At 61.9% G+C, this 57,671-nt stretch carries 52 protein-coding genes and 1 riboswitch (2 of these 53 running past the window's edge); of the genes, 27 read left to right on the top strand and 25 right to left on the bottom strand.

Annotated elements, in window-relative coordinates; translation table 11 throughout:
- On the top strand, positions 1-44 hold the end of the coding sequence (locus tag QO005_RS10665) for an ABC transporter ATP-binding protein (protein WP_307158003.1). The gene continues 721 nt to the left of window position 1, outside the view; 44 of the gene's 765 nt are visible here — the last part of the coding sequence; its start codon lies off the left edge, out of view; the stop codon is at positions 42-44.
- Complete coding sequence (locus tag QO005_RS10660; RefSeq protein ID WP_307158002.1) at positions 25-738, top strand: ABC transporter ATP-binding protein; 714 nt, start codon at positions 25-27, stop codon at positions 736-738. The genes QO005_RS10665 and QO005_RS10660 overlap by 20 nt, the downstream gene beginning before the upstream one ends.
- A gap of 111 nt (positions 739-849) precedes the next feature.
- Here QO005_RS10660 and ribB read toward each other — a convergent pair whose 3' ends face one another.
- Complete coding sequence (gene ribB, locus QO005_RS10655; protein WP_307158001.1) at positions 850-1,494, bottom strand: 3,4-dihydroxy-2-butanone-4-phosphate synthase; 645 nt, start codon at positions 1,492-1,494, stop codon at positions 850-852.
- Between the two features lie 116 nt (positions 1,495-1,610).
- Positions 1,611-1,762: riboswitch (FMN riboswitch) on the bottom strand.
- A gap of 47 nt (positions 1,763-1,809) precedes the next feature.
- On the opposite strand from ribB, the gene QO005_RS10650 reads away from it, so the two are divergent.
- The 7 genes from QO005_RS10650 to QO005_RS10625 all read left to right on the top strand — a co-directional run bounded on the left by QO005_RS10650 (position 1,810) and on the right by QO005_RS10625 (position 9,951).
- Entirely contained in the window at positions 1,810-2,007 is a 198-nt protein-coding gene (locus QO005_RS10650) for a hypothetical protein (RefSeq protein ID WP_307158000.1), read from the top strand.
- Between the two features lie 12 nt (positions 2,008-2,019).
- Positions 2,020-2,106: a K(+)-transporting ATPase subunit F gene (gene kdpF, locus QO005_RS24205; RefSeq protein ID WP_370878050.1), complete on the top strand. Its 87-nt coding sequence runs from the start codon at positions 2,020-2,022 to the stop codon at positions 2,104-2,106.
- A 69-nt stretch (positions 2,107-2,175) separates the two neighbouring features.
- A complete protein-coding gene (kdpA, locus tag QO005_RS10645; protein ID WP_307157999.1) occupies positions 2,176-3,885 on the top strand; it encodes a potassium-transporting ATPase subunit KdpA in 1,710 nt (569 codons plus the stop codon).
- 69 nt (positions 3,886-3,954) lie between these two features.
- Entirely contained in the window at positions 3,955-5,991 is a 2,037-nt protein-coding gene (kdpB, locus tag QO005_RS10640; protein WP_307157998.1) for a potassium-transporting ATPase subunit KdpB, read from the top strand.
- A gap of 2 nt (positions 5,992-5,993) precedes the next feature.
- Complete coding sequence (gene kdpC, locus QO005_RS10635) at positions 5,994-6,563, top strand: potassium-transporting ATPase subunit KdpC (protein WP_307157997.1); 570 nt, start codon at positions 5,994-5,996, stop codon at positions 6,561-6,563.
- Positions 6,564-6,571: 8 nt separating this feature from the next.
- Positions 6,572-9,262 carry a DUF4118 domain-containing protein gene (locus QO005_RS10630; RefSeq protein ID WP_307157996.1) on the top strand — a complete coding sequence of 897 codons (2,691 nt, stop codon included), beginning with the start codon at positions 6,572-6,574 and terminating at the stop codon, positions 9,260-9,262.
- Entirely contained in the window at positions 9,259-9,951 is a 693-nt protein-coding gene (locus tag QO005_RS10625) for a response regulator (protein ID WP_307157995.1), read from the top strand. Before QO005_RS10630 ends, QO005_RS10625 begins: the two co-directional genes overlap by 4 nt.
- A gap of 96 nt (positions 9,952-10,047) precedes the next feature.
- Here the strand turns inward: QO005_RS10625 and atzF are convergent, their stop codons facing one another.
- The 10 genes from atzF to QO005_RS10575 all read right to left on the bottom strand — a co-directional run bounded on the left by atzF (position 10,048) and on the right by QO005_RS10575 (position 20,587).
- Positions 10,048-11,862, bottom strand: coding sequence for an allophanate hydrolase (gene atzF / locus QO005_RS10620; protein ID WP_307157994.1), 1,815 nt, complete (start codon positions 11,860-11,862; stop codon positions 10,048-10,050).
- 2 nt (positions 11,863-11,864) lie between these two features.
- Positions 11,865-12,209 carry a cupin domain-containing protein gene (locus tag QO005_RS10615; protein WP_307157993.1) on the bottom strand — a complete coding sequence of 115 codons (345 nt, stop codon included), beginning with the start codon at positions 12,207-12,209 and terminating at the stop codon, positions 11,865-11,867.
- Complete coding sequence (locus QO005_RS10610) at positions 12,202-12,870, bottom strand: cysteine hydrolase family protein (protein WP_307157992.1); 669 nt, start codon at positions 12,868-12,870, stop codon at positions 12,202-12,204. Before QO005_RS10610 ends, QO005_RS10615 begins: the two co-directional genes overlap by 8 nt.
- Complete coding sequence (locus QO005_RS10605; protein WP_307157991.1) at positions 12,867-14,396, bottom strand: ABC transporter ATP-binding protein; 1,530 nt, start codon at positions 14,394-14,396, stop codon at positions 12,867-12,869. Before QO005_RS10605 ends, QO005_RS10610 begins: the two co-directional genes overlap by 4 nt.
- Positions 14,393-15,454 (bottom strand): cyanuric acid amidohydrolase, encoded by a 1,062-nt coding sequence (atzD, locus tag QO005_RS10600; protein ID WP_307157990.1) that lies wholly within the window; start codon positions 15,452-15,454, stop codon positions 14,393-14,395. Before atzD ends, QO005_RS10605 begins: the two co-directional genes overlap by 4 nt.
- Complete coding sequence (biuH, locus tag QO005_RS10595) at positions 15,454-16,155, bottom strand: biuret amidohydrolase (RefSeq protein WP_307157989.1); 702 nt, start codon at positions 16,153-16,155, stop codon at positions 15,454-15,456. Before biuH ends, atzD begins: the two co-directional genes overlap by 1 nt.
- An 8-nt stretch (positions 16,156-16,163) precedes the next feature.
- Positions 16,164-17,180: a formamidase gene (locus QO005_RS10590; protein ID WP_307157988.1), complete on the bottom strand. Its 1,017-nt coding sequence runs from the start codon at positions 17,178-17,180 to the stop codon at positions 16,164-16,166.
- 11 nt (positions 17,181-17,191) lie between these two features.
- A complete protein-coding gene (locus QO005_RS10585) occupies positions 17,192-18,118 on the bottom strand; it encodes an ABC transporter permease (protein WP_307157987.1) in 927 nt (308 codons plus the stop codon).
- Positions 18,118-19,263 carry an ABC transporter permease gene (locus tag QO005_RS10580; protein WP_307157986.1) on the bottom strand — a complete coding sequence of 382 codons (1,146 nt, stop codon included), beginning with the start codon at positions 19,261-19,263 and terminating at the stop codon, positions 18,118-18,120. The genes QO005_RS10585 and QO005_RS10580 overlap by 1 nt, the downstream gene beginning before the upstream one ends.
- Before the next feature lie 196 nt (positions 19,264-19,459).
- Positions 19,460-20,587 (bottom strand): BMP family ABC transporter substrate-binding protein, encoded by a 1,128-nt coding sequence (locus QO005_RS10575; RefSeq protein ID WP_307157985.1) that lies wholly within the window; start codon positions 20,585-20,587, stop codon positions 19,460-19,462.
- A 295-nt stretch (positions 20,588-20,882) separates the two neighbouring features.
- Here QO005_RS10575 and QO005_RS10570 point away from each other — a divergent pair, with 295 nt between their 5' ends.
- On the top strand, positions 20,883-21,554 hold the full coding sequence (locus QO005_RS10570) for a GntR family transcriptional regulator (RefSeq protein ID WP_307157984.1): 672 nt from the start codon (positions 20,883-20,885) through the stop codon (positions 21,552-21,554).
- Between the two features lie 19 nt (positions 21,555-21,573).
- Here QO005_RS10570 and lldD read toward each other — a convergent pair whose 3' ends face one another.
- From lldD to QO005_RS10535, 7 genes are all read right to left on the bottom strand, one after another.
- Positions 21,574-22,755, bottom strand: coding sequence for an FMN-dependent L-lactate dehydrogenase LldD (lldD, locus tag QO005_RS10565; RefSeq protein WP_307157983.1), 1,182 nt, complete (start codon positions 22,753-22,755; stop codon positions 21,574-21,576).
- Entirely contained in the window at positions 22,752-23,504 is a 753-nt protein-coding gene (locus tag QO005_RS10560) for an FCD domain-containing protein (protein ID WP_307157982.1), read from the bottom strand. Before QO005_RS10560 ends, lldD begins: the two co-directional genes overlap by 4 nt.
- Before the next feature lie 134 nt (positions 23,505-23,638).
- Positions 23,639-24,754: a glycerol dehydrogenase gene (locus QO005_RS10555; protein ID WP_307157981.1), complete on the bottom strand. Its 1,116-nt coding sequence runs from the start codon at positions 24,752-24,754 to the stop codon at positions 23,639-23,641.
- Positions 24,755-24,782: 28 nt separating this feature from the next.
- A complete protein-coding gene (locus tag QO005_RS10550) occupies positions 24,783-25,580 on the bottom strand; it encodes an SDR family NAD(P)-dependent oxidoreductase (RefSeq protein ID WP_307157980.1) in 798 nt (265 codons plus the stop codon).
- Positions 25,581-25,609: 29 nt separating this feature from the next.
- Positions 25,610-27,178 (bottom strand): GMC family oxidoreductase, encoded by a 1,569-nt coding sequence (locus tag QO005_RS10545; RefSeq protein WP_307157979.1) that lies wholly within the window; start codon positions 27,176-27,178, stop codon positions 25,610-25,612.
- 44 nt (positions 27,179-27,222) lie between these two features.
- Positions 27,223-28,755, bottom strand: coding sequence for a UxaA family hydrolase (locus QO005_RS10540; protein ID WP_307157978.1), 1,533 nt, complete (start codon positions 28,753-28,755; stop codon positions 27,223-27,225).
- A complete protein-coding gene (locus QO005_RS10535) occupies positions 28,752-29,441 on the bottom strand; it encodes a GntR family transcriptional regulator (protein WP_307157977.1) in 690 nt (229 codons plus the stop codon). Before QO005_RS10535 ends, QO005_RS10540 begins: the two co-directional genes overlap by 4 nt.
- Before the next feature lie 287 nt (positions 29,442-29,728).
- Here QO005_RS10535 and gbd point away from each other — a divergent pair, with 287 nt between their 5' ends.
- The 17 genes from gbd to QO005_RS10450 all read left to right on the top strand — a co-directional run bounded on the left by gbd (position 29,729) and on the right by QO005_RS10450 (position 48,370).
- Entirely contained in the window at positions 29,729-30,841 is a 1,113-nt protein-coding gene (gene gbd, locus QO005_RS10530) for a 4-hydroxybutyrate dehydrogenase (protein WP_370878049.1), read from the top strand.
- Positions 30,842-30,878: 37 nt separating this feature from the next.
- On the top strand, positions 30,879-31,916 hold the full coding sequence (locus QO005_RS10525) for a sugar ABC transporter substrate-binding protein (RefSeq protein WP_307157975.1): 1,038 nt from the start codon (positions 30,879-30,881) through the stop codon (positions 31,914-31,916).
- A 68-nt stretch (positions 31,917-31,984) separates the two neighbouring features.
- The gene (locus tag QO005_RS10520; protein ID WP_307157974.1) at positions 31,985-33,493 is read left to right on the top strand and encodes a sugar ABC transporter ATP-binding protein; all 1,509 of its coding nucleotides are present in this window, start codon (positions 31,985-31,987) and stop codon (positions 33,491-33,493) included.
- Positions 33,490-34,467: an ABC transporter permease gene (locus QO005_RS10515; RefSeq protein WP_307157973.1), complete on the top strand. Its 978-nt coding sequence runs from the start codon at positions 33,490-33,492 to the stop codon at positions 34,465-34,467. Before QO005_RS10520 ends, QO005_RS10515 begins: the two co-directional genes overlap by 4 nt.
- A gap of 17 nt (positions 34,468-34,484) precedes the next feature.
- The gene (locus tag QO005_RS10510; RefSeq protein WP_307157972.1) at positions 34,485-35,483 is read left to right on the top strand and encodes an ABC transporter permease; all 999 of its coding nucleotides are present in this window, start codon (positions 34,485-34,487) and stop codon (positions 35,481-35,483) included.
- A gap of 12 nt (positions 35,484-35,495) precedes the next feature.
- Positions 35,496-36,533 carry an aldo/keto reductase gene (locus QO005_RS10505; RefSeq protein ID WP_307157971.1) on the top strand — a complete coding sequence of 346 codons (1,038 nt, stop codon included), beginning with the start codon at positions 35,496-35,498 and terminating at the stop codon, positions 36,531-36,533.
- Positions 36,534-36,557: 24 nt separating this feature from the next.
- Positions 36,558-36,983, top strand: coding sequence for an RbsD/FucU family protein (locus tag QO005_RS10500; RefSeq protein WP_307157970.1), 426 nt, complete (start codon positions 36,558-36,560; stop codon positions 36,981-36,983).
- Positions 36,984-37,009: 26 nt separating this feature from the next.
- The gene (locus tag QO005_RS10495; RefSeq protein ID WP_307157969.1) at positions 37,010-37,834 is read left to right on the top strand and encodes an amidohydrolase family protein; all 825 of its coding nucleotides are present in this window, start codon (positions 37,010-37,012) and stop codon (positions 37,832-37,834) included.
- Positions 37,835-37,980: 146 nt separating this feature from the next.
- Positions 37,981-39,522 (top strand): sugar ABC transporter ATP-binding protein, encoded by a 1,542-nt coding sequence (locus QO005_RS10490; protein ID WP_307157968.1) that lies wholly within the window; start codon positions 37,981-37,983, stop codon positions 39,520-39,522.
- Positions 39,522-40,523, top strand: a complete 1,002-nt coding sequence (locus tag QO005_RS10485; protein WP_370878044.1) for an ABC transporter permease — start codon at positions 39,522-39,524, stop codon at positions 40,521-40,523. Before QO005_RS10490 ends, QO005_RS10485 begins: the two co-directional genes overlap by 1 nt.
- Positions 40,524-40,534: 11 nt before the next feature.
- Positions 40,535-41,476, top strand: a complete 942-nt coding sequence (locus QO005_RS10480; RefSeq protein ID WP_307157967.1) for an ABC transporter permease — start codon at positions 40,535-40,537, stop codon at positions 41,474-41,476.
- A 39-nt stretch (positions 41,477-41,515) separates the two neighbouring features.
- Positions 41,516-42,622, top strand: coding sequence for an autoinducer 2 ABC transporter substrate-binding protein (locus QO005_RS10475; RefSeq protein WP_307157966.1), 1,107 nt, complete (start codon positions 41,516-41,518; stop codon positions 42,620-42,622).
- Between the two features lie 213 nt (positions 42,623-42,835).
- Positions 42,836-44,446 carry a peptide ABC transporter substrate-binding protein gene (locus QO005_RS10470; protein ID WP_307157965.1) on the top strand — a complete coding sequence of 537 codons (1,611 nt, stop codon included), beginning with the start codon at positions 42,836-42,838 and terminating at the stop codon, positions 44,444-44,446.
- A gap of 95 nt (positions 44,447-44,541) precedes the next feature.
- A complete protein-coding gene (gene oppB, locus QO005_RS10465; RefSeq protein WP_307157964.1) occupies positions 44,542-45,459 on the top strand; it encodes an oligopeptide ABC transporter permease OppB in 918 nt (305 codons plus the stop codon).
- Positions 45,460-45,462: 3 nt separating this feature from the next.
- A complete protein-coding gene (locus QO005_RS10460) occupies positions 45,463-46,389 on the top strand; it encodes an ABC transporter permease (protein WP_307157963.1) in 927 nt (308 codons plus the stop codon).
- A 2-nt stretch (positions 46,390-46,391) separates the two neighbouring features.
- Entirely contained in the window at positions 46,392-47,360 is a 969-nt protein-coding gene (locus tag QO005_RS10455; RefSeq protein WP_307157962.1) for an oligopeptide/dipeptide ABC transporter ATP-binding protein, read from the top strand.
- Positions 47,360-48,370, top strand: a complete 1,011-nt coding sequence (locus tag QO005_RS10450) for an ABC transporter ATP-binding protein (protein WP_370878043.1) — start codon at positions 47,360-47,362, stop codon at positions 48,368-48,370. The genes QO005_RS10455 and QO005_RS10450 overlap by 1 nt, the downstream gene beginning before the upstream one ends.
- Here QO005_RS10450 and QO005_RS10445 read toward each other — a convergent pair.
- The 7 genes from QO005_RS10445 to QO005_RS10415 form a co-directional block, all read right to left on the bottom strand.
- Positions 48,345-51,101 carry a LuxR C-terminal-related transcriptional regulator gene (locus tag QO005_RS10445; protein ID WP_307157961.1) on the bottom strand — a complete coding sequence of 919 codons (2,757 nt, stop codon included), beginning with the start codon at positions 51,099-51,101 and terminating at the stop codon, positions 48,345-48,347. The genes QO005_RS10450 and QO005_RS10445 overlap by 26 nt on opposite strands.
- A gap of 61 nt (positions 51,102-51,162) precedes the next feature.
- Positions 51,163-52,275 (bottom strand): S-methyl thiohydantoin desulfurase family protein, encoded by a 1,113-nt coding sequence (locus tag QO005_RS10440; RefSeq protein WP_307157960.1) that lies wholly within the window; start codon positions 52,273-52,275, stop codon positions 51,163-51,165.
- Position 52,276: 1 nt separating this feature from the next.
- The gene (locus QO005_RS10435) at positions 52,277-53,365 is read right to left on the bottom strand and encodes an S-methyl thiohydantoin desulfurase family protein (RefSeq protein ID WP_307157959.1); all 1,089 of its coding nucleotides are present in this window, start codon (positions 53,363-53,365) and stop codon (positions 52,277-52,279) included.
- Between the two features lie 7 nt (positions 53,366-53,372).
- Positions 53,373-54,914 (bottom strand): hydantoinase/oxoprolinase N-terminal domain-containing protein, encoded by a 1,542-nt coding sequence (locus tag QO005_RS10430; protein ID WP_307157958.1) that lies wholly within the window; start codon positions 54,912-54,914, stop codon positions 53,373-53,375.
- Positions 54,915-55,004: 90 nt separating this feature from the next.
- On the bottom strand, positions 55,005-56,063 hold the full coding sequence (locus QO005_RS10425; RefSeq protein ID WP_307157956.1) for an ABC transporter ATP-binding protein: 1,059 nt from the start codon (positions 56,061-56,063) through the stop codon (positions 55,005-55,007).
- A gap of 11 nt (positions 56,064-56,074) precedes the next feature.
- Complete coding sequence (locus QO005_RS10420; RefSeq protein WP_307157955.1) at positions 56,075-57,178, bottom strand: ABC transporter substrate-binding protein; 1,104 nt, start codon at positions 57,176-57,178, stop codon at positions 56,075-56,077.
- 43 nt (positions 57,179-57,221) lie between these two features.
- Positions 57,222-57,671, bottom strand: the 3' portion of a protein-coding gene (locus QO005_RS10415; RefSeq protein ID WP_307157954.1) for an ABC transporter permease. Its footprint extends 354 nt past the window's final position; 450 of the gene's 804 nt are visible here — the last part of the coding sequence; its start codon lies off the right edge, out of view; its stop codon occupies positions 57,222-57,224.

Below are 57,671 nucleotides of genomic sequence, written 5' to 3'. Positions count from 1 at the left end.
CCGCCTATCTGGGGAGCTATGCCGATGCCCGCCGCCACGCTTGACATCACCGGCCTCACGGCAGGCTATGGCCCGACCCGGGTGATCGAGGACCTGTCGCTCTCCGTACCCAAGGGAGCAAAACTGGCGGTGCTGGGCCGCAATGGCGTGGGCAAGACCAGCCTATTTGCCACGCTGGCCGGGCAGACACGGCGCTTTTCCGGCGACATCAAGCTGGACGGCAAGGATATCACGGCCCTTCCAAGCGCCCTGCGTGCGCGGGCAGGTCTGGGCTATGTGCCGCAGACCCGGGACGTGTTTCCAACGCTGACAGTGGAGGAAAATCTGTTCGTCGGCCTCAAGGACAGGCCGAAAGCCGCGCTGGAGGAAGCCTATAACCTGTTTCCCCGCCTCAAGGAGCGCCGCCGCAATCTCGGCTCGCAGCTTTCTGGCGGCGAGCAGCAAATGCTCTCGACCATGCGCAGCATTCTGGGCCGTCCGAGCGTCCTGCTGCTGGACGAACCGCTGGAGGGGCTCGCCCCTGTTATCTGCGAGGAGCTTATGGCCGCCTTCACGCAACTGGCGGCCACCGGCGATATGACGATCCTGCTGGTGGAACAGCGCATCCAGACGGCGCTCGATTTTGCCGATCGCGCCATCATCATGGAACGCGGGCGTATTGTCTGGCAGGGCTTGCCCGCCGATCTTATCGGCAACCCGGCACTGATCGAGGCCCATCTCGGCCTTGGCCTGCATTAGAGCATTTCCAGGAAAGTGGAAGCCGGTTTTCCGTCCGGAAATGCATAAAAACAAAGATTGAGAATGTTTCCTGGAAAAGTGGAATCCACTTTTCCAGGAAATGCCGCAGGATCAGGCTGCGGCGAATTCCTTCACCTGCGTGTCCTTGCCCTTCTGCTTGAGCCAGGCGATGAGATCCTCGATGGCGATCAGCGGCAGGCCGTTTTCTTCGGCAAAGCGCTCGAGATCGGGAAGGCGGGCCATTTCACCGTCATCCTTGGCCACTTCACAGATCACACCGGCAGGATAAAGGCCGGCGAGACGGCAGAGATCAATCGCGGCTTCCGTGTGGCCGGGGCGCTCGATCACGCCGCCCTTCTTGGCGCGCAACGGAAACATGTGGCCGGGGCGCGCAAAATCCTCAGGCCGGGCTTTGTCATCCACCAGAGCACGGATCGTCGCGGCGCGATCACCGGCGGAAATGCCAGTGGTGGTGCCGGGCAGGTAATCGACGGAAACGGTAAAGGCCGTTTTATGCAGTTCGGTGTTGTTGGGCACCATCAACGGCAGTTGCAGCGCATCCAGCCGCTCGCCCTCCATGGAAATGCAGATCAGGCCGCGCGCCTTGTTCATCATGAAAGCCACCTGTTCCGGCGTCACCTTTTCGGCAGCCACAACGATATCACCTTCATTCTCGCGATCATGATCATCGACCACGACAATCATCTCTCCACGGGAGATGGCGGCGATGGCATCTTCAATACTGGAAAAACTCATAGTCTTGCCTTTCAAGGGTTTCGCTGGAAAACCAGCCATTCTGCGTGCCGAAACACGCCAAACTCCCTTGGGCGAACAGGCGCTCTCAGCCTTGCCGGGCGGCAAGGCTTCCTATCGCTTGTCCTCTTCCATCCGGACTATACCGTCGGCTCCGGCCTCTCACCGGATCTGCTGACCTTTTCCGCATAAAGCGAAAAAGCGCTCGCGGGCTCCGGGCTCAACACCCGATACCGCCGGTGGGGAATTTCACCCCGCCCTGAGAACACTACAAAGATAATAGACTAATCTTGCAAAAGGCAAGCCCCGATTAACACCTTGGGTTTCAAACCTGATCTTTATTTTTTCCTGATGCGCATCGCGGCTTTTCGGAATCGAAGCCTGATCCGCTTTGGATCTAAGGCTGTTCCTGTTCCAACAGGAGAACCGGATATGTCCGACCTTATTTTTCTAGCGCTTGGCTGCGGCGGCTTTATCGTGCTCGCCCTTTATGCCGGCGCGCTCGACCGGCTTTGACGGAGGCTTGCCATGTTTGAGCCTCTGCTTGGTCTTTTCGTTGCGCTCGCGCTTGGGGTCTATCTCGTCATCACCCTGCTCAGACCCGAGCGTTTCTGATCCCTCCGGCTTTCATAACGTTCGCTGTGCTTTCCGCATCCCTGACGGATGCGTTTCAGGAGACCCATCATGTCCATCGTCGGGTGGCTACAAATCAGCCTCCTCTTCCTCGCGGTGCTCGTCGCCATCAAGCCGCTGGGCCTTTACATGGCTCATGTCTTTTCCGGCGGGCGTACCTGGCTTTCACCGGTGCTTGCCCCTGTTGAAAAGGGCTTCTATCGCCTCTCCGGCGTGAGCCCCGACAAAGAGCAGGGTGCTCTCGGTTATACGGTATCGATGCTGGCCTTTTCGCTGGCCGGTTTTGCCGTGCTCTACGCCATTTTGCGCCTTCAGGCGTACCTTCCGCTCAACCCCCAGGGGTTTGCGGGCATGACACCGGATCTGGCCTTCAACACAGCCATGTCCTTCGTCACCAACACCAACTGGCAGAATTACGGCGGCGAAAGCACGTTGAGCAATTTCAGCCAAATGGCCGGGCTGACCGTGCAAAATTTCCTCTCGGCCGCCACCGGCATGGCGCTGGCTGTGGCCTTCACCCGCGCCTTCATCCGCTCCAAGGCCACAACGCTTGGCAATTTCTGGGTCGATGTCACACGCGCCACGCTCTACATCCTGCTGCCGCTGTCGCTGGTCACGGCGCTCATCTTCGTTGCCATGGGCCTGCCGCAGACGCTGGATGCCTCGGCCACGGCAACGACGCTGGAAGGAGCAAACCAGGTGATTTCGCTGGGGCCTGTTGCCAGCCAGGAAGCCATCAAGCAGCTTGGCACCAATGGCGGCGGCTTCTACAACGTCAATGCCGCTCACCCGTTTGAAAACCCGAGCGCCTGGTCCAACTTTCTCAACATCTTCGCCATGCTGTGGGTGTCCTCGGCGCTGGTCTATACCTTCGGCCAGATGGTCGGCAATCGCCGCCAGGGCTGGGTGCTGATCGCCTCGATGGCGGCCCTGCTGATTGCCGGCGTCATCGCCATCTACTGGGCGGAAACCTACGGCAACCCGATCCTGAATGCGCTCGGCATCGATCCGTCCATGGGCAATATGGAAGGCAAGGAAGTGCGTTTCGGCCAGGCCATGACCGCGCTCTATGCGGCCGTGACGACGGGCCTTTCCGACGGTGGCGTCAACGGCATGCTGGGCTCCTTCACCGGGCTTGGCGGTCTGGTACCGCTCTTCCTCATCCAGCTTGGCGAGGTGCTGCCGGGCGGTGTCGGCTCGGGCCTTTACGGCATTCTGGTCTTCGCGCTGCTGTCGGTTTTCGTTGCTGGCCTGATGGTCGGGCGCACGCCGGAATTCCTGGGCAAGAAGATCGAAGGCCGCGAGATGAAATATGCCATGCTCGCCGTGCTCATCCTGCCGTTGGCCATTCTCGGCTTTACCGCCATCTCCGCCATGTCGCCCTTTGCCGTCGCCGCCATCGGCACGCCGGGGCCGCATGGGCTGTCGGAAATCCTCTATGCCTATACCTCAGCCGTCGGCAATAACGGCTCTGCCTTCGGTGGCCTTTCCGGCAATACGCTCTGGTACAATACCACGCTCGGCATTGCCATGCTGCTTGGCCGCTTTGCCTATATCGTTCCGGTCATGGCCATTGCCGGTTCGCTGGCCGCCAAGATCAAGACGCCTGCCTCAGCCGGAACCTTCCCGACCGATGGGCCGCTGTTTGCCGGACTGCTGATCGGCATCATCCTCATCGTCGGCGGGCTGCAATTCTTCCCGGCGCTGGCGCTCGGGCCGATTGTCGAGCACCTGGCCATGCTGGCCGGTCAAACCTTCTAAGTTCGTTTCGTGCATATCCAGAGGAAGGCTGCGTTGAGCCTTCCCGGACATGTTCCAAAGGTCATCCTCATGTCAAAAGATCATAAAGCTCCGAGCCTTCTTGATCCCGCCATCATCTTTCCCGCCATGCGGGACGCGGTCGTGAAGCTCAATCCGCAGCAATTGCTGCGCAATCCCGTAATTTTCGTCACCGAAATGGTCGCCGTGCTGGTCACGGTGATGTTCCTGCGCGATCTGATCTCCAATCCCGGCGAGGCGCGCTTCTCCGGTCAGATCGCCGCCTGGCTCTGGTTTACCGTGCTCTTCGCCACCTTCGCGGAAGCCGTGGCGGAGGGCCGTGGCCGCGCCCAGGCGGAAAGTCTGAAAAAGACCAAGTCGGAAATGGTCGCCCGCCGCCTCACCGGCAATGGCAACACGGAGAGCGTGCCGGCCAGCCGGTTGAAGATCGGCGACATCGTGCTGGTGGCCGCCGGTGAACTGATCCCCGGCGATGGCGAGGTGATCGAGGGCGTCGCCTCGGTCAATGAAAGCGCCATTACCGGCGAATCCGCGCCGGTGATCCGCGAATCCGGCGGCGACCGCTCCGCCGTCACCGGCGGCACGGAAGTGCTGTCCGATGAGATCAGGGTGAAGATCACCGTGCAGCCCGGTTCTTCCTTCGTTGACCGGATGATCGCGCTGATCGAAGGCGCCCAGCGCCAGAAGACGCCGAACGAAATCGCCCTGTCCATCCTGCTCTCCGGCCTGACGCTGATCTTCCTGTTCGTCTGTGTCGCCATCTGGGGTCTTGCGGGCTATTCCGGCACACTGCTCTCGGTCACCGTGCTGGCCGCCCTGCTCGTCACGCTGATCCCGACCACGATCGGCGGCCTGCTCTCGGCCATCGGCATTGCCGGCATGGACCGGCTGGTGCGGTTCAACGTCATTGCCACCTCCGGCCGCGCGGTGGAAGCGGCAGGCGACGTGGACACCCTGCTCCTCGACAAGACCGGCACCATTACCTACGGCAACCGCATGGCCAGCGACTTCATCGCCGCGCCGGGCGTGACCCAGGCGGATGTGGCTGAGGCCTCGCTGCTGGCCAGCCTGCCGGACGAAACGCCGGAAGGCCGTTCCATCGTGGCGCTCGCCACAGGCGAATTCGGGCTTGCCCTGCCGGAAGCGCAGTTTGACGACATCATCCGCTTTACCGCCGAAACGCGCCTTTCCGGTGTCGACAAGGCGGGCAGGCGCCTGCGCAAGGGTGCAGTCGATGCCATCCTGCGCTTCACCGGCATCAGCGAACAGCAGGCCCCGCAGGAATTCCGCCGGGCCGTGGACCAGATTGCCCGCTCCGGTGGCACCCCGCTGGCCGTGGCCGATGGCAATCGCCTGCTCGGCGTCATCCACCTGAAGGATGTGGTGAAACCCGGCATCAAGGAGCGCTTTGCGGCCCTTCGCGCCATGGGCATCCGCACCGTCATGGTCACCGGCGACAACCCGGTCACGGCGGCGGCAATAGCCTCCGAGGCAGGGGTGGACGACTATCTCGCCCAGGCAACACCGGAGGACAAGCTCGCCTATATCCGCCGCGAACAGCAGGGAGGCCGGTTGATCGCCATGTGCGGCGACGGCACCAATGACGCGCCGGCGCTCGCTCAGGCCGATGTGGGCGTGGCCATGCAGACCGGCACGCAGGCCGCCCGCGAGGCGGCCAATATGGTGGACCTCGATTCAAGCCCCACCAAGCTGATCGAGATCGTGGAAATCGGTAAGCAATTGCTGATGACGCGCGGCGCGCTGACCACCTTCTCCATTGCCAATGACGTCGCCAAATATTTCGCGATCATTCCGGCCATGTTCGTCGTCACCTATCCGGCGCTGAACAGCCTGAACGTCATGGGGCTTGCTTCGCCGAAATCGGCCATCCTGTCGGCGGTCATCTTCAATGCGCTGATCATCATCGCCCTCATTCCGCTGGCGCTGAAGGGCGTGCGCTATCGCCCGGCGGGGGCCGCCTCGCTGCTGCGCCGCAACCTCTTCGTCTATGGGCTTGGCGGCATTCTCCTGCCCTTTGCCGGTATCAAGGCCGTCGATCTGGCCGTTGCCGCTCTTCATCTGGTGTAATCATGCTTCATCACCTCAGACCCGCTTTCACCCTCGTGCTGCTGATGACCGTACTCACCGGCCTCGGCTATCCCTATGCCGTCACCGGCATTGCCGAAACCCTGATGCCAGCCAAAGCCAATGGCAGCCTGATCGAAAAGGACGGCAAGGTCATCGGCTCCAGCCTGATCGGCCAGAACTTTACCTCCGACCGCTATTTCTGGCCGCGTCCCTCCGTAACGCAGCCGGATGCCTATAACGCTGCCAATTCGGTGGGTTCGAACCTCGGCGCCACCTCGAAGGCCCTGCATGACCGCGTGGCTGGCACCATCGACAAACTGAAGGCGAGCGGCATCACCGGCCCCGTGCCCGCCGATGCGGCAACCGCCTCCGGCTCGGGGCTCGATCCGCATATCTCGCCCGCCTTTGCAGGCGCGCAGATCAGCCGGGTGGCCAAGGCGCGCAATGTGCCGGAGGCCGATGTGCAGACGCTGGTGGCGGAACATCTGGAAAAACCGGCTCTCGGCTTCTTCGGTGAGCCGCGTGTTAACGTGCTAGAGCTTAATCTGGCACTGGATACCCTGCAAAAATGAGAGGCTGAATGGCAAAGGACGACCGTGAGGACGACCGCCGCCCCGATCCCGACGCCCTGCTTGCCCTGGCGGAGAAAGACCGCCGGGGCAAGCTCACGGTTTTTCTGGGGGCGGCACCCGGCGTGGGCAAGACCTATGCCATGCTGTCGCGCGCCCACCGGCTGAAGGCCGATGGCGTGGATCTGGTGGTGGGCCTGGTGGAAACCCATGGGCGCGGCGAAACCGCCGCTCTGCTGGAGGGACTGGACGTTCTGCCACGGATCCGCATCGCCCACCGCAGCCGGGTTCTGGAGGAGTTCGACCTCGATGCCGCCCTTGCCCGCAGGCCGCAATTGATCATCGTTGATGAACTGGCCCATTCCAACCCCGCCGACAGCCGCCATCCGAAGCGCTATCACGATATCGAGGAATTGATTGCCGCCGGCATCGATGTCTGGACGGCGCTCAACATCCAGCATCTGGAAAGTCTTGCCGATCTGGTGGCGCAGATCACCGGCGTCACCGTGCGCGAGCGCGTGCCGGACGTGGTGCTGAAGCGCGCCGACGAGGTGCTGCTGGTGGACCTTGCGCCCACCGAACTGATCGAGCGGCTGAAGGAGGGCAAGGTCTATCTGCCCGACAGCGCCAACCGCGCCGTGGACCGCTTTTTCCGTCTCGGCAATCTGACCGCCCTGCGCGAGCTTGCCCTGCGCCGCACCGCGGACCGCGTGGACGACCAGATGGTCGATTACCTGAAGCAGAATGCCATCGAAGGCCCATGGGCGACCGGCGAACGGCTGATCGTCTGTGTCGGTCCGGATGATCTTTCGGAAAAGGTCGTGCGCGTGGCAAGCCGCATGGCCTCCGGGCTCAACGCCAACTGGATCGTCGTTTCCGTCGAACATGCCGACCGCGAGCAGACGTCGGCGGATGCGCTGCGCAAGGTCGAGAGCCTGTTTCGCCTTGCCGAGCAACTGGGCGCGGAGACCCGGCGGATCATCGGGCGTGACTTCGTGGAGGAAATCCTCAAGCTCGCCCGGCGCGAACATGCCACCCAGATCGTCATCGGCGCAAAACCCCGGCATGGCATTCGCCGGTTTTTCGGCGAATCCCTGCCCGATGCCCTGTCACGGCAGGTGGTTGGCGTCGGCCTTTATCTCGTCACGCCGGAAAAAGCGCAGGCAAAGCCGCTGAAACGCCTGCCGCCGCCGCCCAGTCTCAAGACGGCGGCGCGGCCACTGGCGCTGGCGCTGGGGGCCGTTGCGATGACCACGGCAATCGGACTGGGCATCACGCTTTTCATCTCGCTGCCCAATATTTCGCTGCTCTACCTGGTGGCCGTGCTGGGATGCGCCATGACCGGCGGCTATCTTTCCGCCTTCATCGCGGCACTGGCTTCGACGCTTGCCTATAATTTCTTTTTCATCCCACCGGTTCACACCTTCACCATTGCCTCACCGCATGAGGTGTTTGCCCTCTTCGTCTTTCTCGGGGTGGCCATCCTGGCGGGCGGTTTTGCTTCACGCGTTCGCGAACAGGCCGAAATTGCCCGCAAGCGTGCGACGGAATTGCAATCGCTGCATGATTTTTCCCGCAAGCTTGCGAGTGCGGCCAAATCCGACGATGCGATCTGGCTCACCGTTTCGCAATTGCAGATGTCGCTGAAACGCCGGATCGTGCTGCTGATGCCGAAGGAGGAGGAATTGCAGGTGGCGGCCGCCTGGCCGCCGGATACGGAACTGGACGTGACCGACCTGACGGCTGCCCGCTGGGCCGAGGACAAGCGCGAAGCCTCCGGCCATGGCACCGGTACGCTGCCGAACAGCCGGTTCGAGTTCCGCCCGCTGCTCGGCCCGCACGGCATTGTCGGTGTCTGCGGCATCGAGCATGGGGAAGGCGGGCTGGATCTGAATGCCGAACGGTTGCTGGCCGCCGTTCTCGACCAGACGGCCATTGCGCTGGACCGGGCACGGCTGGCGGAAGAAAGCGTGCGTCAGGCCGCCCGGCTGGAGGGCGAGCGCTACCGCGATGCCCTGCTTTCTTCCATCTCCCACGACCTGAGAACCCCGCTTGCCACCATCACCGGCGCCGTGACCAGCCTTCGGCAATTGGGCGACCGGATGAGCGAGGAAAGCCGCAACGACCTCCTGCAGTCTATTGAGGAGGAAAGCAGCCGGATGAGCCGGTTCGTCGCCAATCTGCTGGACATGACGCGGATCGAGGCCGGAACGCTGAAGCCGAAGCGCGATTGGGTGGACGTGGCCGATGTGGTGCAGGCTGCCGTGGAGCGCACCCGCAAGCACGCGCCCGGCGTGAAGATCGAGACCGGCCTTGCCGCCGACCTGCCGCTGATGACAGGCGATGCGGTGCTTTTGGGTCAGGTTCTGTTCAACCTTCTCGATAATGCCGTGAAATATGGCGGCGGCGAGCCGGTAAACGTCTATGCACGGCGTGACGGCGGGCATGTCTTGATCTCGGTTACGGATCTTGGCAAAGGCATTCCATCGGAAGATCTGGACCGGATTTTCGAAAAATTCTACCGTCGCGGCAAACCGGATGGCCGCGCACCGGGCACCGGTCTCGGCCTTTCCATCGCCCGCGGTTTCGTGGAGGCCATGGGCGGGCGTATCCATGCCGAAAGCCCGGCCATGCGCAAGAAGGGAACGCGCATCGTCATGCGGTTTCCCGCCGGGGATGACAGTGAAAGCAAGCTTGCATGAACGCACCGCGTATTCTCATCGTCGATGACGAGCCACAGATCCAGCGCTTCCTGAAACCGGCTCTGACCGCAGCCGGTTTCGACGTCCTCGAAGCGCTGACCGGGGCGGAGGCGCTGAAGGCCGTGGCCACCCAGGCGCCCGATCTGGTGATCCTCGATCTCGGCCTGCCGGATATGGACGGCAAGGAGATCATCGCCCATCTGCGCGGCTGGAGCGAGGTGCCGATCATCATTCTGTCGGCTCGCGACCGGGAGAGCGAGAAGATTGCCGCGCTCGATCTCGGCGCCGACGACTATGTGGAAAAGCCCTTCGGCATCGGCGAACTCACCGCCCGCATCCGCACCGCGCTGCGCCATCGCGGCCGCAGCGAAAGCATTCCCAGCCTGATCGAAGCCGATGGGCTCGGCATCGATACCGTCAAGCGGCTGGTGTTTCGCGGCAGCGAACAGGTGCATCTGACACCGAAGGAATACGATCTCCTGACGCTGCTGGCCCGCCATGCAGGCCGGGTGGTGACGCATCGCACCCTGCTCACTGCCGTCTGGGGGCCGGCGCACGGCGATGATCTGCATTATCTTCGGGTCTTCATCGGCCAGTTGCGGCAGAAGATCGAGCGGGATCCGACCGAGCCGAAGATCGTGCGCACCGAACCCGGCGTCGGCTACCGCCTGGTCACCGATCAGGATTGATCCGATCCGCCTTCTACCAAGGCTCGAAGATGCTAGAGCATGTCGCGCAAAAGTGTGCAGCGGTTTTGCGCGACATGCTGGGATAGAACAATGCTCCTATCCCTGCGAGGCTTTGCCCATCCAGGCCCGCCAACCGCCAAATTCCGTGATATCTATGGCATTTTCCAGCGCGGCGGGCTCCACCAGAAAGCCCTTGGCCTCAGTGCCGTCATCCAGCCGCAGCGTGCCGATGCACATGGGCGGTGGGATCATGTTGACGAAGCGGGCGAAATTGTCCGGCGTCAATTGCCAGATTTCGATATCGATGGCGGCTCCCTTGCCGCTCTCCGCACCCACATAAACCAGCCCCGGTTTGGCCGGTGTCTGATTGGCCAGCGCATGCAGCGTATAGGCAGGCGCAGTCTTGCCTGCACGCAGGAAGCGGGCGTTGAGATCGGTCAACTGCTTGTTGAGCGGCATGCCGGAGAGATGCGCACCGACGACGACAATCGGCAGCATCTCGGCATCAGCCACTGCTGCGGCAGGCGCGGGCTCAGGCAGCGGCCAGCCGGTGGCGCCCAGTTTGTCGCTTGTTGCCCGGTGCAGTTCATCACCTAGGGCTGCGGCAAGCCCATCCTTGCCAAAGGGCGCCAAGAGGGTGAGACTGGCGGGAAGGCCATCGGCCCGCGCGCCGGTCGGCACCGCGATGCCGCAGAGATCCAGCAGATTGACGAAGTTGGTATAGGTGCCAAGCCGCGAATTGGCGGCAATCGGCTCTGCCTCCAGATCCTTGAGCGTGTAATGGGTTGGGGCGGTGGGCACCACGATCAGATCGACGGAGGCGATCAGCGGCTGCAGCGCCTGTTTCAGCGCCTGAAGCCTGTAGAAACCGGCAAAGGCATCGGCGGCGGAAAGCGTTTTCGCGCCAGCGTAAATGGCGCGCGTGACGGGGTGAAAACTCTCCGGCTTTTCATCGAAAAACCCGCGCACGGCCTGATAGCGCTCCGCCACCCAGGCCCCTTCATAGAGAAGCTGTGCCACCTCGAAAAAGCCCTGGAAGGGCAGTTCCACAATTCGGTGTCCCATGGATTCCAAGCGCGCCAGGCTTTGCTCATAGCTTTCCTGCATGGCCAGATCGCCATAGAATTCCTGATCGGCCTTTGCCGGAACGCCAATGGTCAGCACGGGCGGCTTCACCATGGCGGGCCGCTGCGGCAGGGATCGGGAATAGGCATCCTGCGCATCCGCCCTGGCGGCACTATCGAAGACGGCAAAGGCATCGCCTGCCGAGAGCGCAAAGACCGACACGCAATCCAGCGTTCGACAGGCGGGCAAGACACCGGCGGTCGAAAGCGCCCCCACCGATGGCTTCAGCCCGACGATATTGTTGAGGCCCGCCGGAATGCGGCCGGAGCCCGCCGTATCGGTGCCAAGCGCGAAGGTTACCAGTCCCTGCGCCACCGCCACGGCGGAGCCGGAACTGGAACCACCCGGCACCAGATGCGGATACAGCGCATTGCGCGGCACCGGATAGGGGCTGCGCACGCCGACAAGACCGGTGGCGAACTGGTCGAGATTGGTCTTGCCGATCACCAGTGCCCCTGCCGCCTTCAGGAGCCGCACCACCGTGGCATCCTTGGCGGGCACCGTCGTAAAATCCGGGCAGGCGGCAGTGGTGGGCAGGCCCGCCACATCGATATTATCCTTCACGGCAAAGGGCAGGCCCCAAAGCGGCTTTTCCACCGGATCGAAGCTGCCGAGCGCTTGCGCCTCGGCCAGAAGCGCCTGCTTGTCGGCAAGGGTGATGAAAATGCCCGGATCGCCGACGGCTTCGAGGCGGGAAAAGACCTCCTCTACCATCTGTGCAGGGGTGAAGCCGCCAGCATAGGCGGCATGTAACGAGGCTTTGTCGAAGGCGGGGCTGAAGGGCATGATTATTCTTCCAAAATTTCCACGGGCCGATCCCACTGGATCAGCACGACGCAACCGTCCTCGCTCCAGACGGAATGTTCGCTGCCGGGGGCGTTGACGACGAAAGTCCCGGCAAAATAGCGGCCATCCTCATCGGACTGGCTGCCATCCAGCACCAATATCGTTTCAAGACCGGGATGGCGATGGCGCGGCACGGCAGCGCCCGCCTCATATTTCAGCAGGGCAGTGCCGGGCCTTTCACCCTCGAAGCGGCTGATCCAGTGGATCGTCACGCCCGTGCGGAAGGGCTCGAACACCAAGGACTTCCAGCCCCCGACCGTCAGATCGTCTCTTACTGTTTCAGGCATGGGTGAACCCCTCCATGAGGTCATCGAGATGGGCCGTCCAGCCAACGATCCCGCCCTGGGCGCGGATCATCTCCAGGGTGGCCTGTTTGAATTCGGGAAAATAGGAGGCCGTCGCCTCTTCCACGAGCAGGCATTCGAAGCCGCGATCATTGGCCTCGCGCATGGTGGTCTGCACGCAAACCTCCGTGGTCACGCCCGCGAAGATCAGCTGGGTAATGCCCTTTTCCTTCAGGATGCTGCCGAGATCGGTGGCGTAGAACGCCCCCTTGCCTGGCTTTTCGATCACCACCTCGCCGGCAATCGGCTGCAATTCCGGCAGGATATCCGTACCCGGCTCGCCCGCGATCAGAATGCGCCCCATCGGCCCCTGATCGCCGATGCGAAGGCGCGGCGTGCCGCGATTGCGTTTGGCCTCCGGCAGATCGGACAGGTCCGGCCGATGGCATTCCATGGTGTGAATGATAGGAAGACCCGCCTGACGGCAAGCCTCCAGCAGACGCCGCACATCCGGCACGATGGTCTGGACCCGGCGGACATCATTGCCCAGCGTTTCACCGAAACCACCGGCCTCGGTGAAATCGCGCTGCATATCGATAACGATCAGCGCGGCCTGCTCGCGCCGGAAGGGAAAATCGAAAGGCTCAGCCTTGATGCCGCTCATGCCGCATGTCCTGCCATATGGGCGCCGATCACGGAAAGATCCGCACCGCGCGCCGGGGTTTCATAGACCAGCCGCCCTTCCGACATCACCAGAATGCGGTCGGAAAGCTCCATCAACTCATCCAGATCCTCGGAAAACAAAAGCACGGCGGCGCCGCTGTTGCGGGCCTTCATGATGCGCGCCCGGATCTCCGCGACGGCGGAAAAATCCAGCCCGAAACAGGGATTGGAGACGATCAGCACATCCACCTCCCCCGTCAGCTCCCGCGCCAGCACGGCGCGCTGCACATTGCCGCCGGAAAGAGCGGCAATCGGTGTTTCCAGCGAAGCGGTTTTGACCTTGAAGGCGGCAACGAGCTCGCCCGCGCGGCGGCGCATCTCCTTGCGGTTCAGCCAGAGGCGGGCCTTGCCCCTGGGCGTCACATCGAAGCTGCGGAAGCTCAGATTTTCCGCCACCGACATCTTGCCCGCACAGGCATTCTGCAACGGTTCTTCCGGAATGAAGCCGAGACGCGCGATGCGGCTTTCCGCCCGCGTTGCACCATAGGGCCGGTCCTTGACCAGAACCGTGCCGGCCTCCAGCCGCCGCTGCCCGGCCAGCACTTCCGCCAGTTCCTTCTGGCCATTGCCGGAAATCCCGGCAATGCCGACAATCTCCCCGGCGCGCACCGTCAGCCTGTCCACCTCGATGGTCTTGAGGCCGCTGCGGTCACGGGCCTTGACGTTCTGAAGGTCGATCAAGGCGGGGGCTTGCGGCTTCACCGGCAAACGGCTGTCGAGTTCGGCCAGCATCACATTGCCGATCATCATCCCGGCCATCTCTTTTGGCGAAAGCTCGGCGGTGGTGCCGCTGCCCACCAGCCGCCCCCGGCGCAGCACGGAAACATGGTCGGCGAATTTCATCACCTCGTGGAATTTGTGGGAGATCATCAGCACGGTGAGATCGCCCCTCTCCGTCATGCCGCGCACCAGCCCCAGCATGTCATCGGCCTCGGCAGGAGTCAGCACCGAAGTCGGCTCGTCGAGGATCAGAAACCGCCGCCCGAGATAAAGCTGGCGAATGATTTCGAGCTTCTGTTTTTCCCCCGCCGAAAGTTCACGCACCGGGCGGTCCAGCGGAATGGGAAAAGGCATGCCGCGCATGAAATCCGCAAGCGCTGCCCGCTCACGCGGCCAGTCGATCATGGCGGACACGTCATTGCGGCTGATGACAAGGTTTTCCGCACCGGTCAGCGAGGGCACCAGGGTGAAATGCTGGTAGACCATGCCAAGCCCAAGGGCTGCGGCATCGCGCGGGGTCTGGATCTCCACCTCCCGGTCCTCCACCAGCAACTGGCCGGAGGTGGGGCGGTAAAAGCCCATAATGCATTTGACGAGGGTGGATTTGCCAGCGCCATTTTCTCCGAGCAGCGCATGGAAAGACCCCGCCCTCACCTTGATGGAGACATCGTCCAGCGCGGTGAAACTGCCGAAACGCATGGTCATGGCCGCGGTTTCGATGCCGAGGGCTGCTGCGTTTTCCGTCATGGCCTCTCCTCCCTTTCGATGATGATGGCCACCGGCCCGCCGCCGGGCGGGCCCTGATGCTCCGCCCCGCCGGAGACATAGAGCATGGTGTCTGCGAACAGCCCGGCCAGCACCCCGCCGACAAAGGCGCGGGCATGGCGGGTGGAGGCAATGTCGGAATCATCCAGCATGGTATGGCGCGCCCCGCGCACCGCACCGGAGGGCGAGGCTTCCGCCTTGGCCAGCACAGCGGCAAGCCGCCCCTGGGGCAGACGGGCCAGTGCCTGCCTTATCCCGGCGGTATCGATGCAATCGGCCATCACCGCATGGTCCATGGCGAAGGGGCCGGACCAGCGCGGGCTCATACCGAGCACCACGATTTCATGATCGAACAGTTCCACCCCGGCGGAGGTGGAGGCACGCCCGGAATAGAGCGTGAAATCGACGCCAATCGCCTCATCGCTTAAAGTGGCAAGATCGAGTTCACAGAGCGCCACCGCTACGCCCAGTGCGGACGCGGCACGGGAAAGTCCCATGGATTTCAGCGTATCGCCCACCGCCACCGTCTTGCCGCGCGCCTTGGCATCGCCGATGCGGGCGGAGGTGAGAAGCGGGCATTTGATCTGGACGAAATGCACATCCTCCGGCTTCTCGATCCCCGCATCGCGCATGGCCGCCCGCACGCCCTCAGCCACCAGCGCCACCTGCTCACGCCGTCCCAGATGCTCGGGCGGCATGTCAGGGGTGCGCGAAACGCCCACCGCCAATGCCGATCCCCTCGGCTCGTCCGCCACCTCGTGGCGGGCAAACACCGTCCAATGCGGCGAAAGCGCCCCTTCGGTGCCGCCGGACATGACAATGGAAACCCCTTCCACCCCGTGCCGCTCGAAGAAGCGCTGGAAGGTGGCGGTGGCAAAGCCACGGGTAAAATCATTGACGCAGCCATTGCCTTCGGTCTTGCCGAGCACGGCGACGATGGATGCCGGATCGAGCCCGGCTTCAATCAGCGCTTCCAGGCCCGAAAGGTCATCGGGAGCGGAGGCGGCAATACGGTGGACACTGGCGCGCAACGAGACCATCAGGGCAGCGCCTTAATCAGCGCCGCGGAATTCGACACCGCGCCGAACACGCCGCCCTGCATCTTGACCATCTTGATAGCGGCCAGATGGTTGCCGTAATCGGTCGCGCCGCAGCAATCCTCCAGCAGCAGGCATTCGAAGCCGCGATCATTGGCCTCGCGCATGGTGGTGTGCACGCAGACATCGGTGGTGATGCCGGTGAGGATGATGTTCTGGATGCGCTTCTGGTTGAGGATCAGTTCCAGATCGGTGGCGCAGAACGAGCCCTTGCCGGGCTTGTCGATGATCGTCTCGCCTTCGAGCGGCTTCAATTCATCGATGATGTCCCAGCCCGGTTCGCCGCGCACCAGAATGCGTCCGCAGGGGCCGGCATCGCCGATACCCGCCTTGATGCGCTGCGAGCGCCAGCGCTTGTTGGCCGGCAGATCGGCAAGATCGGGCCGGTGGCCTTCGCGCGTATGAATGATGTGGTAACCCTTGGCGCGCATGGCGGCCAGCACCGCCTTGATCGGCTCGATGGGCGCGCGCACCAGCGACAGGTCATAGCCCATATGGTCGACATAGCCGCCGGGGCCGCAGAAATCCGTCTGCATGTCGATGATGATCAGCGCCGTATTGTCCGGCCGGAACTGGCCATTATAGGGCCAGGGATAGGGATCGGCATCGAGCGTGTGAAACGTCTGTTCGGTCATCATATCCATGATCTTTCTTATTCCGCAGCGGATTTGGCCGGGTCGGCATAGAGACGGGCCGGCTTTTCAAAACCGCAGACCGTGCCATCGGTGATCTTGACGCCCTCTTCCCAGGGCAGGCGATAGCGGCCCGCCACGAGGTCGTGCATATAGGTGTAAGGCGCATCCTGCGCCCCGCCGGCCACGGCGACATAACCGCGATGGCCAAACTGGTAGATGTTGTTTTCCACGCCCCAGCCGAGGCGCGCCTCGCGCACCAGATCGGGCCTCACCTCTGCCGTGATGATCTCATCGGGGCGACCGCTGGTGCCGTGGGCGATGATCGATCCGTCGAAATTGCAGATCATCCCCTCGCCCATGCTGTCGAACGTGCCGTCGGAGCCCGACATGCAGACATTGGCGGTGACCATCAGATTGCAAAAGGCGTTGGACTGGTTGGTGAAGCGCCAGGCTTCGCGGATCGGGGCGGTATAGCCTGCGGTGCGGATCATGATTTCCGCGCCCTTATAGGCGCATTCGCGCGCCATTTCCGGGAACATGCCGTCATGGCAGATAATCAGCGCGATCTTGGCGCCCTTTGGCCCGGTGATAACGGGGATACCGGTATTGCCCGGCTCCCAGGGCTCCACCGGTACCCAGGGGTGCATCTTGCGGTAATAGAGTTTCAGTTCGCCCTGATCGTCGATGATGATGCCGGAATTATAGGGCATGCCATCGGGATTATATTCCATGATGGAGAAGCAGCCCCAGATGCGGTTTTCCCGGCAGGCGGCCTTGAAGGCGGCCACTTCCGGCCCATCGAGACGGCACATGATCTCCGGATTGATGTCCATGGACAGGCCGTGCAGCATGTATTCGGGAAAGACCACCAGATCCATGCCCGGCTGGTTGCGCCGCGCCTTGCCGACCAGTTCCACGACGCGCGCCGTCTGGCGGGCGAGATCCTCCTTCGTCACCGTATTCGGCAATTGCAACTGTACGAGGCCGATGCCGACGCCGTTCTCCGATTTGTTCAATCCGCCCAATCCGTTCATGGGTCTCTCCCTTATTTGGCCAGTGACAATTCTTCCGGCGCGCCCGACAGGCGCTGCTCCGGCGAGGAGGTGGCAATGAGGATGATCAGGGTCAGCACGTAAGGTGCTGCGTAGAAAAGATAATAGCCTTCGGTGACACCGACCGATTGCAGCGCCGGACCCAGCGCCCCCGCGCCACCGAACAGTAGCGAGGCCAGGAGGCAGCCCTTGGGGTTCCAGCGGGCGAAGATCACCAGCGCCACAGCCATCAATCCTTGTCCGGAGGAAATGCGCTCATTCCAGGAGCCTGGATAATAGAGCGAAAGATAGGCCCCGCCGACCGCGGCGAAAGCCCCACCGACAGCCGTTGCCAAAAGCCGCACGCGGTCGGGATTGATGCCCATGGCGCGGGCGGCATCGGAACTGTCACCTACCACGCGCAGGATCAGACCGGGCCGGGTGTTCTTCAGCATCCAGGCGATGACGAAGGTCAGCCCGATGCCGATCAGAAACAGCACATTGATATTCAGCGCCGAGCGGATCTGCGGCAGCGACGACCAGAAGCCAAGTTCGATGGCGGGAAGCTTGGGCGCGACCGGCTGGATGAAGGATTTGCCGAGGAAGAAGGCAAGCCCCAGCCCGAACTGCATCATGGCGATGCCGATGGCGATATCGTTGACCTTGGGAAACCGGCAGATGAACCCATGAACGAGGCCGAAAGCCGCACCCGCCAGCATGGCCGCCAGCACGCCTGCCCAGGGCGAGCCGGTCATCACCGCCACGGCATAGGCGGACATGGCCCCGAAGACCAGCGTGCCTTCCAGCCCGAGATTGATACGGCCCGAGCGCTCCGTCAGCGTCTCGCCCAGGGACACAAAAATGAAAGGGGTGGAGACACGGATGGCACCTGCCAGAATGGCAAGCGGCACGCCCCAGAGCCCGAGTGCGGTATCGTCCATCAGCGCGCCTCCCTTGCCATGCGGTTGGCGGCCCAGAGTTCCGGATTGAACAGCTTGAAGCGGCCATAAAGCGTTTCACAGAAGAGCACGGCGATGAACAGCGTGCCTTGGAGCACCAGCACGCTGGCATCCGGCAGACCCAACCGCCGCTGGATCAGCCCGCCTGCCGCCGTAATGCCGCCGAGCAGGATGGCGACGGGAATGATGGCCAGCGGATTTTGCCGGGCAAGAAAGGCCACCAGAATGCCGGTATAGCCATAGCCCGCCACCAGCGCGCCATTGGCGCTGCCCTGCACGGCGGCCACTTCCAGCATGCCGGCAAGCCCGGCAAAGGCGCCCGCCAGAAAGGTAAAGCCGATGATGAGCCGCCCGACCGGCAGCCCCTGCACCTGGGCTGCCCGCATATTGCCGCCCGCGATCCGGGCCGAAAAGCCAATGGTCGTACGTTCCATCAGGATAAAGGCCAGCACACAGGCGATAATGCCGACGCCAAAGCCCCAATGCACATCCATGCCCGGCATCTTGCCGATCATCGCCTCGCCCGGCAGCGGTGCGGTGGACGGCTTGTTGAGGCTTGCCGGATCGCGCAGCGGCCCTTCGATCAGATGGTTCATGAGCGCGATGCCGATATAGGTGAGCAGCAGCGAGGAGATGGTTTCATTGACACCGCGCCTGTGCTTGAGCGCTCCGGCGAGACCGATCCAGAGCCCCGCCACCAGCATGCCCGCCAGAGCCATGGCGACCCACAGCACCCCGTTGCCGACATGGCCCATCAGCGGCAGCGCGGCGGCAGATGCCGCCAGTCCGCCCAGCACCAGGGCCCCCTCGCCACCGATGATGACAAGGCCAAGCCGTGCGGGAAGCGCCACGCAGAGCGCCGTCAGCAGCAGAGGTGCTGCCCGGCTCATGGTGTTTTGCAGCGAAAACCAGCTGCCAAACCCGCCGGCATAGATCAACTGCACGAACTGCACCGGCGACTTGCCCAAGACCAGCAGGAAGAGGCTGAACAGCCCCATTCCCGCCAGAACCGCCAGCAGCGTGATTGCCAGCGGCTCGCCCCGGCGGGCCGCAAGCTCCAGAAACAGGCCCGCCCTGCCGGGTGACGCCGGCAGGACAGGTGCGGATCTGATAAGATCATCGGCCATGGGCACGCCTTCCCTTAAAGCAATTCCGGCAAACCGCGTAGAACAGGTTTGCTGGAATTGCGTAAAAACAAGAAGTGAGAACAGTTTATACCAAGGCTCGAAGATGCCTTTGAAAAATTCGAATATCCCAAATGAATCAATGACTTGAGATATTCGAAAAAGGAATACGAACTGCCATCTTCAATGACACTTCGTATTAACCGGCGGAGCCGATCACACCTTCGACGAGATAGTTCATGCTTTCCAACTCGATCGAGGTTTCGGTGTAGTTGGTGCCCGCCGGGATGACGACATTGCCCTTGTTATCCTTCTGGCCGCCCTTGAAGACCGAAAAATCGCCGCCCTTCATGGCGGCAAGCGTGGCCTCGAACTTGCTCTTGGCCTCTGCCGAGACGGCGGGACCGAGCGGGCTCATCTTGACGAAGCCGTCTTTCAGGCCGCCGCGCACGAAATTGCCGAGCGGCTGGCCCGCCTGCATCTTCTTGACGAAATCGGTATAGACATTGCCCCAGGCCCATTCCGCGCCGGTCAGATATTTTTCCGGCGCCAGCGGCGACTGATTGGCGTGATAACCGCAGACGAAAGCACCGCGACCGGCAGCGGTCTGCACCACCACCTTGGGGCTGTCCACATGGCAGGTGATGACATCCGCGCCCTGATCCACCAGCGCATTGGTGGCCTCCGCTTCCTTGACGGCCAGCGACCATTCGCCGGTGAAGATCACCTGGCAGGTGATGGAGGGATCGACCGAACGCGCGCCCAGCAGGAAGGCATTGATATTCTGCACCACCTGCGGAATGGGCTTTGCCGCCACGAAACCGATCTTCTTGCTCTTCGTGGCATAGGCAGCGGCAATACCGTTCAGATACTGGCCCTGGAAGATATAGCCGAAATAGGATCCGGCATTGGCCGGGTGCTTGTCCTTCTGCCACAGCCCGCCGCAATGACGGAACTGGATGTCGGGATATTTCTTCGCCATGGCAATGACATGGGGGTCGAAATAGCCGAAGGAGGTGGGAAAGAGCAGCGTCGCGCCGTCCAGATTGATCATCGATTCCATCGTCTTCTGGACATCGACGGTTTCCGGCACATTCTCTTCTTCCACCACGGTCACGCCGGACAGCGCCTTGACGGCGGCCGCACCCTCGGCATGGGCCTGGTTATAGCCGTAATCGTCCTTCGGACCGACATAGATGAAGCCGACCGTCAGCGAGCCCGCCGCCAGCGCCGGGCTGCGGGAAAGGCCGTAAAGCGCCAGCGCCGAGGCGCCGGTTGCGGCGGTTTGCAGAAATTGTCTACGGGATGCGGCAGGCAGTTTGGACATGGCTGTTCCCTTGTTTTGAAATCACCGACTCAGAGCGGCTCTCAGGAAAAGTGCATGCAATCAGCGTGCCAGTACATTTTCAGGGTATTTGCAAAACGGTTTCGGACGTGATTTTCGCGTCCATGCTCAAAGTGCATGCAGTTATTGATGCTTTTTGCTGTTATTTAAGGCAGAAAAATGCTTGAAAGAGCGCCGATCTCGCCGATTGCATGCAGGCAGAATTTTGCACTGGAGAATTCCCGTCGCGCTGTTTTTAGGCTAAAGTCAGCCAAAGTGTATGCAAATCAGGCAGATTATGAAACAGACGCGGGAACTGGTCAGGACCGGCGACACGGTAGAGCAGATGGTGCGGGCCATTGCCGATCTCATTGTGGACGGCGCCTTGCAGCCGGGCGACAAGCTGGACGAGGCAGGGCTTGCCGCGCGCTTCGACGTGTCGCGCACGCCGGTGCGGGAAGCGCTCAGGCAATTATGCGCCATGGGGCTCGTGGAGCGCCCGCCAAACAAAAGCGCCATCGTCACCACCGTCTCGGATGCCTTCCTGACCTCGATGTTCGAGGCGATGGCAGAGCTGGAGAGCATCTGCGCCCGGCTTGCTGCCGAGCGCATGACCATTCGAGAGCGGCTGGACCTGCAGGAGGCGCACAAGGCCTCGCAGCAGCTCATCAAGGCGGGTGACACGGAAGCCTATGCGCTGTTCAATGTGGAATTTCACAACCGGCTCTATAACGGCGCACGCAATGCCCATATCCAGAGCATGGTGACGCAGACCAGGGCGCGGCTTTCGCCGTTCCGCCGTGCCCAATTTCGCCTGGAAGGCCGCCTCGATCATTCCTGGAAAGAGCATGGCCGCATTGTCGACGCCATTCTCTGCGGCGACGGCCAGGGGGCCGCAAGCGCGGCCTATAGCCATGTCTCCATTGTCGGCGCCGCCAGCATCGTCTTTGCCCGGCATGAGGAAGGATAGCTCTCAGGGGCTCTCTGTTTTACGTGTTTCCGGACGGAAAACCGGTTTCCACTTTTCCTGGAAACACTCCAGATACCAGATTATCCGAGGTGATCTCGGCAATCGAGCGGGCCCCCGTCAGCGTCATCGCAACGCGCATTTCCTTGGCGAAGATGTCGAGCAGATTTTCCACGCCCGCCTGACCCGCCGTTGCAAGCGCATAGAGGAAGGCACGGCCAATCAGCACGCCGTCGGCCCCACGGGCAATCATCCGCACCACATCAAGCCCGGAACGGATGCCGGAATCGGCCATAATGGTCATATCCCCCTTCACCGCATCGGCAATCGCGGGCAGCGCTCTGACCGATGACAATACGCCATCGAGCTGACGGCCCCCGTGATTGGAAACCACGATACCATCGGCCCCCAGCCGCACGGCATCGCGGGCATCGTCCGGATCGAGAATGCCCTTGATGATCATCGGCCCCTTCCAGAAATCCCGGATCCATTCCAGGTCCTTCCAGCCGATGGAGGGGTCGAAATTCGCCCCCAGCCAGCCGATGTAATCGGCGAGATTGGTCGGCTCGCCGCGATAGGCCGAAATATTGCCAAGATCGTGCGGACGCCCAAGCAGCCCGACATCGAGAGCCCAGCGCGGATGCATCATCGCCTGGACAATGCGCCGGGCCGGGGCATTCGGTCCCGACATGCCGGCATGGGCATCGCGGTAGCGCGCGCCCGGCACGGGCATGTCCACCGTAAACACCAGCTTGCGCACGCCAGCCGCCCAGGCCCGCTCCAGCGCGTTTTTCATGAAGCCACGGTCGCGCAGCACATAGAGCTGAAACCAGATGGGCCGATCCACCTTGCCCTGCACTTCCTCGATGGAGCAGACGGAAACGGTGGAGAGTGTCAGCGAAATGCCCTTGTTCGCCGCAGCCCGCGCTGCCTGCACCTCGCCGCGGCGGGCATACATGCCGGTGAGACCGACCGGCGCCAACACCACCGGCATGGCAAGCTTTTCCCCGAAAAGCGTGGTGGAGAGGTCGACCTCGCCAACACTCTTCAGCACCCGTTGGCGCAGCGCCTGCTCGGAAAGCTCCTGCACATTGCTGCGCAGCGTATGCTCGGCATAGGCGCCGCCATCGGCATAGTGAAACAGGAAGGGCGGCAGGCGGCGGCGCGCCGCCTCGCGGTAATCGGTGGCGGAGGAAATGATCATGATGGGGTGGTCTCCTGAAAATCGGAACGGGTCAGTGCCGCGCGCGCCCGCTTCTGCCGCGCAAGCCCGTCCTCGATGGCTTTTAAACTGTCTTCGACAAACTGAAGATGATCGATGGCCGCGCGCCGGGCCGCCTCGGCCTCACCGGCCAGCACGGCCTCGGCGATGCTCCGATGCTGGCGTTCCAGCGCCGCGATCAGATCCGGCTGGCGGTAAAGCCGCAGCAGGCTTTCGGCAATGCTCTGCCGCAAAAGCCCGGCAAGCCCGGCCACGATCTGGCGCAGTACGATGTTGTGTGACGCTTCGGCAAGAACCCGGTGAAATCCGGCATCGGCCAGCGCCTGCCGGGCCGGATCGTCACCGGCCTCTGCCATGGCGACCAATGCCGAACGGATCTGCTGCCGGTTCGCCTCGGTGGCGCGCTGCGCCGCGTAATAAGCGGCATCGCCATCCAGCGATTTGCGAATTTCCATGACATCGCGCCAATAGCCAGCCTCACCTTCCAAGAGCGGCAAGAGCGGCAGCAAGGCCCTGTCCAGCGCGCCCGGCTCCTCGGGCGTTGCAACGAAGGTGCCGCCGCCCTGGCGGCTTTTGAGGACGCCCCGGCTGATCAACGTCTGGATCGCCTCCCGCAGCCTGGAACGCGATGCGCCGAAGTCCACAGCAAGCTGTCGCTCCGGCGGCAGGCGATCTCCCGGCGCAAGCCCGCGCTCGGCAATCAAAGCCTCGATTTTTTCGGCAAGAGACAAAGACGGGCGCTCCGGTGATGTAGAATTGGTCGTACCAAATCTCAAACAGGAGCGCAATATCACCTTTTGCGTCGAATAGAATTGTGTAAACCGGATATTGGTAGGACCAATACCCGGTTTAGGAGCAGGATCATTCAGCCTCGGCGGCTCTTCGCCCGCTCTTCAGCCAGGGTGCTGGCCGTCCAGATGCAATCCGCCACCAATTGCGGCGTCAGTGTCACCGGAACGGAATGGATAACGCTTTTCGGATCGAGCGCGATTTCACCCACCTTCAGCAATTCTTCCGCTGTGACCTTCTCCAGGCCGAGATCGGCAAGGGTCGTTGGCAGGCCGATATCCTGGCAAAAATCGATGGCTTCGTGAATTTCATCGAGCGGACGGTTTTCCAGCACCAGCAGGCCGATAATGCCGAAGGCGACCTTTTCGCCGTGGAAAAAGTGATGCGTCGGTTCCAGCACGGTCAGCGCATCGTGGATGCCATGGGCACCGGAAACGCCGCAGTTTTCAAAGCCCAGACCACTCAGCAGCGTGTTGGCTTCGATGATGTTTTCCACCGCCTGCGTCAGCTTGCCATCGCGGGCGGCAGCAAAGGCTGCACGTCCGTCGCGCATCAGCACCTCATGGCAGCGCCGGGCAATGGCCGCACCTGCCGCCGTGGTGACATAGCCATCGCCGATATAATTGTTAGAGCGGCTTTCGAAATTCGAGCGGGCCTCATACCAGGTGGAGAGCGCATCGCCCATGCCGGAAACAAGGAAGCGCACCGGGGCCTTGATGATCAACTGGCTGTCCACCAGCACGACATCGGGATTGCGTCCGCAGCGAATGACGCGATCATAGACACCATCTTCGCTATAGATCACCCCCAGCGCACTTGTCGGCGAATCTGTCGAGGCGATGGTTGGCACGGTTGCGGTGCGTGCGCCCAGAGAAAGTGCGGAAATCTTGGCGGTATCCAGCGCCTTGCCGCCGCCGATGCCGATGACGACGCCCGCCTCCGCCGTTTTGCCTTCGGCAACCGTGCGGCTCACCTCCTTGTCGGAGGATTCCCCGCCAAATTTCACGAAGTGGCTTTTGACGCCATGGGCTTTCAGATTGGCCTCTACCCGGGGACGCAATGTCTCCCAGAAAAACGCATCGATTACGATCAGAGCCGATGTGGCCAAGGGCGCAATATAGAGCCCGATGTCATCGATGACGCCCGGCCCCTGCACGTAACGCAACGGCCCGCCATATCCTCGTGCGGTCATGGTCTTCCTCCTTCTTTGTCAGTGCGGATCAACGTAGCGTCAGGCCGCCATCGATGGTGATCACTTCGCCGGTGGTGAACGATCCGGCATTGCTGGCGAGATAGACAACGGAACCGGCAAGCTCCTCCACCGTTCCGATCCGGTTCTGCACTGCCCCCTTTTCCCAGTAATTGGCCACAACATCGGGATGCTCGCGCAGCACCTCATCCGTCAGTTCGGTGCGAATATAGCCGGGCGCGATGGCGTTGACGCGCACATTATGCTCCGCCCATTCCGTCGCCAGTGCCTTGGTCAGCATATGGACGCCCGCCTTGGAGACATTATAGGCGGCATGGCGGAAGGGCCAGTTGACGATCCGGCCCGACATCGAGCCGATATTGATAATCGAACCGCTCTTTTGCGCAATCATCCGCCGCCCGACATGTTTGGAGACGAGAAACACTCCGTCGAGATTAACCGCCATGGTCTGCCGCCACTGGTCGAGGCTGCACTCTTCGGCAGACGCGGGCAGCACGATCCCGGCATTGTTGATGAGGATATCGATGCGCCCGAAGCGGTCCATGACCGCCTGCGTCATGCGCTCCACCTCGGCTTCATCCGAGACATCGGCCTGAAGGGCAAAACTGTCGCGGCCCTCAGCCTTGATGGCGTTTGCCACCTCTTCGGCACGGTTGAGCGTGGAGCGGACCACGATGGCAACATCGGCCCCATGGGCGGCCAGCGCCTCAGCCAGAGCCTTGCCAATGCCGCGCGAGCCGCCGGTAACGATGGCCTTGCGGCCGGTGAGATCAAACAGGCGGCGGTAATCCGTGGCCGTGTCGGGCATGTTGTTTCCTCCCTGGACTGTCGGTGAATTCAGGCTGCCGTCGGCGAAGCCTGGGGTGCGGCTGAAACGGTTTCACCCCAGCGGGCGAGAATATGTTCGGCGGTGCGCTGCGCCTGCGCCACAATGGTCAGCGAGGGATTGACCGCCGTCGAGGACGGCAGGAAAGACGCATCGACGACATAGAGATTATCGATATCCCAGACCTTGCAATGTGGGTCCAGCACCGAGCTTTCCGGCGTCTTGCCGAAACGGGCCGTGCCGCATTGATGCATGGACACCTTGATATCCATCTTGTTGGTGATGATCAGCGGATAGCCGAGCGAACGCATGATCCGCGACCAGACCTTCACCAGTTCATTGTGGGATTTGAGATTGTTGGCCGTGTAGCTGAGGCGAATCCTGCCATCGGGATCGACGGTGACGCGATTGTTCGGATCGGGAAGGTCTTCCGACATCAGCCACCAATCCACGCTGCGGTCGGCAAAGCTCGACATCAGCCATTCCGGCGCCCAGGCGGCACTGGCCGTCAGCATGCCGCCCTGCAATTTGCCCAGCCCCTGCACATTGCCGAGCGGATAGGGCTTTTCGCTGTTGGCGAGGTAGAAATCATTGATCGCCATCGACTTCTGGAAGACGACACGGTTCTTCTTGAAGGGCGAGATTGCCATCATCGCCGTATTGTTGTGGGCCATATAATTGCGGCCCAGCTGGTCGGACATATTGTTGCCGAGACCGCGCTTGTGGGCATCATTGGCTGAACGCAGAAGAAGGGCCGCCGAATTGATGGCACCGGCGCTGGAGACGAAAAGATCGGCCTCCACCACCTGCGTCTCACCCTGATGGGTCAGCTCGACACCGGTGACACGCTTGCCGGTCGGATCTGTCAGCAGGCGATGCACGAAGGTTTCGGTGATCAGCTCGATCCTGCCCTTGGCTTTGGCAAGCGCCGGATTGACGAGCCGCACTTCCGCATCGCCCTTGGCGCCCAGCTTGCAGGCAAAGCCGTCGCAGGTGCGACAGCGGATACAACTGCCGCCCTGATGATAATCGATGGCAATCGGCAGTGGGAAAGGATGTAAGCCCTTTTCCTTCAGTTTCTTTTCGAAGAAGGCGATTTCCGGCTCGTGGCCAATGGCCGGATGCGGCATGGGGCCGGAGCGCGGCGGCTCGGTCGGATCAAGCCCCGCCGTGCCATGGGTGCCCATCAGCCGCTCGGCGATGGCGTAATAGGGTTCGAACGCATCATAGGAGACGGGCCACGCCGGAGCCACGCCACCCTCATGCTGAAGGTCTTCAAAATCTTCGCGTCGAAAGCGTAAGGTCGCCGCCCCAAAGAACTTGCTGTTGCCGCCGACATAATAATAGGTGCTGGGGTTGAAAAGCGCGCCGTCCTTGTCGCGCCATTCTTCCTTGGTGGCATATTTTTTCTTGTGGAAGACCGCATCGACGCTCCAGTTGTCGTCCTCGCGCGGCAAGCGCGGCCCGCGCTCGATCATCAGAATATTGCGGCCCGTTTCCGCCAGCCGATTGGCAAGCGCTCCGCCGCCGACGCCGGCGCCTACGATGATCACATCGTAAAATCTCTTCAAATCCGTCATGTCTCTCTCCCGTGCCTGAATACCCTTCCTCCGAAAGGCACTCCTCACATGATCGCGCCCACCTGCCAGGGTACGAATTCGTTATCGCCGTAATTGTAGATCTCGCTCAGCGTCCGCTCGCCCGAGGCTGTGGCTATGATGGCCTCGAAGATGCGCGTGCCGACCTCTTCCACCGTCTCGTCGCCGGTGACGATAGTGCCGCAATTCAGGTCCATATCCTCCTGCATGCGCTCATACATCGGCGTGTTGGTGGCCAGTTTCAGCGACGGCGCGGGCTTGAATCCCGAGACCGAGCCACGTCCCGTGGTGAAGCAGATGACATTGCAGCCGCCCGCCACCTGCCCCGTCACGGCAATCGGATCGTAGCCGGGCGTGTCCATGAACACGAAACCGCTCTCGGTGATGCGCTCGGCATATTCATAGACGGCGTTGAGTCGTGTCGTGCCGCCCTTGGCGACGGCGCCCAGCGACTTTTCCAGAATCGTGGTGAGGCCGCCCGCCTTGTTGCCGTGGGAGGGATTGTTGTTCAGTTCCGCCTGGCCGCGTTCGGCGTAATCGCGCCACCATTCGATCCGCTGGAGAAGCTTTTCCGCCACCTCCGGGCTCCTGGCCCGGCGGGTCAGAAGATGTTCGGCGCCATAGATCTCCGGCGTTTCCGCCAGACAGGCCGTGCCGCCATGGCTGACCAGAAGATCGGCGGCATAGCCCAGCGCCGGATTGGCGGAAATGCCGGAATAGCCGTCCGATCCGCCACATTCCAGCGCCAGCTTGAGCTTGGACACCGGCTGCGGCGTCCGGGTAAGCGCGTTGACAGCCGGCAACATGGCATCGATGGCGGCAATGGCCGCTTCGATGGATTTGCGTGTGCCCCCTGTGGCCTGAATGGTCAGCGTATGAAAGCGCTCTCCCTCCTTCAAGCCGTGAGCCGTGAGCAGCGCCGGGATCTGGTTGGTCTCGCAGCCAAGGCCGATCATCACCACGCCGCCGACATTGGCATGGGTGGCATAACCGGCCAGCGTGCGGGTGAGATAGCGATAGCCTTCCGCCGCCGTATTGATGGCGCAGCCGCCAGCATGGGTGAGCGCAATGACCCCATCGACATTGGGAAAAGCGTCCAGCCGCCCCGGCAGCGCGTAATGCTGCGCCACCGCCTTGGCCACGGTGGCCGAACAGTTCACCGATGAGACGATGGCAATGTAATTGCGTGTTCCGGCCTCGCCATTCAAGCGTTCGTAGCCCATGAAAAGGGCGGACTCGGAAACCATGACCGGCTCATGCGCATCCACACAGAATTCATGGGCCAGTTCCACATCGCGCATCGCCATGTTCTGGGTATGGACATGATCCCCCACGGCAATGTCGCTGACGGCAAAGCCGATGATCTGGCCATATTTGATCACGGCATCGCCCGCTTTCAGCGCGGCAATGGCCACCTTGTGTCCTTGGGGTATACGCCCGGTGAGCGCTGCGCCGCCCAGCTCCGGCAGGGTAACGGGCTCGAGCGTCAGGCGCGCCACCGCAACATTGTCGCGCGCATTCAGGCGCAAGAGCGGCGATGACGCCGAGTAGACGGTCATGGTGCATCCTTTCTGTCGAAGAGGGCGCCCTGGTCCTCGTACATCCGGGCCATGACGGCGAAGGACGTGTCGAGGTGGATGCGCATGGCGAGTTCCGCCTGATCGGCGTTGCGGTTGGCAAGCGCCCGTACGATCGTATCGTGCTGCTCGGTGACGACAGCCAGGTGACCCGGCACAGGGGCGCTCAGCTGGCGCATGCGGTCCAGATGCACCTTGGCGAGCGTGATGAATTTCCAGATGCGCGGATAGCCGCTGATCCCGGCAATGGCGCTATGAAAGGCGTCATCGCAATCGAGGTAATGGTCGAGCTGGTTGCTGTCGAGAATGGCCTGCATGTCCCCGATCAACACCTTGAGGCGCGCCACATCGGCATCGGTGACATTGGCGACAGCCTTGCGAACGCTCTCGATCTCCAGCGCCCGGCGGATGATGAACCCTTCTTCCGCCACCGTGAAGGAAATGCGGCTCACATAGGTGCCCGAATGCGGGAAGATATCGACGAGCCCCTCGTCTGCCAGCTTCTGCAAGGCTTCGCGCACCGGTGTGCGCGATACGCCGAACTCCGCGCAGAGATCTTTCTCGGAGATCACCGCGCCCGGCGCCATCTCTAGATGCACAATGGCTTGGCGCAACAACCAATATATTTGCTCAGCCTTTGGAATCGCCTTGGTTTTTTCCGCGCTCATATGGAACCTATGTAAATCAGCAATTTAGATGCTCAAGAAGAAGTTTTTACGACCCTGTTGACAGTCGATTGATGATCTGCCTTATATAACTCATATATTAGTTCACGGCGCAAGGGAAATTTTTAAGCCGCTTTCGTGAACAGGAGGATGGCCGGGGTGGCGAGGAGGCTGGCCCGTCCAAAGGCAACTTCAAACGCATGAGATTCCGAGCCCGACAGGGCGTGCCCGGCTGCATCGGCAGCCATCAGGGCAGGTGGATCGACTGCAAAATGACGAGCACAGACGATATGGCGACCATCAATTACCTCACCCGAATTGAATTCGACGCGGGCTCGATCGCGCGGCTGCCCGCGCTTCTGGCAGAGCTTCAGGTGAGAAATCCTCTGATCGCCACGGACAAGGGCCTGGTTTCCACCGGCCTCGTGGACAGGGTGCTGGGCCTCTTTCCCGTACCGCCGGTGGTGTTCGACGGCACACCGGCCAATCCGACCGAAGAAGCGGTGATGGCCGCGCATCGTCTTTACAAGGCGGAAGGCTGTGACGGCATCGTCGGGCTGGGCGGCGGCTCCTCGCTCGACCTTGCCAAGGCCGTCCGCCTTCTCACCGGCCACGCCGCGCCGCTGGCGCAATATACGGCCGTTTCCGGCGGGGCCGCGAAGATCCACGGCAAGATCTGCCCGATGATTGCCGTTCCCACCACGTCCGGCACCGGCTCGGAAGTGGGCCGCGCCAGCGTCATCATTACGGCGGAAGGCCGCAAGCTCGGCATCCTGAGCGGCCACATGCTGCCCTCGATTGCGCTCTGCGATCCGGAGCTGACCTATGGCCTGCCGCCCTTCCTCACCGCCGCCACCGGCATGGATGCGCTGTCCCACTGTCTGGAAACCTACATGGGTCCCTCCGTTAATCCGCCTGCCGATGCCATTGCGCTGGACGGGCTGAAGCGCGGCTTTCCCGCCCTTCGCAAGGCCGTTGCCAACGGACAGGACCATCAGGCGCGCTGGGACATGATGATGGCCGCACTGGAAGGGGCCATGGCCTTTCAAAAGGGGCTGGGGGCCGTGCATGCGCTCACCCACCCGCTCGGCGCCATCCGCGAGCTCAACCTGCATCACGGCACGCTGAATGCGGTGCTGATGCCCGCTGTGCTGCACTTCAACCGCCCGGTGATCGGCGCGAAATGGGATGTGATGGCGGAGATTCTGGGGGGACCGCCGGACGAGGTCATGGCCGCGCTCAACAAGGATCTCGGCATGCCGTCTGGCCTCACCGCCATGGGCGTGACCGAGGCGATGATGGAAAAGGTCTCCGGCGAGGCGCTGAAGGACCATTGCCACGCCACCAATCCAAGGCTCGCCAGCCAGGAAGACTACCTGATGCTCTTGAAAGAATCGGCCTGAAGGCCCGCCACGACCATAACCAGAGGGAGGAATAACCATGACTGAATTCGAGGAAACCAAAGACCGCGCCCGCTTCATGGGTGAGATGAAACTGACCCGCCGCGGGGTCTTGAGCGCCGGTGCGGCCATAACGGTGGCTGCCGCGCTGAGCAAGCCGCGCCTTGCCGGTGCCGAAGACCTGAAATTCTGTGCGTCTCTTGGCTGGACAGTCTGGGAATCGGGCCGCCACATCGTCAATGGCTACAAGGATGCCGTGGCAAAGCTCGGCGGCACGCTGACCATTGCCGATGCCAATTACGACATCAAGAAACAGGCCGACCAGATCGCCGCCTTCGTGGCGTCCAAACCCGCCGCCATCTTCATCACCCCTGCCGATGCGGCAGCCATTTCCCCTGCGGTGCAGGCCGCCGTTGCCTCCGGCATTCCGATCTTCTGCGGCGACAGCTATGTGCCGAACACCACCGTCACCTCCACCGCCATGTCGAACAATTTCGGCCTGGGTGCAGCGGGCGCGGAATATATTGCCAAGCGGCTGAACGGCAAGGGACAGGTGGCACTGGTCAGCCTGCCCTCCAACGAATCCTGGGACCAGCGCACGCTGGGCGCGAAATCGGTCTTCAACCGCTTCCCGGACATCAAGATCGCCTCGGAAATTGCCTTTGCGCTGGGCGGCACGACAACGCCGCGTCAGGTCGTGGACAATATTCTCACCGCCAATCCCGATTTGAACGCCATCTGGTGCGCCTGGGATGGGGCGGCGTCCGAGGGAACGCTTGCCATCCGTGCGGCGGGCAAAAAGGTCTTCATCACCGGCATCGACGGAGGCCGCCAGTCCTTCGAATATATCAAGGCCGGATCGCCCTTTGCCATGACCATGGCCCAGAGCTTCTACGAAATGGCCTATATGAACGCCTTCTACGCCCATGAAGTGGTGGCGGGCCGCAAGGCGCCGCGCTTCGTCATCACACCCTCCTATGCGGTGACGCAAGACAGCCTGAAGGACCTGAAAGACTTGCCCGACAATTACGATCAGCCCGGCGAGGCGATCAAACTTGGCTGGCAACGCGCTCTATAATCCGAAGGAAGGCAGGCCGCAATCGGCCTGCCTGTTCTATCATGCATGCAGAAAGGTCGGTGCGGGATATGGCAGCCATTCTCGACATGAAGGGCATCGAAAAGCAGTTCGGCGTGGTCAAGGCGCTGGACACTGTGGATTTTTCACTGGAAGCCGGGGAAATCCATGCTCTTCTCGGCATCAATGGCGCGGGCAAGTCGACGCTGATCAAGATCCTTTCCGGCGTCTACACCAAGGATGCGGGAGAGATCGTCATTGCGGGCGAAAGCGTGGAGCTTGGCACGCCCGCCGCCGCCATTGCCTGTGGCATCGCCTCGGTGCAGCAGCACCCCGAACTGGTGGATGATTTCACCGGCATCGAAAACATCTTTCTTGGTCAGGAAGCGCCGCAGACGGGACTTGCTCGCCGGATCGACCGCAAGGCATTGAAGCGACAGGCCGAACAATTGCTGAAACGCTTTCCCATCGAGATCGATCTTGACCGGCGTGTCGGCGAAATGCCCGCCGTGGACCGGGAAATCGTTGCCATCCTGCATGCGCTGAGCCGCGAGCACATTCGCATCCTGATCCTCGATGAGCCGACATCGACCCTCACCGAACGCGAAAAGACCTCGCTCTTCGGCCTGATGCGGCAGTTGAAGGCGGCGGGCATTGCCATCATCTACATCACCCACCGGCTTGAGGAGGTCTTCGAGATCGGCGACCGTTTCACGGTGTTCCGGGCCGGAAAGCGGGTCACGACGCTGACCTGTCACGAGGCGCGGGTCAGCCGCATTTCCATTCCGGAACTGATGCTGGATGAAAAGCCCGGCGATATCTTCCCTCCCAAGGCGAAGAGCGCCGCAGGGGAAGCCCTTCTGGACGTGCGGGGCATGCAGCGTCCCGGACTGTTTTCAGATGTCAGCTTCACCCTGCGGCGGGGCGAAATTCTCGGTATCTTCGGGCTGGTCGGCTCCGGTGCGGACGAGTTGTCCAAGGCGCTGTTCGGCGTCATCCATCCGCAAGCCGGAACGATCACCCTCAAGGGCGTGCCGGTGAAACTGAAGGACCCGCATGATGCCTTGCGCAAGGGCATCTTCCTTGTTCCCGGCGACCGTCGGACGGAAGGTTTGACGCTGTCTCGCGATGTCATCTTCAACATGACGCTGGCGCACTTAAGCAAGGCGTCCTTCCTTGGCGGCCTGTTCCGCTTCGGCTCAAGCCGCAAGACTTCGGCGGAGCTTGCCCAACGGGTGGCGCTCCATCCGATGACACTGGACCGCCCGGCCAGCGCCTTTTCCGGCGGCAATCAGCAGAAGATCGTCATCGCCAAGGGTCTCTACCGCGACGCAGACATCTATATCTTCGTGGAACCGACGGTCGGCGTCGATATCGGCGCCCGCGCCACGCTCTATGCGTTGATGCGGGAACTGTCGGCGCACGCGGGCGTGCTGGTGATCTCGTCCGATTGCGACGAGGTGCATGGCGTCGCCGACCGGATGATCGCGCTCTACAAGGGCCGCCCCGTTTCCGTTCCGGATCAGAGGCCAAGCCGCGACCAGCTTCTTTCCGCCGGCATCATGGGAGCACGCGCATGACGGGTCTGAAATCCTCTCCGCTTGCCCTGCGGCTTGCCGCCTTCCTTGTGCTTCTCGGCCTGATCGCGACGGTCTTCCAGTCGTTCGCGCCCGCCTATCTCAGCGAGAACAATCTGCATGCCCTGCTGCGCCACATGTCGGTGAACGGCTTGACGGCGATCGGGCTGACCTTCGTCATCGTCGTGCGCCATTTCGACCTCTCCTTTCCCGGCGTTGCCTCGCTCGGCGCGATGACGCTGGGCTGGATGCTGGCCAATGACTATACGCTGATGCAAAGTGTTGCGGGCGGCATCGGCATCGGGCTTGCCGCCGGGCTGATCAATGGCAGCGTGATTTCCTACCTGCGCCTGCCGGATATCGTCACCACCATCGCCACCGGCGGCGTGGCGGTCGGTCTCTCCTATTTCTACAGCAACGGCACGTCGATTTCGGAAAACTTCTTCATGTCGGGCATTCTCGACCTGAACGATTCCAAATTCCTCTCGCTCGACATGCCGGTGGTCATTCTACTGGCCACGGCCATCCTCGCCTTCATCGTTCTGCATTGCACCCGCTTTGGCCGCGCCTTCTATGCAACCGGTGAAAACCGCCGCTCGGCGCTGTTTTCCGGCATTCGCGTCAAGGCCTATGTGCTCACCGCTTTCGGATTGTGCGGGGCGCTGGCCTGTCTTGCCATCACGCTGCTGGTTGCCTCTTCCGGGGCCGCCAATGTGACGGCGGGCAACCAGTTGATGATGCCGGCCTTCGCCGCCGTTTATCTGGGGGCTGCCCTCTTCGGCGCGCCGTCCATTCCGGCAACGCTCGCAGGAACGCTGCTGATGTCGGCCATGCTGAACGGCTTCACCCTGCTGGCCATTCCTTATTACTATAGCGATGCCATCGTCAGCACCGTCCTGATCCTGGCGATCGGAATTTTCGACCCGAAACTCACGACGCTGCTGGGCGACCTGTTCAGCCGCAAACCGGCACGCTGATGGAGAAGGGGATCACCATGACGGACATGACCATGACCACGTCAGAACGGCGAGCCACAAAACGCGGACCGGATCTGCAAGGTTTTTTCCTGCGCTACGGGCTCTTCCTGCTGCTGGTGCTGGTCATCCTGCTGTTTGCATGGCTGCGGCCCAGCTTCATCAGCGCAGGCAATATCAATGACATGGCGCGCTCGGCCAGTATCGCGGCGCTGATGTTTCTAGGCCTCACCTGGATCATCGCGGCGGGCGAGATCGATGTGAGCTTCATGTCGGTGGCAGCCCTTGCCAATATGGTTGTGGCGGGGCTGGTGGTTTCAGGCCATGGCTGGGCCATCGCCTGTGTGGCGGGGCTGCTGGTCGGCATCGTCTTCGGGTTCGCCAATGGCTTGCTGGTGGCCATCTTCCGGCTGCCCGCGCTGGTCATCACCATTGCCACCGGCGGACTGGCCGGATCGATTGCGGCAGCCATTGGGCTGGGCACCTCGATCTCGCTCTCCTCCACCGGCTTTATTGGAACGCTGCTGCATGTCAATTTCGGCGTGCTGCCGCTGTTGACGGTGGTCGTGGCGCTTCTCTATGGTGCCGCCTGGTTCGTGCAGGAAAGGCTGACTTTCGGGCACTATCTTTATGCCCTGGAGCAGAACCGTTCGGCGGTGATCGAGGCGGGCGTGCCGGTCAACCGGCTGCTGCTGATGCTCTATATTCTCTCCGGTGTCGTCTCGTCGCTTTCCGGCATTCTGCTGACGGCGGATCTCTCCTCCGGTCAGCCGTATATCGGCACCTCCTATTTCATCGACGGGCTCACCGCCGTGCTGCTGGGCGGCATGGCGCTGAAATTCGGCAAGCCCAACGTGATCGGCACGGTTACCGCCGTGCTGTTGCTGGCAGCCTTGCTCAGCGGCGCCGCCCTGCTCGGCTGGACGGATGCACAGCGCCAGATCGTGCGCGGCGTGCTGCTGTTGTGCGGCGTTGCCGTTGTCGTCTGGGCGCGGCGCAAGACTCGCGCGCATATTTGAATGGGATGAGGAATGAGCATGAAAGCGACTGACAAACGGCCCGTTGGCAAAACCGGTATCAGCGTCACAGCACTCGGTGTCGGTACGGCACCGCTCGGCGGTCTTTACGCCTCGGTGGCGAAGGAAGACGCCATGGCGATGCTGAACGCGGCCTGGAATTCCGGCATCCGCTATTTCGATACAGCACCGATGTATGGCAATACCCGCTCCGAGCATCTGACCGGCGAACTGCTGAGGGAAAAGACCCCCGAGGCCCGAGACTGGGTGATTTCCACCAAGGTGGGCCGCTTGATGACCACGGAACGCGCTGGCCGCAAGCTGCCGCCCGCCCCGCCGAAAAACCCGCTCGATCCGGGCTGGTGGAATGGCCTCGATTTCCGCGAAGTGTTTGATTACACCTATGATGGCGTGATGCGCAGCTTCGATGACAGCCAGCAGCGTCTCGGCTTTCCCCGTCCGGACATTCTCTATGTGCATGACATCGGACGCGTGACCCATGCCGACCTGCATGAGCATCACTGGAACGCCCTGACCAGAGGCGGCGGCTTCAAGGCGCTCACGGAACTGCGCGATGCGGGCGATATCAAGGGCTTTGGCCTCGGTGTCAATGAATGGCAGATCATCCGCGACGCGCTGGAAGAGGCCGATCTCGATTGCTCCATGCTGGCGGGTCGCTACACACTGCTCGATCAGGATGCCGAGGAGGACTTCCTGCCGCTGGTGCAAAAGCGTGGCATGGCGCTGGTGGTGGCGGGGGTGTTCAACTCCGGTATTCTCGCCTCTACCTCGGGGCGGCGAAAATTCAACTATGCAGATGCCCCCGCCGAGATGATCGAGCGGGCCGAAAGGCTTCGCGCCGTCTGCGATGCGTTTGAGGTGCCGCTGCCTGCCGCCGCCATCCAGTTTCCGCTGCGCCATCCGACCGCCACCTGTGTGGTGATCGGCGCCAAGACGGCTGAGCAGATCTCGACGAATATCCGATGGTTCGAGCAGGACATTCCTGAAGACCTCTGGACGACATTGCGCGCCGATGGCCTGATCAACCGATAGTTTCCATTTTCCAGGAGGAACCCCATGCTGAAAACCATCAACCCGCTTTTGACCGGTGAACTGCTCGCCATTCTGGCCGACATGGGCCATGGCGACGAAATCGTCATCGCGGACGCCAATTTCCCGGCTGTGACAGTGGCGGAGCGCCTGATCCAGATGCCGGGTATCGATGCCTCTTCGGTTGTCGAGGCCGTGCTGTCGCTGATGCCGCTGGATGACTTCGTCGATTTTCCTGCCGCCGTCATGGATGCGCCGGGCGATCGTCCGACAATCTACGCCGAATTCGAGACGATCATCGAAAGCGCGGAAAAGCGCCGCATTCCCTTGGAGCCCATCGATCGCTTCGCCTTTTACGACCGCTCCAAGACCGCCTTCGCCGTGGTCTCGACCGGCGAGCGGCGGCTCTACGGCAATATCATCCTCAAGAAGGGCGTCGTGCGTCCTGAGTAGCAGCAGTCATTGGGGAGGAAACCGGCATGCTCGACAGTCATCAACATTTCTGGAAGGTGGAGCGCGGCGATTATGGCTGGCTGACACCCGATCTCGGCACGATCTACCGGGATTTCATGCCGGAGGATCTCACCCGCGAGATGCGGCGGGCCGGCATAACCCGCACCATTCTCGTGCAGGCGGCAGCAACGCAAGCCGAGACCGATTTTTTGCTGGAGATCGCCGCCCGCACGGACTTCGTGGCCGGGGTGGTCGGCTGGATCGATATGGAGGCGGAGGATTTTGCCGCCCGTCTTTCCCGCTACCGGCAGAACCCGAGATTCCTCGGCATCCGGCCGATGCTGCAGGGTCTGGACGATGACGCCTATATCCTGCGGCCAAGCGTCATCGACAGCCTGAAAGCGGTGGCAGACAGTGGTCTTGCCTTCGATATCCTGACCTTCACCCGGCATCTGCCGCATGTGATTGCAGCGCTGAAACAGGTGCCGAACCTCAGGGCCGTGGTAGATCATATCTCGAAGCCGGAGATTGCAAAGGGCGTGCTCGATCCCTGGCGGGCGCATATCGAGGAGATTGCCGGTTTCAATTCTGTCTCCTGCAAGGTCTCCGGCATGGTGACGGAAGCAGGCGCCGATTGGGCGCTTGAGGATATCCGGCCTTATGTCGATCACGTCGCCCGCTGTTTTGGTCCGGACCGGCTGATGTTCGGCAGCGACTGGCCGGTATGCACGCTGGCGGCCAGCTACGGCGAGGTCGCCAATCTCACCCGCACGCTTCTTTCCAGCCACTTTGGCCCGGAGGAATTGCACCGGATTTTCGAGACGAACGCCGCCCGTTTTTACGGGGTTTAGAGCATAATCCGACCGGAGTGAAACGATGACGATCAAGATTATGCTTCAAAAAGAAACCGTTAGAGCGCCGATCTGATTCAATCAGATCGGAAAGCGCTCTAACAGCTGCCGGGCGGGAGACCGGCACATTTATGAGGAGGAATGCGTTGTCGTTGAATCGTGAGCAACAGAACGCGATCAGGCCCTATGTGCGGCTTGCCGGAATGTCCAAATCCTTCGGCCCGGTAAAGGTGCTGAAGGATGTGTCCTTCGATGTGCGGCCGGGCGAAATCCATGCGCTTCTGGGCGAGAACGGTGCTGGCAAATCAACGATGATCAAGATCCTGTCCGGTCTCTATCAGCCGGATGGCGGTGTCATGGAGATCGACGGCCAGCCCATGCGCTTTTCCACCGCCAGGGATGCCAATGCCGCAGGCATCGCCACCGTTTACCAGGAGCTTCTGCTGTTTCCGGAACTCACTGTCGCGGAAAACATCTTCCTCGGTCACTATCCGCGCCGGAAAATGGGCCGGATCGACTGGCCAGCGGCCCGCGCCAGGGCGCGCGATCTGCTGGACAGTCTCGACTGTCATGATCTCGATGTCGATACACGCATTGCCACGCTTTCGGTGGCGCAGCGCCAGCGGGTGGAAATTGCCAAGGCGCTATCCCACAAGGCCCGTATCCTCATCATGGACGAGCCCACCGCCTCGCTGACGGAAAAGGATGTGGCGCGGCTGATGGATGTGGTGCGCAGCCTCAAGGCGCGCGGCGTCGGCATCATCTATGTCAGCCACCGCATGCCGGAAATCTTCGCGCTGGCAGACCGCGTTTCGGTGCTGCGTGACGGCATGATGATCGACACCCGCGCCATCGGCGAAGCCGATGAAGCCACGCTCGTTTCGATGATGGTGGGCCGTTCTATCGAGCAGCTTTTTCCCAAAGGAGAAGCCAACATTGGTGAGCCGGTGCTGGAGGTAACGCGTCTCAATCACGGCCGTCTGGTTCGCGACATTTCCTTCACGCTGAAGCACGGCGAGGTGCTTGGGATCGCCGGTCTTGTCGGCTCGGGCCGCACGGAACTGGCGCTGACGCTGTTTGGCATCACACCCGCAATTTCCGGCGAAATCCGCGTGAAGGGCAAACCCGTTTCCATCCGCACGCCCCGGCAGGCCCGTGATCTCGGCCTGGCTTACGTGCCGGAAGATCGGGGCCTTCAGGGCCTCGTCAAATCCATGACCATCAATGAAAATCTTTCCATGGCCGCGCTTGACCGCATCGCGCCCGGTCTTTTCCTGAATTTTGCGGAGGAAGCACGCCGCGCCGTGGACGCGGTGAAACGGCTGGGGGTTCGGGCCAGGGCTGGCATTCACCAGCCGGTCGGGGAGCTTTCCGGCGGAAACCAGCAGAAGGTGGTGATCGCCAAGTGGCTGGAAACCATACCGGATATTCTGATCCTCGATGAGCCGACGCGCGGCGTCGATGTCGGCGCCAAAGCGGAGATCCATGCGATGATGAGCGATCTGGCGGCAAAGGGCCTCGCCATCATCATGATTTCCAGCGAATTGCCGGAGGTGATCGGCATGAGCGACCGCATTCTGGTGATGAACAATGGCCAGGTCACCGGCATGATCGACCGCGCTGATGCCACGCCCGAAACCGTGGGTGCCGCCATGACCGCGCAGGCCAAATCGATGGAGGTCGCGTAATGGCCGTCCTTCCGCAAAGCTCCACCCTCTCCACCCGCAAGGCGCCGAGCGCCCGCCCCTTTATTGCAAGGCTGATGAGCGATTACGGCCAGGAATGCGTGATCGTCGCCGCCATCCTGCTGCTCTTCGTCGTGGTGGGACTTTACAACCCCCGTTTTCTAAGCGCCTCCAACCTCAACACCATCTTTTCCGGCAATGCCTATATCGCGGTTGCGGCCATCGGCATGGCGATGGTGATCATCACCGGGCATATCGATGTCTCCATCGGTGCGCTGATCGGCGTGCTGGCCACCATTTCCGGCACTTTGGCCGTCTCCGGCGCGCCCGTCTGGGTGGCCTGGGGGGCGCCGATCCTTCTGGGAATGGCGGTGAATTTCATCATCGGCTGGCTGGTGGCCTATGCGCGCATTCCTTCTATCGTGGTGACACTTGGCATGATGTCCATCCTGCGCGGCGGGCTGATTTCCATCACCGGCGGCACCTGGATTTCCGGCCTGCCGAGAGAATTCATGATCGCGCAATGGAAGCCCTTCGGCCTGCCTTTCCCGATCATCGCCATGGTGGTGCTGACCCTGATTGCGGCGTGGTGGATGCGCAATTTTCCCTTTGGCCGTTCACTCTATGCCGTCGGCGGCAACCCGGAAGCAGCAAAAGCCACCGGCATTTCCAGCGAGAGACGCGTGCTCGCGGTCTTCGTCATTCACGGGGCCTTTGCCGGCATTGCCACCATTCTCTTCGCCACGCAATTGCAGGTCATCCAGTCCACCGTGCCGCCAAACCTGGAACTGACGGTGATTACCGCCGCTGTCATCGGCGGAGTTTCCATCCTCGGCGGATCGGGCACCGTCATTGGCTCGACGCTGGCGGCCATTCTGTTTGCCACCATCGGCTCGGCGCTGATTTTCGTGAATGTCTCGGCCTACTGGCTGCGCGCCGTGATCGGCGGGCTGATCCTGATCACCGTGCTTGCGGACATGATCCGCCGCCGTCCGAAAAAGTAAGGAAGAGCACCATGTCCCTGCGCATCCTGTTTCGGCACGAAACCATTCTCGCCCTCGTGGCCGTGATCCTGCTGGTGGCCCTTGCCTTTCAATCCAGCCAGTTCTTCACCGGGGCCAACCTGCTCAATCAGGGACGGTTGATGACGGAAGTCGGGCTGGTCGCCATCATCATGACCTTTGTGATCATCACAGGCGGCATTGATCTCTCCGTCGGCTCGATCCTCGGGCTCACCGCCATCCTGACCGGCGTTTTCTGGCAAAATCTCGGCCTGCCGCTGGTGGCCGCCGCCTGTCTTGCCATTGCCGTTGGCACCTTTTGCGGTTTTATCAACGGCTTCGTCATCACCCGTTTCGGCGTACCGCCGCTGATTGCCACATTGGCGACGCTGGCGCTCTATCGCGGTCTTGCCGAAGGCATCAGTCAGGCGCGCTCCGTGCGCGGCTATCCGGACTGGTTCTATGTGCTGGGCCAGGGCAATGTTCTCGGCGTGCCGACCCAGCTCTGGATCCTGATCGTTTTCGCCATCCTTGCCAGTGTGCTGCTGGCCACCACCCGGATTGGCCGCAGCATCTATGCCATCGGCGCCAATGAAGTGGCGGCCTTCTTTTCCGGCCTCTCCGTCAACCGCACCAAGATTGCCGTCTACACCGCCTCCGGCTTTGCCGCAGCACTGGCGGGGGTGATCTTCGTGTCGCGCGTCTCCACCACCCGCTCGGACATGGGCACGGGGCTGGAACTCGACGCCATCACCGCCGTCGTGCTCGGTGGCACATCGATCTATGGCGGACGCGGCAGCGTCATCGGCACGCTGATCGGGCTTGTCGTCATCCAGAGCCTGAAAAACGGGCTGTCGCTGGCAGGCGTCAAGGCGGAAGGCACAGCCGTACTGATCGGCCTGATGCTGATCGGCGCCATTCTCATGACCACGGCGCTCAATAAACGCCGGGCCTGAAAACAAGCAATTCATCTCGCATAAAATGGAGGAGGAACCATGCTGAGATCAATGATCACCCCCCTGCTGGCACTGGCATTGTCGGCAGGCACATCGCACGCCGCCCCCGCCTGGACCGGTGCCGACGACCAGCCCACCAGCCCGCTGGCCTGCGACGGCGCACCGGCCGCAGCCGCACCCGTTGCCTATAATGGCGGCACGCCAACCAAGGCGCCGGAACGCAAGGGCAAGACCATCAAGGTGGTGGACGTGCCGAAGCTGGTCGGCATCGGCTATTTCAACTCCACGTCTCAGGGCGTGAAGGAAGCCGCCAAGGAACTGGGCAATGTCGACGCCAAGACCGACGGCTCCACCAAGGCCAATATCGACGACCAGATCACCCTGATCGACAATTACATCACCTCCGGCGTCGATGGCATCCTGTTTTCCGCCAATGACCCGGTGGCGATTGCCCCGGTGTTGAAAAAGGCGCTGGCGGCAGGCATCAATGTCGTGGGCTATGATGCGGATGCGCAAGCCGATGCCCGGCAGTGGTTCGTCAATCCGGCAACGCCGAATGGCGTGGCCAAATCGCTGATCGATACGCTGGCCAAGGAAATTGGCCCGGACGGTTCGTTCGCCATCGTCACATCCACCTTCACCACGCCCAACCAGGCGCGCTGGATTGCGGAAATGTCAGCCTATCAGGCCAAGTGCTATCCAAAGATGCAATGGCTGGAAACGGTGGAAGCGCAGGAGGACAATATCCTCTCCTTCAATCAGGCCAATACGTTGATCAACAAATATGGCTCTGATCTCAAAGGCATTATCGGCATGACCAGCGTCGCCACCCCCGCCGCCGCCGATGCCGTGACGCAGGCCGGCCAGTGCGGCAAGGTCTCGGTGGTGGGCCTTGCCACGCCGAACCCGATGAAGCCCTATATCAAGGCCGGCTGCGTGAAATCCGCCGTGCTGTGGAGCACCGTGGATCTCGGCTATGCTGCCATGGAAGCCCTGCGCGCCGCAGCCGATGGTACGCTGAAGCCGGGCGACAAGACGTTCAAGGCAGGCCGTCTGGGTGAGTTGCAGATCATCAATGGCAGCCAGATCCTGCTCGGCAGCCCCGCCGTCTTCACCAAGGACAATATCGACAAGTTCGATTTCTGACGACTTCCAGCCACTTCCGCCACAGAACAAAAAGTTGTATTCGGGGATCTGATGCAATCAGATTCCCGTTTTTGTGCTGACGGGAAACCTTTCCACGCGACAAGCGGAGATAAGTTGCCAAGCTACCAAAACTTGCCCTAAAAAGCACCAGGCACTATTTCTGCATATTATTTGTGCGAATAATGCGAAATATCTTATAAAAGGGGATGCTTGATGAAGTGGACGCTGATCTGCACTGCCTGGGCCGCTTTGGCTATGGCCACACCGTCGCTGGCCGCCACGGTGGCCGAGGGGGACAAGCTGGCGCAAAATCAGGATCTGACCCTGCGTCTCCTCGATTCCATCAAGACGCTTGATCCGCAGCTGAACTCCGATACGGACGGCTCGACGCTGGATGCGCAATTGCTCGAGGGGCTTTATACCCAGGCGCCGGATGGCAAACTGGTGCCGGGCGTCGCAACCGGCTATGACGTCTCCCCGGATAAGCTCACCTATACCTTCCATCTGCGCCCGGAGGCGAAATGGTCGAATGGCGAGCCGGTGACGGCGGGCGATTTCGTCTATGCCTGGCAGCGGCTGGTCGATCCGAAGACCGCCTCGGAATATTCCTGGTTCCTGGCCACGATGAAGGTGAAGAATGCGCAGGCCGTGATCGACGGCAAGGCACCGCCTTCCGATCTCGGCGTCCGGGCGGTGGACGACCATACGCTCGAAGTTACGCTCGATACGCCGATTTCCTATCTGCTGCCAATGGTGGCGCATACCCCAACCCTGCCGGTACTGAAATCGGTGGTAGAGAAATATGGCGATGCCTGGACCCAGCCTGGCAACATGGTCGGCAATGGCGCCTATGTGCTGAAGGAGCATCAGATGGGGCAGCAACTGGTGCTGGCCCGCAATCCGGCCTATTGGGACAATGCCCATACCATCATCAACACCGTCACTTTCAAGGTCATCAATGACGGCAATCAGGCCCTGACCCGCTATCTCGCAGGCGAGTTGGATGTCGGCCCAGTTCCCACGGGCCAGTTCCTGCGGTTGCAGAAGGAGCATCCCGAAGAGGCGCATTCCACCCCCAATGCCTGCACCTATGGCTATCTCTTCAATGTCGGCCCCAATGGTCCGGCCGCACTGAAGGATGTGCGGGTGCGCCAGGCACTGTCGCTGGCGGTCAACCGCGACGTGATCGTCAAGAACATCCTGCAAGGCGGGCAGAAGCCGGCCTATAGCTGGACCCATTGGGCCATGGCCGGTTTCAAGGCGCCCGATTTCCCCGAAGCGCACATGACGCAGGCCGAGCGCGACGCCAAGGCCAAGGCACTCCTCAAGGAAGCGGGCTTTGGGCCGGACAAACCGCTGAAGCTGACGATCAGCTACAATACCGATGAAGGCCACAAGAAGATGGCCGTGGCCGTACAGCAGTTCTGGAAGGCGCTGGGCGTCGATGTGACGCTGGAAAACATGGAATGGAAGGTGCTGATCGACCGCTACGGCAAGGGTCAGTTCGAAGTGGGCCGTTATGCCTGGTGCGCTGATTATGACGAGGCCTCGACCTTCCTCAATTACTTCCTCAGCAACAATACGTCGAATTACGGCAAATTCGCCAATGCCGATTACGACAAGCTGATCCAGGAGTCCGCGACATCCGGTGACGCCAATGTTCAATATGACAAGGCGGAAGCGGTCCTGCATGAGCAGATGCCGGTTGCGCCGGTCTATTTCTATACCTCCGTCAGCCTGGTGAAGCCTGACATCCGCGGCCTGCCGGTGCAGAACGTGCTGAACAACTGGTATGCCCGCAACGTCTACCGCGTGGCGAAATAAGCATTTGCCGGGCAGGCGGTTGGCCGCCTGCCCGGCACCGATCTTCAGCGGCTCTCAAGACGCTCCTCAGACAATGGATGCGGCGGAAAACCATAATGCTTCGATTCATTCTCCGGCGTTTGCTGGTGGCCATACCCACCATTCTGGTGCTGATCGTGGTGTCCTTCCTGATCATGCATCTTGCTCCCGGCAATCCCTTCAGCCGCGAGCGCGCCTTGCCGCCGGAGGTGATGGCGAATATCCAGGCAAAATACGGCCTCGACAAGCCGCTCTGGGCGCAGATCATTGCCTATCTCTGGGCGATCGTCACCCGCTTCGATTTCGGCCCCTCCTTCGTCTATACCGACCAGACGGTGAATTCGATCATCGCCCAGGGTTTTCCCGTGACACTGACCTATGGCGCCATTTCCTTCGTCGTCGCCGTGCTGGTGGGCATGTCGCTCGGCATCGTCGCCGCCATCCGGCACAATTCCCTGCTGGATCATCTCTGCGTTGGCGTGGCCGTGGGGGCGCATCTCCTGCCAAGCTTCGTCATCGCGCCGATCCTGGTTCTGGTCTTCACGCTCTGGCTGCGCTGGTTGCCGGGCGGCGGCTGGGGTGGGCCAAGCTATCTCGTCATGCCAGTCATCGCGCTGTCGACCGCCTATCTTGCCTCGATTGCCCGCATCACCCGCTCCTCCATGCTGGAAGTGCTGAACTCCAACCATATCCGCACCGCTCGCGCCAAGGGCCTGCCGGAGCGGCGGGTCATTCTCAAGCATGCGCTGAAACCGGCGCTGCTGCCGGTGATTTCCTATCTCGGCCCGGCTTTCGTGTCGATGATCACCGGCTCGGTCATCATCGACATGTTCTTCTCCACCGGCGGCATCGGCCGGTTTTTCGTGGATGCGGCCCTGAACCGCGATTACGCGGTGATGATGGGCGTGACCATTCTTCTGGGAAGCCTGACGATCCTGTTCAATCTGCTGGTCGATATCCTCTATGCCTGGATCGACCCGAAGATCCGGTATTGAGCCATGCTGACCGAGCCCCTGACCATGCAGAGCCTTGCCGAAACGCTGACAGAAGCGCCACCCAAAGGGCGCTCGCCCTGGGTGGATGCGCGCCAGCGTTTTCTGAAGAACCGTCTGGCCGTCTTCGGCCTGGCGCTGCTGATGCTGGTTGCAGCCTTTGCGCTGGCCGGTCCTTTCATCGCCGCCTGGCCGATCGACGAGATCGATTTCAACGTCATGGGCGATATCGCCACCGACGGCGTACCCTCGCTGACCAATGGCCATTTCTTCGGGGTCGATGAACTGGGCCGCGATCTCTTTGCCCGCACCGTGCAGGGCACGCAGATTTCGCTGGCCGTGGGCCTTGTCGGCGCGGCCATCGCGGTGGTGGTCGGTACAGTCTATGGCGCGGTGTCCGGCTATTTCGGCGGGCGGGTGGACAGCGTCATGATGCGGCTCGTCGATATCCTGCTCGCCATTCCCTACATGTTCATCCTGATCCTGATGCTGGTGATGTTCGGACGCTCGATCCTGATGCTGTTCATCGGCGTCGGCCTGCTCTCCTGGCTGGAGATGAGCCGCATCGTGCGCGGCCAGACGCTGAGCCTGAAACAGAAGGATTATGTCGAGGCGGCCCGTGCCATCGGCGTTTCCTCCGCCACCATCATTCGCCGGCATATCCTGCCCAATCTCATGGGCGTGGTGGTGGTCTATGCGACGCTGCTGGTGCCGGGCATGATCCTTTCGGAAAGCTTCATCAGCTTCCTTGGCCTTGGCGTGCAGGAGCCGCTGACCAGCCTCGGCACGCTGATCTGGGACGGATCCAAGACCATGGCCTATGGCACGCTCTGGCAACTGGCCTTTCCGCTGTTTTTCTTCGTCATCACGCTGTTTGCCTTCTATGTCGTCGGCGACGGTCTGCGCGATGCGCTGGACCCGAAGGATCGTTGAGCATGGCGCTTCTCGAAGTTCGCAATCTTCACGTCCGCTTCAAGGCGCAGGGCGGCGATGTCACGGCGGTGCGCGGGGTGGATTTCGACCTGGAGCGCGGTGAAACGCTGGCCATCGTCGGCGAATCCGGTTCCGGCAAGAGCCAGACCGTCTTTGCCATACTGGGCCTTCTGGCAAAGAACGGGCAAGCCTCGGGTTCGGTGCGGTTCGAGGGCAAGGAGATCCTCAATGCGCCGCCCCGCACGCTCAACCCCATCCGCGCCAACCGGATCGGCATCGTCTTTCAGGACCCGATGACCTCGCTCAACCCCTATATGCGGGTGAGCGAACAATTGGAGGAAGTGCTGATTTTCCACAAAGGCATGGGCAAGCGCGAGGCCCGCACGGAAAGCCTGCGCATGCTCGACGCCGTCCAGATTCCCGATGCCCGCTCGCGCATCACGCTTTATCCGCATGAATTTTCCGGCGGCATGCGGCAAAGGGTGATGATTGCCATGGCCCTGCTCTGTCGTCCCGATATCCTGATCGGCGACGAACCGACCACAGCGCTGGATGTGACCGTGCAGGCGCAGATCATGCGGCTGCTGTCCGACCTGCAGCGCGATTTCGGCATGGCGCTGATCCTCATCACCCATGATCTCGGCGTGGTGGCAGGTGCTGCGGAGCGGGTCATGGTGCTCTACGGTGGACAGGTGATGGAGGAAGGTCCGGCACGCGATCTTTTCGCCGCGCCATCGCATCCCTATACGCAGGGCCTGTTGCGCTCCATTCCCCGCCTCGACCGGCAGGACGAACGGCTGGCGAGCATTCCCGGCAATCCGCCCAACATGGCCCGGCAGATCAAGGGCTGTCCCTTCGCACCCCGCTGTCCGCATGCGGGGGAGGATTGTCTGGATCATCTGGCGCCGCTTTCAGCCTTTGCGCCGGGCCGGGCGCGCGCCTGTAACCGAAGCGTGGAGGCACTGGCCTGATGACCGATATCCTGCTCAAGGCCGATGCCGTGCATGTCCGCTATCCCATCCGCAAGGCCGGATTGCTGCCTGGGGCGGAACCGCTATGGCTGAAGGCAGTCAATGGCGTGGACTTCACCCTCAACCAAGGGCAGACGCTGGGGGTGGTGGGCGAATCCGGCTGTGGCAAATCCACGCTTGCCCGGGCGATCATCCGGCTGGTGGAGGCGCAGGGCCGCGTGACCTGGAAGGGCGGCACCGATCTTCTGTCGCTGTCGCCTCGGCAGATGCTCGCCTACCGGGCGGATATCCAGATGATTTTTCAAGACCCGCTGGCCAGCCTCAATCCGCGCATGACCGTGGGCGATTCCATCGCCGAACCGCTGAAGACCCATCGCGAGCATCTCAGCCGACGGCAGATCCGCGCCAAAGTGCAGGAAATGATGGCTCGCGTCGGCCTGCTGCCCGATCAGGTGAACCGCTATCCGCACGAATTTTCCGGCGGCCAGTGCCAGCGCATCGGCATTGCCAGGGCGCTGATCGTCGAGCCGAAACTGATCATTTGCGATGAGCCGGTGTCAGCGCTGGACGTCTCCATCCAGGCACAGATCATCAATCTGCTGATGGACCTGCAGAAGGAAAACGGGCTGGCGCTGCTGTTCATTGCTCATGATCTGAGCGTGGTGAAGCATATTTCCACCGAGGTCATGGTGCTCTATCTCGGGCGTGTCATGGAAATCGCCCCGCGCGACAGCCTCTATCGCAAGCCGCTGCATCCCTATACGCAGGCGCTGCTGTCGGCAGCCCCCGTTCCCGATCCGGCCATCGAACGGGCCAAGACCGCACTTCCCATCCTGGGCGAACTGCCGAGCCCGCTCAATCCGCCCTCCGGATGCGTCTTCCGCACCCGCTGCCCGAAAGCCGCGAACCTCTGCGCCGAACAGGTGCCGGCTCTCAAGGAGCAGCCGTCGCTGGACGGGCACAAGGTCGCCTGCCATTTTCCAGCTACAGCATATTCAGGCGGCGGCTGACGGAAACGGCCATGGTGCGGCGGCTGACGCCGAGCTTGGCGTAAATGTTCTTCAGGTGGAATTTCACGGTCGCCTCGGAGAGTTGCAGGATGCGGGCGATTTCCTTGTTGCTGCGGTCTTCCGCCAGAAGTTTCAGCACCGCTGTTTCGCGGTGGCTGAGGAGGCCGGGCTGCGGCTGATCCTGCACCTGTTCGTTTTCCGGCTGGCGCGGGCGCTTCAGCCCGTGGCCGACGATACGGCTCATGAATTCGACGGCATCGCCACTGAAAGCCTTGAGGCCGAAACGGCGAACCACGGCACGCACGGTCGCTGCAAAATCCTGACCCTCGTCGATGAAGGGCTGGGTTGCCTCATGGGTGCGCGCCAGCGCAATCGCCCATTGCAGATAGGCAAGCGCTTCCTGCTGGCGCCCGGCCTTCCAGGCAGCCCGCACCGCCACGATGCCCGCCAGCAGCCGGTGATGGCCTTGGCCTGCCTGTTTGGTCGCGGCAATCAGGTCTTCCAGCGCCGCGAGCGCTGCCTGCGGATGCCCCTGGGCGATGGCGAGACGGGCCGAGGCGATCTCGAAATCATGAGCCTCCTGCCAGGTCCACAGATCGGGATCGATCCGCGCCTTCATCATCGCCACCTGTTCAGCGGCCTGCTGGGCGGATTCGATCATGCCGACGCCCACCAGAAGATCCATGCGCATGATGCCGGCGGCAATCGTCAGGCGCGGCAGCGCCCGCTCGACGGCCACCTCCTCCGCCTTGTCGATGGCCGCCATGGCCTCCTCGAAGCCGCTGACATGCAGCCTGCTTTTCGCCAGCGAGCGGAACAACCGTGCGAAAAGCTCCACCCAGCTTTCGCCCCGCACCAGAGGCTCGATCACCTCTGTCAGGATTTTCTCGACCGTCTGCACATTGCCTTGAAGGTAGCTCGCATCCGCCGCCACCAGCCGGGCGATGGACAAAAGGTTGCGGTCTCGCCAATAGCGGCTTTCCGCCAGTTGTTCCGCCTCCCGGCAAAACTGAAGAGCTGCGGAAAAATCGCCGCGCAAGGTGCCGATCAGCCCGAGATGGACCAGCATGAAGACCTGCGCATAGGCTGTTTTTTCCTCGCGGTAATGACCCAGCGCCTTGAGGGCACAGCTTCTGGCCGCCTCCAGATCGCCGATCCGCGTGTGGATGATGGCGAGCGTGTTATAAATCCAGCCGAGTTCCCAGGTGGCGTGGGGCGGAAGCGAATCCGCCTGGGCTTGCAGCCGTGCGGCATCGTCCAGTCCCAGACACCGGTCTTCGTAGATATTGATCAGCGCATCGATGTGATCGAGAACGCTGCGATCAATGGTGGCGAGCGCCTGCTGAGACCAGCCTCCACTGGCGTCGAGCAGCATATCCATGCGCTCACGCGCGCCTGCAACATGCCCCCGCTTGGCTTCCACCACCGCGTAACACAGGGTCAGGCCGGGCGATGAATAGAGGATATCGGCGGGGAAATTCTCAATCAGTTCCTCAAGCACCTTGTAGCCTGCCCGCAGGAAAAGATCGACACCACCGGCGCGGCCGATGATTTCCTCCGCCATGCGGAAATCTCCGCTGGCAGCGGCATGCGAGACGGCGCGCTCCAAGAGGCCCTGATCGGCAAACCAGGCGGCGGCGCGCCGGTAAAGATCGCGCAGGGCCTCTTCCCCATCCCGCGCCAGATGGCTGTAAAGCTGGCTGCGCAGGGCAGGATGCAGGCTGAACCAGCCTGAACGGCTTTTCTCGATCACCGGTGACAGTGCATTCAGCCAGTCGCGCCCGTCATCCGTCAGACCGTTACCGCACAGAACCTGCGCCAGCGGCAGGCTGAATTCCTCAAACAGCGCCACCTTGTAGAGCAGATTGCGCACACAATCCGGCAGGCGATCGATCACGGCCTCCTGGACGAATCCGGCGATATCGGCATGGCTACCGTCAAAAAGCGAGGCGCGGCTTTCGTCGTCCTGCGCCGCATCCAGAATACCCCGGCCCAATTGCACCAGCGCTGGCCAGCCGAGCGTGATGCGAAACAGCGCATCGAAATCGCCGTCTTCCGCCACCTCACCCGTCAGCCGGCGCACTTCCGAGGGGCTGAAGACGAGATCGACGGCCAGGATTTCACTGAGAAGGCCGCGCGCCTTCAACCGCGCGGTGGGCACCGGCGGCGGCAGCATGGAAGCGCAGGCCATGCGCAAATTTTCCGGCGCGCTGGTCAGCAATTGTTCGAGCAAGCGCGGCGCTGTGGCAAGGTCGAGATGATCGATCCCATCAAGAAACAAGAGGGACAGGCCGGGCCTGCGGCCAACACTCTCCAGAATGCGCTCCAGACGCCGGTTCGGGCATTCACCTGCTGTTTCGGGTGGCATTTCATCCAGCTGGACGGCAAGGGCCAGGGCAAGATCGCTCAGAAACCTGGCAGGCGGCGTCTGGGGCACGAGCGTCGTCCAGGCACAATGGCTGATCGCGTCAGCCGCCACACCCGGCAGCAATGGCGCGCCGGAGAGAGCCGCATCATAGGCCGTCTTCATCAGCGCGGTCTTGCCAAACCCGGCGGGAGCGCGGAGCAACACACTCTGCCGGCCAAGCCCATCCGCCAGCTTGGAGAGAACATAAGGACGCTCAATGACCTGAAAAAGCATGCGCGGCGGCAGAAAGCGAGGTCCGTCCGCCCCCTGCACGATCACCGGCAAGGGTCTCACCGTCTCCTCGGCAGCGGGACGTTTCAGCATCGGCACTTTCCGTCTCGGTTATGGGTGCAGGGTGCCTCGCCTTGGGCAGGCACCCTCTCCATCACTTCACAGCGGCAAGGCCGCAGTCAAGACCGAAGGGCTGGTATTCGTGCTTGAGGCCGAAGGCGCGAGGCCCGAAAACGGCCAGCGCTTCCCGGGTGCGCATGATAGGCGGCACCCTGACGGCCAGCACATTGACCCGCTGGCCATAGCGCAGCCGTTCGGTGGTAATGGCTTCCGCCGTGTCGAGATCGAGAACGGTGATGAGATCGGGCACGATGGCCAGAACCGCACCATCCTCCTCCTCCGCGACAAGGTTTTCGTTCTGGATGCGGATCTTCACCTTCGGCTTGCTGCTGTCGAAAGGCTCGATGGTCACGACCCCGACAGACCAGCCGTTTTCCTCGCGGCGCGCGACATCGGTGACCTTGCCGGAGGCAATCACCCCGGCATGGCGGTAATGCGTTTTGGCGAAGAAGGCAATCAGCGCGGCAATGGGATCGCTATGGCTGGCCTGCGCCTCCCGCAATGTCCGGCCAATGCCGATGGCCAGCGTCATCGTGGCGGGCACCGAGACATATTTCACCGTAATGCCATCCATGCCGTAATTGGCGATGGAGGCCTGACCGCCCATGCGGATGGTAATGCCGCGCGCATACCATTCGGCTTTCGCAGCACTCGCCGTTTCGATCAGCACCTTGTTGCCGCGCTCGTCCGCCAGCGCCACCGGACCTGCCGGCACGCCGTAGACATTGAAGGTTTCCATTTCCAGCTGCGGAAAGGCACGGCCCATGCCGTCGGCATCGATCACCGGCAGGCGGTGACGGGCGGCCAGCGCAATCGGCACCATGGAATTGATCCCGCCCGCCTCGAAGGGAATGACGGCGGTGGTCTTCACATCGAGATTGGCTTCATAGAAGGCAAGCGCCGTGGCCATTTCCTCCCCGGAGGGGATTTTCTCGATCAGAATGGTGGGCGCCCCCATGGCGCCACAGGCCAGAACCACGGCGTCATCCGCCACCGTCTCCAGCGGGATCAGTTCCACCGGGCCGAACTCGGCAATGGCGGCCTTGGCCATCAGCTTGCCGATATAGGGATCGCCGCCGCCGCCCGTGCCGAGAAGGGCTGCCCCAACGGCCAGATCGTCAATGTCCTGATCGGTGAGAATGGGCATGTCAGGCAAGCTCCTCTATGGAGGTGAAAGGTTCCTGGAGACCGAAACAGGCGGGTCCGAACACCGCCAGCGCCTCCGGCGTGCGCATGATGTCCGGCACCGATACCGCCACCACCGTCACCCGCTGGCCGTAGCGCAGGTTTTCGCTGGTGATCGGCTCCGCCGTTTCGGTGTTCATGATCGAGATGAGATCGGGCACGATGGCCTTGACCTCGCCATTGACGCGCGCCACGAGATTTTCATTCTGGATTTCGATGTCCATGCTGGATGAAAAAGGCGCAATGCCATCGATCCGCGCCCGGCCCATGGTGAAGCCGGCCTTTGTCTCGCGCATCACATCGACGATCTTGCCCTTGAAGATCACCCGCCCATAGCGGTAGAGCGTCGAGGGCAGGAAGCCGAGAAGCGCCTCGATGGGGTTTTGATGGTCCTCATGGGCCTTGCGCAACACCTCGCCAATGCGGATGGCCAGCGTCAGCGTGTTGGGAATGGCGGTGCGCTTCACATCGGCGCCGCTCATCGCATATTCGGCAATATAGGCGCAGCCGCCCATGCGGATAGCGACCGCCCGCGACAGCCATTCCATCTGGCGGTTATCCACCGCCTCGATCAACGCGCAATCACCCCATTCATTGCTGACCGCCATGGGCGAGCCGGAAATGCCGTAAACCCCGAAGGTTTCCATTTCCAGAAAGGGAAAGGCACGGCCCATGCCGTCGGCATCGACGATCGGCAGGCCAAGGCGCGCACCCACCACCAGCGGAATGGTGGAGTTGATGCCGCCGATCTCGATCGGCATGGTGGCATCGGCCTTGCGGCCCAGCCGCTTTTCCAGCCGCTTCAGCGAGGCGACGGCTTCCTGGCCGGAAGGGATCTTTTCCACCAGCACGGTCGGCGCACCCATCATCGCCGTGGGAATGACCAGACTGTCATCGTCAAGGCTCTGCGGGTCGATTACCTCCACCTCGCAGCCCTCGTGAATGCATTGCTGCACCATGAGCCGCCCGACATAGGGATCGCCGCCGCCGCCCGTACCCAGAAAGGCCGCGCCAACGGCCAGATCACCCAACTGCTCGAAATTCAGTTTCATGAAAACCTCACCCGATGACCAGATCGCCGACTGCCTTGACGCGGATGCGGGTGGCGCTGCCCGGCAGATAGGCAAGCGGCACTTCCTCGATATCCATGATCTTGACCGAGCCCGGATGGGCTCCGGCTTTGACCGCGCGCTCCGAAGCCTCGGCCTTGGCGCCGGAGAGCACCACATCGCGCGATGTGCCTTCCAGCGAGAAAATCCGGTCCACTTCGCCGCCGACCTGGGCGATGGCCGCCCCGATGGCATTGGCGACGGATGCGTTTTCCGGGCGGATGACCTTGGACGCAGAAGGCAGATCGCGCGAGACGAGGATCGATCCGCCCCCCACCAGAATGACCGGCAGCGGCTCGGCGCTCGTCTTCATGCGGTCCACCGCCTCGTCCACCATGCGGTGCATGGTGTCGAGCGCCGTCTCGATAGTCCTGGCCGGGATATGCTTGACGCGCGAGCGGTCGCCGATGTCTTCCAGCCCTGCGGCGACGACAATATCGGTGGTGGTCAGCTCATTGCCGCCGAACACCAGGGCACGAGAGGTGATTTCATAGCCGACGGAATCCGGCCCGATCCGCGCGCCGTCATCGCGCACCAGCGAACCGCCGCCAAGACCGATGGCCAGCACATCCGGCATGCGGAAATTGGTTCGCACGCCGCCGATATCGACAGCAACCGCGCTTTCCCGCGGGAAGCCCTGCATCAGCATGCCGACATCGGAGGTCGTGCCGCCGATATCCACCACCATGGCTTCCTTTTCCCCTGCCAGCATGGCCGCACCGCGCATGGAATTGGTGGGGCCGGACGCAAAGGTCAGCACCGGATAGCGCTCCACATAATCCGGCGTCATCAGCGTCCCGTCATTCTGGCTGATGAAGAAGGGCGCGGTGATCGAAAGCTCCGCCAGAGCGCTGCGGAAGGAGGAGACCACCTTGGTGGAGAGATCCGCAAGCGAGGCATTCATGATGGAAGCGTTTTCCCGCTCCAGAAAGCCGACGCGGCCGATTTCATGGCTGAGCGAGACAGAAAGGTCCGGCACTTCATTCTTCAGGATTTCCGCCGCCCGCAACTCCATGTCCGGCGTCACCGGCGAGAAGACCGAAGTGATGGCAGCCGAGCGAATGCCCTTGCGGCGGATGGCATCGGCCACCAGAAACAGCCCGCGCTCATCGAGCGGCGCGATGGTGCGGCCATCGAATTCATGGCCGCCGCGCAGCATGAAGGTGTGGCGGCCAAGGCTCGATGCCAGATCCTGCGGCCAGTCCGTCATGGGCGGCAGGCCCTTGGTGGCGGGCAGGCCAAGGCGCACCGCCGCCACTTCCAGGAGCCGCTTGCGCTCCACCACGGCATTGGTGAAATGCGTCGTGCCGATCATCACCGCCTGGATGTCTGTGACCGAAGCTCCCGTCATGTCCAGAAGCTTCTTCAGCACCGCAACAATGCCCGAGCCGACATCCGACGTGGTCGGGCTCTTGCAGGCACCGATCACCCTTGACCCATCCATCAGGGCCGCATCCGTATTGGTACCGCCGACATCGATGCCTATGCGCATTCTCGTCTCCCACACTGGTCCTTTGGCGCAGACTTCACCGCGCGCGGAGCTGCCCGCACGGAGTGAGCGCCTTGATGTTTCTATGTCGAATTAAGCCATCAACGCCTCGGACCGCTCCGGGTCCCAGGAAACGCTGACGGCCTGTCCAGGCGACAACCGCTCCACATGCGATTGGTTCTGCCGCTCGGCAATCACGTCCTGGCCCGCGACCGACAGCCGGTAGCGCACCAGGGCACCTTGATAGGTCTCCGACATCACCGTGGCGGGAATGCCCTTCCCCGCCGGGCCGATGATGACATTTTCAGGCCGGATGACGAGCTTGACCGCCGCCCCGGCCACAGCGCCCGCCTCGGGGCTGCGCGTTTCCACCGCCACATCGCCGAAGGCAACCGAGAGCCTTGCGCCGTCCCGCGCCTTGACCGTGGCATCCAGCACGTTGGACTGGCCGATGAAGGTGGTGACGAACAGCGTTCTTGGCCGCTCGTAAATCTCTTCCGGTGTCCCGACCTGCTCGATGCGCGCCTTCTGCATCACGCCAATGCGGTCGGACATGGTCAGCGCCTCGTCCTGGTCATGGGTGACATAGACGGTGGTAATGCCCAGCGACTTTTGCAGGTCCTTGATCCAGAACTTCATTTCCTCGCGCAGCGCCTTGTCGAGTGCTGAAAGCGGTTCGTCCAGCAACAGGATGCGCGGCTCCGTCACCAGCACGCGGGCCAGCGCCACGCGCTGCTGTTCGCCGCCTGAAAGTTGACGCTGGTACCGGTCCTCATAGCCCACAAGCCCGACCTGACGCAGGGCCGAGGTCACGGCCTTCTCGATCTCGGCCTTGCTCTTCTTGCGCAGTTTCAGGCCGAAGGCGATGTTGTCCGCCACGCTCATATGCGGAAAGATCGCGTAATTCTGAAAGACGATGCCGATATCGCGCTTTTCCGGCGGCAGATGGGTGACATCATCGGAACCGATGAAGATCTGCCCGGAACTGGGACGGATGAAGCCCGCGATCATCCTAAGCGTGGTGGACTTGCCGCAGCCGGACGGCCCAAGCAGGGAGAAGAATTCTCCCTGCCGGATATGGAGGTCGAGACCTGCAACCGCGACACTGCCGCCATAGGATTTTGCGAGGCTTTTCAGTTGAATATCGGACATCGCCGCTTTCCTTATCCGGCAAAGATGCCGTTAACCGTCTCGACGATCTCGTCTTCGTTTTCGAGATAGGCATTCCAGTCCGGCAGCCAGAAATCCTTGATGGCGTCGGCGCTGTTGACCATCCCGGCCTTGACCAGATTATCCGGCAGCACCGCGTTGGAAACGGTGGGACGCAGATAGAATTCCTGGCCCATATGGGTCATGAAGCTCGGCTCCAGGGCGCGGTTGAGCAGCGCAAAGGCGAGCTTTTTCTGCGTTGGCTCGGCATAGCGGCTCACCGTATAGGTCTGGGTCAGGATCGGCTGCAATTCCTTCCAGTACATCACGGCAAACGGCGCGCCCTTGTCGCGGGCCTGCATGGGCTCGGCATCGCTCTGCACCGCGATGATGACCTCACCGCGATCCATCAGCGTCTGCATATTGCCGGTGAAATCGGAGATCTTGGCCGGCATCAGCGCCTTCATGGCCTCATAACCGGCCTTGAGATCATATTGATCCTTGCCGAACAGGCTGCAGGCCACGAGGAAGAAGTCCATCTGCAGCGTGTTGGAGGTGATGTAGGTGCCGCGCTTGCCGGCAAATTCCGGCTTCCACATATCCTTGAAGCTGGTGGGGGCGGGCTTCACCAGATCGGTGCGGTAAGCATGGACATACTGGTTGAAGGCCCAGGTCACGCCGACGCCGTTGGAGGTTGCAAAGGGCCAGAGGTTCTTGGAATTGGGAACGTTCGGCAGGATTTCCTCGATAGAGTGGAAGAAATCACCGGCCTTGGCCGTCTTGAACATCTCCGGCAGGTTCCAGTTGGTGATGTCGAGCGGCGGCTTTTGCGGACCGTTCGCCACGAATTTCGGAAACCACGGCCAGGTGCTGTCATATTCGATCTTGCAGTTGAACTCCTTGGCGAAGTCGTTCAGCAGATATTTGTGGGCGAGATCGCCCCAGGTGCCGCCCCATTCGCCGATACGCAGAACCGCGCCGCCCGCATCGAAAACCGAGCCGTCATAGACCACATCCTTGGAAAAGGCGTGGTTGATGTTGAAGAGTGGCAGCGTGGTGGCGGCAGCGCCAAGCTTCAGGAGGCTGCGGCGGCTGAGATCGAAGGTCTTATCGGTCATGCATCTTCCCCTTTTTTGTGATGAGACGGCGGTTGTCCTTACCTCAGCCGCCGAAAATACGCTTGAGATTGACGAGACGTGATGTCGCAACCATGGACGCCACCACGAGAAGGATGGCAAAGATGCCCGCCGCCGCCGCCGTGGGTTCGAAGGAGTAGCGCAGCGCCACATACATCGCCATCGGCAGCGTCTGGAGGTTGGGCGCGGAGAGAAACAGCGTCACCTCGAACTGGCCGAAGGAAATGATGAAGGCGAAGATGGTGCCCGCCGAAATGGCTGGCGATATGATTTTCAGCGTGATCAGCCGGAAGGCCGTGAACGGCGATGCGCCAAGCGAGCGGGCCGCTTCTTCCAGGCTGCGATCGAAGCCGACCAGTGCGGCCGTCACCGTGGCGATGACGAAGGGGCAGGTGACGATGACATGGCCGATGACCAGACCCGTGAGGCTGCGCGCCAGGCCGATGCCGGTCGAAACATAGAAGACATAGAGCGC

The sequence above is a fragment of the Allorhizobium paknamense genome, assembly GCF_030815125.1.
In the GTDB taxonomy this organism is placed as follows: Bacteria; Pseudomonadota; Alphaproteobacteria; order Rhizobiales; family Rhizobiaceae; genus Allorhizobium; species Allorhizobium paknamense.
This window is presented reverse-complemented; position numbering and strand designations above follow the sequence as displayed.

Excerpts from the sequence above, each read along its gene's own strand:
- QO005_RS10660 (WP_307158002.1), top strand. The coding sequence starts at position 25 with ATGCCCGCCGCCACGCTTGACATCACCGGCCTCACGGCAGGCTATGGC.
- ribB (WP_307158001.1), bottom strand. The coding sequence starts at position 1,494 with ATGAGTTTTTCCAGTATTGAAGATGCCATCGCCGCCATCTCCCGTGGA.
- kdpF (WP_370878050.1), top strand. The coding sequence starts at position 2,020 with ATGTTTGAGCCTCTGCTTGGTCTTTTCGTTGCGCTCGCGCTTGGGGTC.
- kdpA (WP_307157999.1), top strand. The coding sequence starts at position 2,176 with ATGTCCATCGTCGGGTGGCTACAAATCAGCCTCCTCTTCCTCGCGGTG.
- kdpB (WP_307157998.1), top strand. The coding sequence starts at position 3,955 with ATGTCAAAAGATCATAAAGCTCCGAGCCTTCTTGATCCCGCCATCATC.
- kdpC (WP_307157997.1), top strand. The coding sequence starts at position 5,994 with ATGCTTCATCACCTCAGACCCGCTTTCACCCTCGTGCTGCTGATGACC.
- QO005_RS10630 (WP_307157996.1), top strand. The coding sequence starts at position 6,572 with ATGGCAAAGGACGACCGTGAGGACGACCGCCGCCCCGATCCCGACGCC.
- QO005_RS10625 (WP_307157995.1), top strand. The coding sequence starts at position 9,259 with ATGAACGCACCGCGTATTCTCATCGTCGATGACGAGCCACAGATCCAG.
- atzF (WP_307157994.1), bottom strand. The coding sequence starts at position 11,862 with ATGCCCTTCAGCCCCGCCTTCGACAAAGCCTCGTTACATGCCGCCTAT.
- QO005_RS10615 (WP_307157993.1), bottom strand. The coding sequence starts at position 12,209 with ATGCCTGAAACAGTAAGAGACGATCTGACGGTCGGGGGCTGGAAGTCC.
- QO005_RS10610 (WP_307157992.1), bottom strand. The coding sequence starts at position 12,870 with ATGAGCGGCATCAAGGCTGAGCCTTTCGATTTTCCCTTCCGGCGCGAG.
- QO005_RS10605 (WP_307157991.1), bottom strand. The coding sequence starts at position 14,396 with ATGACGGAAAACGCAGCAGCCCTCGGCATCGAAACCGCGGCCATGACC.
- atzD (WP_307157990.1), bottom strand. The coding sequence starts at position 15,454 with ATGGTCTCGTTGCGCGCCAGTGTCCACCGTATTGCCGCCTCCGCTCCC.
- biuH (WP_307157989.1), bottom strand. The coding sequence starts at position 16,155 with ATGGATATGATGACCGAACAGACGTTTCACACGCTCGATGCCGATCCC.
- QO005_RS10590 (WP_307157988.1), bottom strand. The coding sequence starts at position 17,180 with ATGAACGGATTGGGCGGATTGAACAAATCGGAGAACGGCGTCGGCATC.
- QO005_RS10585 (WP_307157987.1), bottom strand. The coding sequence starts at position 18,118 with ATGGACGATACCGCACTCGGGCTCTGGGGCGTGCCGCTTGCCATTCTG.
- QO005_RS10580 (WP_307157986.1), bottom strand. The coding sequence starts at position 19,263 with ATGGCCGATGATCTTATCAGATCCGCACCTGTCCTGCCGGCGTCACCC.
- QO005_RS10575 (WP_307157985.1), bottom strand. The coding sequence starts at position 20,587 with ATGTCCAAACTGCCTGCCGCATCCCGTAGACAATTTCTGCAAACCGCC.
- QO005_RS10570 (WP_307157984.1), top strand. The coding sequence starts at position 20,883 with ATGAAACAGACGCGGGAACTGGTCAGGACCGGCGACACGGTAGAGCAG.
- lldD (WP_307157983.1), bottom strand. The coding sequence starts at position 22,755 with ATGATCATTTCCTCCGCCACCGATTACCGCGAGGCGGCGCGCCGCCGC.
- QO005_RS10555 (WP_307157981.1), bottom strand. The coding sequence starts at position 24,754 with ATGACCGCACGAGGATATGGCGGGCCGTTGCGTTACGTGCAGGGGCCG.
- QO005_RS10550 (WP_307157980.1), bottom strand. The coding sequence starts at position 25,580 with ATGCCCGACACGGCCACGGATTACCGCCGCCTGTTTGATCTCACCGGC.
- QO005_RS10545 (WP_307157979.1), bottom strand. The coding sequence starts at position 27,178 with ATGACGGATTTGAAGAGATTTTACGATGTGATCATCGTAGGCGCCGGC.
- QO005_RS10540 (WP_307157978.1), bottom strand. The coding sequence starts at position 28,755 with ATGACCGTCTACTCGGCGTCATCGCCGCTCTTGCGCCTGAATGCGCGC.
- QO005_RS10535 (WP_307157977.1), bottom strand. The coding sequence starts at position 29,441 with ATGAGCGCGGAAAAAACCAAGGCGATTCCAAAGGCTGAGCAAATATAT.
- gbd (WP_370878049.1), top strand. The coding sequence starts at position 29,729 with ATGGCGACCATCAATTACCTCACCCGAATTGAATTCGACGCGGGCTCG.
- QO005_RS10525 (WP_307157975.1), top strand. The coding sequence starts at position 30,879 with ATGACTGAATTCGAGGAAACCAAAGACCGCGCCCGCTTCATGGGTGAG.
- QO005_RS10520 (WP_307157974.1), top strand. The coding sequence starts at position 31,985 with ATGGCAGCCATTCTCGACATGAAGGGCATCGAAAAGCAGTTCGGCGTG.
- QO005_RS10515 (WP_307157973.1), top strand. The coding sequence starts at position 33,490 with ATGACGGGTCTGAAATCCTCTCCGCTTGCCCTGCGGCTTGCCGCCTTC.
- QO005_RS10510 (WP_307157972.1), top strand. The coding sequence starts at position 34,485 with ATGACGGACATGACCATGACCACGTCAGAACGGCGAGCCACAAAACGC.
- QO005_RS10505 (WP_307157971.1), top strand. The coding sequence starts at position 35,496 with ATGAGCATGAAAGCGACTGACAAACGGCCCGTTGGCAAAACCGGTATC.
- QO005_RS10500 (WP_307157970.1), top strand. The coding sequence starts at position 36,558 with ATGCTGAAAACCATCAACCCGCTTTTGACCGGTGAACTGCTCGCCATT.
- QO005_RS10495 (WP_307157969.1), top strand. The coding sequence starts at position 37,010 with ATGCTCGACAGTCATCAACATTTCTGGAAGGTGGAGCGCGGCGATTAT.
- QO005_RS10485 (WP_370878044.1), top strand. The coding sequence starts at position 39,522 with ATGGCCGTCCTTCCGCAAAGCTCCACCCTCTCCACCCGCAAGGCGCCG.
- QO005_RS10480 (WP_307157967.1), top strand. The coding sequence starts at position 40,535 with ATGTCCCTGCGCATCCTGTTTCGGCACGAAACCATTCTCGCCCTCGTG.
- QO005_RS10475 (WP_307157966.1), top strand. The coding sequence starts at position 41,516 with ATGCTGAGATCAATGATCACCCCCCTGCTGGCACTGGCATTGTCGGCA.
- QO005_RS10470 (WP_307157965.1), top strand. The coding sequence starts at position 42,836 with ATGAAGTGGACGCTGATCTGCACTGCCTGGGCCGCTTTGGCTATGGCC.
- oppB (WP_307157964.1), top strand. The coding sequence starts at position 44,542 with ATGCTTCGATTCATTCTCCGGCGTTTGCTGGTGGCCATACCCACCATT.
- QO005_RS10460 (WP_307157963.1), top strand. The coding sequence starts at position 45,463 with ATGCTGACCGAGCCCCTGACCATGCAGAGCCTTGCCGAAACGCTGACA.
- QO005_RS10455 (WP_307157962.1), top strand. The coding sequence starts at position 46,392 with ATGGCGCTTCTCGAAGTTCGCAATCTTCACGTCCGCTTCAAGGCGCAG.
- QO005_RS10450 (WP_370878043.1), top strand. The coding sequence starts at position 47,360 with ATGACCGATATCCTGCTCAAGGCCGATGCCGTGCATGTCCGCTATCCC.
- QO005_RS10445 (WP_307157961.1), bottom strand. The coding sequence starts at position 51,101 with ATGCTGAAACGTCCCGCTGCCGAGGAGACGGTGAGACCCTTGCCGGTG.
- QO005_RS10440 (WP_307157960.1), bottom strand. The coding sequence starts at position 52,275 with ATGCCCATTCTCACCGATCAGGACATTGACGATCTGGCCGTTGGGGCA.
- QO005_RS10435 (WP_307157959.1), bottom strand. The coding sequence starts at position 53,365 with ATGAAACTGAATTTCGAGCAGTTGGGTGATCTGGCCGTTGGCGCGGCC.
- QO005_RS10430 (WP_307157958.1), bottom strand. The coding sequence starts at position 54,914 with ATGCGCATAGGCATCGATGTCGGCGGTACCAATACGGATGCGGCCCTG.
- QO005_RS10425 (WP_307157956.1), bottom strand. The coding sequence starts at position 56,063 with ATGTCCGATATTCAACTGAAAAGCCTCGCAAAATCCTATGGCGGCAGT.
- QO005_RS10420 (WP_307157955.1), bottom strand. The coding sequence starts at position 57,178 with ATGACCGATAAGACCTTCGATCTCAGCCGCCGCAGCCTCCTGAAGCTT.